Annotated in this window: 51 protein-coding genes, 9 tRNA genes, 1 other RNA gene and 1 pseudogene (1 of these 62 running past the window's edge); 27 read left to right on the top strand and 35 right to left on the bottom strand. The window is 72.4% G+C overall.

The genetic code is table 11. From position 1 onward, the window contains the following. A protein-coding gene (locus tag ACZ3IG_RS16555; protein WP_467432587.1) for an MFS transporter crosses the window boundary here: on the bottom strand, positions 1-1,788 show its 5' portion. Its footprint begins 681 nt before the window's first position; the window shows 1,788 of its 2,469 coding nt (coding positions 1-1,788); the start codon lies at positions 1,786-1,788; its stop codon lies off the left edge, out of view. 85 nt (positions 1,789-1,873) lie between these two features. Continuing rightward, positions 1,874-2,377, bottom strand: coding sequence for a MarR family winged helix-turn-helix transcriptional regulator (locus ACZ3IG_RS16550; protein ID WP_467432586.1), 504 nt, complete (start codon positions 2,375-2,377; stop codon positions 1,874-1,876). 369 nt (positions 2,378-2,746) lie between these two features. On the opposite strand from ACZ3IG_RS16550, the gene ACZ3IG_RS16545 reads away from it, so the two are divergent. Next, positions 2,747-2,947 carry a hypothetical protein gene (locus ACZ3IG_RS16545; protein ID WP_215174094.1) on the top strand — a complete coding sequence of 67 codons (201 nt, stop codon included), beginning with the start codon at positions 2,747-2,749 and terminating at the stop codon, positions 2,945-2,947. A 172-nt stretch (positions 2,948-3,119) separates the two neighbouring features. On the opposite strand, the gene ACZ3IG_RS16540 is transcribed toward ACZ3IG_RS16545, so the two are convergent. The 8 genes from ACZ3IG_RS16540 to ACZ3IG_RS16505 all read right to left on the bottom strand — a co-directional run bounded on the left by ACZ3IG_RS16540 (position 3,120) and on the right by ACZ3IG_RS16505 (position 7,930). Then, entirely contained in the window at positions 3,120-4,031 is a 912-nt protein-coding gene (locus tag ACZ3IG_RS16540; protein WP_215174096.1) for an RNA polymerase sigma factor SigF, read from the bottom strand. 269 nt (positions 4,032-4,300) lie between these two features. Then, a complete protein-coding gene (locus ACZ3IG_RS16535) occupies positions 4,301-5,209 on the bottom strand; it encodes an RNA polymerase sigma factor SigF (protein ID WP_467432583.1) in 909 nt (302 codons plus the stop codon). A 202-nt stretch (positions 5,210-5,411) separates the two neighbouring features. Next, positions 5,412-5,705 (bottom strand): Dabb family protein, encoded by a 294-nt coding sequence (locus ACZ3IG_RS16530; protein ID WP_467432582.1) that lies wholly within the window; start codon positions 5,703-5,705, stop codon positions 5,412-5,414. Positions 5,706-5,723: 18 nt separating this feature from the next. Continuing rightward, positions 5,724-5,900, bottom strand: a complete 177-nt coding sequence (locus ACZ3IG_RS16525) for a hypothetical protein (RefSeq protein ID WP_215174105.1) — start codon at positions 5,898-5,900, stop codon at positions 5,724-5,726. Positions 5,901-6,008: 108 nt separating this feature from the next. After that, a tRNA-Ser gene (locus ACZ3IG_RS16520) sits at positions 6,009-6,093 on the bottom strand. 77 nt (positions 6,094-6,170) lie between these two features. Further along, complete coding sequence (gene tadA, locus ACZ3IG_RS16515) at positions 6,171-6,602, bottom strand: tRNA adenosine(34) deaminase TadA (RefSeq protein WP_467433134.1); 432 nt, start codon at positions 6,600-6,602, stop codon at positions 6,171-6,173. A 59-nt stretch (positions 6,603-6,661) separates the two neighbouring features. Beyond that, complete coding sequence (locus ACZ3IG_RS16510; protein WP_467433133.1) at positions 6,662-7,195, bottom strand: tRNA adenosine deaminase-associated protein; 534 nt, start codon at positions 7,193-7,195, stop codon at positions 6,662-6,664. Positions 7,196-7,555: 360 nt separating this feature from the next. Further along, positions 7,556-7,930, bottom strand: coding sequence for a hypothetical protein (locus ACZ3IG_RS16505; RefSeq protein ID WP_467432580.1), 375 nt, complete (start codon positions 7,928-7,930; stop codon positions 7,556-7,558). A gap of 154 nt (positions 7,931-8,084) precedes the next feature. On the opposite strand from ACZ3IG_RS16505, the gene upp reads away from it, so the two are divergent. Further along, positions 8,085-8,720, top strand: coding sequence for a uracil phosphoribosyltransferase (upp, locus tag ACZ3IG_RS16500; protein ID WP_467432579.1), 636 nt, complete (start codon positions 8,085-8,087; stop codon positions 8,718-8,720). A 19-nt stretch (positions 8,721-8,739) separates the two neighbouring features. On the opposite strand, the gene ACZ3IG_RS16495 is transcribed toward upp, so the two are convergent. From ACZ3IG_RS16495 to ACZ3IG_RS16475, 5 genes are all read right to left on the bottom strand, one after another. After that, positions 8,740-9,366 carry a LytR C-terminal domain-containing protein gene (locus ACZ3IG_RS16495; protein ID WP_467433132.1) on the bottom strand — a complete coding sequence of 209 codons (627 nt, stop codon included), beginning with the start codon at positions 9,364-9,366 and terminating at the stop codon, positions 8,740-8,742. 181 nt (positions 9,367-9,547) lie between these two features. Beyond that, positions 9,548-9,844: a type II toxin-antitoxin system VapB family antitoxin gene (locus tag ACZ3IG_RS16490; RefSeq protein ID WP_003999914.1), complete on the bottom strand. Its 297-nt coding sequence runs from the start codon at positions 9,842-9,844 to the stop codon at positions 9,548-9,550. 176 nt (positions 9,845-10,020) lie between these two features. Beyond that, positions 10,021-10,149, bottom strand: a complete 129-nt coding sequence (locus ACZ3IG_RS16485; protein ID WP_467432578.1) for a hypothetical protein — start codon at positions 10,147-10,149, stop codon at positions 10,021-10,023. Positions 10,150-10,228: 79 nt separating this feature from the next. Next, a complete protein-coding gene (locus ACZ3IG_RS16480) occupies positions 10,229-10,648 on the bottom strand; it encodes a hypothetical protein (protein ID WP_467432576.1) in 420 nt (139 codons plus the stop codon). 199 nt (positions 10,649-10,847) lie between these two features. Next, a complete protein-coding gene (locus ACZ3IG_RS16475; RefSeq protein ID WP_467432573.1) occupies positions 10,848-11,435 on the bottom strand; it encodes an HhH-GPD-type base excision DNA repair protein in 588 nt (195 codons plus the stop codon). 6 nt (positions 11,436-11,441) lie between these two features. Between ACZ3IG_RS16475 and ACZ3IG_RS16470 the strand changes: the two genes are divergently transcribed. From ACZ3IG_RS16470 to ACZ3IG_RS16455, 4 genes are all read left to right on the top strand, one after another. After that, complete coding sequence (locus tag ACZ3IG_RS16470) at positions 11,442-11,630, top strand: hypothetical protein (protein WP_467432571.1); 189 nt, start codon at positions 11,442-11,444, stop codon at positions 11,628-11,630. Between the two features lie 21 nt (positions 11,631-11,651). Continuing rightward, a complete protein-coding gene (locus ACZ3IG_RS16465; protein ID WP_467432569.1) occupies positions 11,652-12,143 on the top strand; it encodes a cupin domain-containing protein in 492 nt (163 codons plus the stop codon). Continuing rightward, on the top strand, positions 12,140-12,904 hold the full coding sequence (locus ACZ3IG_RS16460; protein ID WP_467432567.1) for an SDR family NAD(P)-dependent oxidoreductase: 765 nt from the start codon (positions 12,140-12,142) through the stop codon (positions 12,902-12,904). Before ACZ3IG_RS16465 ends, ACZ3IG_RS16460 begins: the two co-directional genes overlap by 4 nt. A 153-nt stretch (positions 12,905-13,057) precedes the next feature. Further along, positions 13,058-14,767, top strand: coding sequence for a copper resistance CopC/CopD family protein (locus ACZ3IG_RS16455; protein WP_467433130.1), 1,710 nt, complete (start codon positions 13,058-13,060; stop codon positions 14,765-14,767). Positions 14,768-14,974: 207 nt separating this feature from the next. Here the strand turns inward: ACZ3IG_RS16455 and ACZ3IG_RS16450 are convergent. Beyond that, positions 14,975-15,062: transfer RNA gene (locus ACZ3IG_RS16450), tRNA-Ser, on the bottom strand. Positions 15,063-15,135: 73 nt separating this feature from the next. On the opposite strand from ACZ3IG_RS16450, the gene ffs reads away from it, so the two are divergent. The 6 genes from ffs (at position 15,136) to ACZ3IG_RS16420 (ending at position 24,152) form a co-directional block, all read left to right on the top strand. Then, positions 15,136-15,230, top strand: an RNA gene (ffs, locus tag ACZ3IG_RS16445) — signal recognition particle sRNA small type. An 80-nt stretch (positions 15,231-15,310) separates the two neighbouring features. Beyond that, the gene (locus tag ACZ3IG_RS16440; protein ID WP_467432565.1) at positions 15,311-17,764 is read left to right on the top strand and encodes a DNA polymerase III subunit gamma and tau; all 2,454 of its coding nucleotides are present in this window, start codon (positions 15,311-15,313) and stop codon (positions 17,762-17,764) included. A gap of 173 nt (positions 17,765-17,937) precedes the next feature. Beyond that, positions 17,938-19,215 carry a phosphoribosylamine--glycine ligase gene (gene purD, locus ACZ3IG_RS16435; RefSeq protein ID WP_467432563.1) on the top strand — a complete coding sequence of 426 codons (1,278 nt, stop codon included), beginning with the start codon at positions 17,938-17,940 and terminating at the stop codon, positions 19,213-19,215. 303 nt (positions 19,216-19,518) lie between these two features. Continuing rightward, positions 19,519-21,414, top strand: coding sequence for a hypothetical protein (locus ACZ3IG_RS16430; RefSeq protein WP_467432562.1), 1,896 nt, complete (start codon positions 19,519-19,521; stop codon positions 21,412-21,414). A gap of 234 nt (positions 21,415-21,648) precedes the next feature. After that, positions 21,649-23,172: a N,N-dimethylformamidase beta subunit family domain-containing protein gene (locus ACZ3IG_RS16425; protein WP_467432559.1), complete on the top strand. Its 1,524-nt coding sequence runs from the start codon at positions 21,649-21,651 to the stop codon at positions 23,170-23,172. Between the two features lie 80 nt (positions 23,173-23,252). After that, complete coding sequence (locus ACZ3IG_RS16420; RefSeq protein WP_467432557.1) at positions 23,253-24,152, top strand: phosphoribosylaminoimidazolesuccinocarboxamide synthase; 900 nt, start codon at positions 23,253-23,255, stop codon at positions 24,150-24,152. Positions 24,153-24,265: 113 nt separating this feature from the next. Here the strand turns inward: ACZ3IG_RS16420 and ACZ3IG_RS16415 are convergent. From ACZ3IG_RS16415 to ACZ3IG_RS16380, 8 genes are all read right to left on the bottom strand, one after another. Continuing rightward, positions 24,266-24,341, bottom strand: a tRNA-Gly gene (locus ACZ3IG_RS16415). Positions 24,342-24,372: 31 nt separating this feature from the next. Continuing rightward, positions 24,373-24,987 (bottom strand): response regulator, encoded by a 615-nt coding sequence (locus tag ACZ3IG_RS16410; protein ID WP_467432556.1) that lies wholly within the window; start codon positions 24,985-24,987, stop codon positions 24,373-24,375. Next, positions 24,984-26,228 carry a sensor histidine kinase gene (locus tag ACZ3IG_RS16405; RefSeq protein ID WP_467432554.1) on the bottom strand — a complete coding sequence of 415 codons (1,245 nt, stop codon included), beginning with the start codon at positions 26,226-26,228 and terminating at the stop codon, positions 24,984-24,986. The genes ACZ3IG_RS16410 and ACZ3IG_RS16405 overlap by 4 nt, the downstream gene beginning before the upstream one ends. Positions 26,229-26,281: 53 nt before the next feature. Continuing rightward, positions 26,282-27,088, bottom strand: a complete 807-nt coding sequence (locus tag ACZ3IG_RS16400; RefSeq protein WP_467432552.1) for an ABC transporter permease — start codon at positions 27,086-27,088, stop codon at positions 26,282-26,284. Continuing rightward, a complete protein-coding gene (locus ACZ3IG_RS16395) occupies positions 27,085-28,056 on the bottom strand; it encodes an ABC transporter ATP-binding protein (protein ID WP_467432551.1) in 972 nt (323 codons plus the stop codon). The genes ACZ3IG_RS16400 and ACZ3IG_RS16395 overlap by 4 nt, the downstream gene beginning before the upstream one ends. Positions 28,057-28,229: 173 nt before the next feature. Then, positions 28,230-28,302, bottom strand: a tRNA-Gly gene (locus ACZ3IG_RS16390). 80 nt (positions 28,303-28,382) lie between these two features. After that, positions 28,383-28,454 (bottom strand) — tRNA-Gly (locus ACZ3IG_RS16385). Positions 28,455-28,594: 140 nt separating this feature from the next. Then, positions 28,595-28,912: a histone-like nucleoid-structuring protein Lsr2 gene (locus tag ACZ3IG_RS16380; protein WP_467432549.1), complete on the bottom strand. Its 318-nt coding sequence runs from the start codon at positions 28,910-28,912 to the stop codon at positions 28,595-28,597. 347 nt (positions 28,913-29,259) lie between these two features. On the opposite strand from ACZ3IG_RS16380, the gene purS reads away from it, so the two are divergent. The 9 genes from purS to purM all read left to right on the top strand — a co-directional run bounded on the left by purS (position 29,260) and on the right by purM (position 39,374). Further along, positions 29,260-29,532 (top strand): phosphoribosylformylglycinamidine synthase subunit PurS, encoded by a 273-nt coding sequence (gene purS / locus ACZ3IG_RS16375; RefSeq protein ID WP_215172363.1) that lies wholly within the window; start codon positions 29,260-29,262, stop codon positions 29,530-29,532. Beyond that, a complete protein-coding gene (gene purQ / locus ACZ3IG_RS16370) occupies positions 29,529-30,209 on the top strand; it encodes a phosphoribosylformylglycinamidine synthase subunit PurQ (protein ID WP_467432546.1) in 681 nt (226 codons plus the stop codon). The genes purS and purQ overlap by 4 nt, the downstream gene beginning before the upstream one ends. Further along, positions 30,206-32,464, top strand: coding sequence for a phosphoribosylformylglycinamidine synthase subunit PurL (gene purL, locus ACZ3IG_RS16365; protein WP_467432545.1), 2,259 nt, complete (start codon positions 30,206-30,208; stop codon positions 32,462-32,464). Before purQ ends, purL begins: the two co-directional genes overlap by 4 nt. A gap of 161 nt (positions 32,465-32,625) precedes the next feature. Continuing rightward, complete coding sequence (locus ACZ3IG_RS16360; protein WP_467432542.1) at positions 32,626-32,988, top strand: effector-associated constant component EACC1; 363 nt, start codon at positions 32,626-32,628, stop codon at positions 32,986-32,988. Beyond that, positions 32,985-35,006, top strand: a complete 2,022-nt coding sequence (locus tag ACZ3IG_RS16355) for a caspase, EACC1-associated type (protein ID WP_467432540.1) — start codon at positions 32,985-32,987, stop codon at positions 35,004-35,006. Before ACZ3IG_RS16360 ends, ACZ3IG_RS16355 begins: the two co-directional genes overlap by 4 nt. A gap of 34 nt (positions 35,007-35,040) precedes the next feature. Further along, the gene (locus tag ACZ3IG_RS16350) at positions 35,041-35,841 is read left to right on the top strand and encodes a maleylpyruvate isomerase family mycothiol-dependent enzyme (protein WP_467432538.1); all 801 of its coding nucleotides are present in this window, start codon (positions 35,041-35,043) and stop codon (positions 35,839-35,841) included. A 36-nt stretch (positions 35,842-35,877) separates the two neighbouring features. Then, positions 35,878-36,663 carry an META domain-containing protein gene (locus ACZ3IG_RS16345; protein ID WP_467432537.1) on the top strand — a complete coding sequence of 262 codons (786 nt, stop codon included), beginning with the start codon at positions 35,878-35,880 and terminating at the stop codon, positions 36,661-36,663. Positions 36,664-36,725: 62 nt separating this feature from the next. After that, positions 36,726-38,252 (top strand): amidophosphoribosyltransferase, encoded by a 1,527-nt coding sequence (purF, locus tag ACZ3IG_RS16340; RefSeq protein ID WP_467432536.1) that lies wholly within the window; start codon positions 36,726-36,728, stop codon positions 38,250-38,252. Positions 38,253-38,306: 54 nt separating this feature from the next. Next, positions 38,307-39,374 (top strand): phosphoribosylformylglycinamidine cyclo-ligase, encoded by a 1,068-nt coding sequence (gene purM, locus ACZ3IG_RS16335; protein ID WP_467432535.1) that lies wholly within the window; start codon positions 38,307-38,309, stop codon positions 39,372-39,374. A gap of 99 nt (positions 39,375-39,473) precedes the next feature. On the opposite strand, the gene ACZ3IG_RS16330 is transcribed toward purM, so the two are convergent. Together ACZ3IG_RS16330 and ACZ3IG_RS16325 are read right to left on the bottom strand one after the other, a co-directional pair. Then, positions 39,474-39,731: a DUF3073 domain-containing protein gene (locus ACZ3IG_RS16330; protein ID WP_215172349.1), complete on the bottom strand. Its 258-nt coding sequence runs from the start codon at positions 39,729-39,731 to the stop codon at positions 39,474-39,476. Positions 39,732-40,046: 315 nt separating this feature from the next. Beyond that, a complete protein-coding gene (locus ACZ3IG_RS16325) occupies positions 40,047-41,141 on the bottom strand; it encodes a Leu/Phe/Val dehydrogenase (protein ID WP_467432534.1) in 1,095 nt (364 codons plus the stop codon). Positions 41,142-41,360: 219 nt separating this feature from the next. Between ACZ3IG_RS16325 and ACZ3IG_RS16320 the strand changes: the two genes are divergently transcribed. Then, complete coding sequence (locus ACZ3IG_RS16320) at positions 41,361-42,212, top strand: DUF8083 family protein (RefSeq protein ID WP_467432532.1); 852 nt, start codon at positions 41,361-41,363, stop codon at positions 42,210-42,212. A 534-nt stretch (positions 42,213-42,746) separates the two neighbouring features. Next, positions 42,747-42,953 (top strand): developmental transcriptional regulator BldC, encoded by a 207-nt coding sequence (gene bldC / locus ACZ3IG_RS16315; RefSeq protein ID WP_003949541.1) that lies wholly within the window; start codon positions 42,747-42,749, stop codon positions 42,951-42,953. 441 nt (positions 42,954-43,394) lie between these two features. On the opposite strand, the gene ACZ3IG_RS16310 is transcribed toward bldC, so the two are convergent. From ACZ3IG_RS16310 to ACZ3IG_RS16290, 5 genes are all read right to left on the bottom strand, one after another. After that, positions 43,395-43,589: a DUF6274 family protein gene (locus ACZ3IG_RS16310; RefSeq protein WP_467432531.1), complete on the bottom strand. Its 195-nt coding sequence runs from the start codon at positions 43,587-43,589 to the stop codon at positions 43,395-43,397. Positions 43,590-43,785: 196 nt separating this feature from the next. Continuing rightward, positions 43,786-43,860 (bottom strand) — tRNA-Asp (locus tag ACZ3IG_RS16305). 104 nt (positions 43,861-43,964) lie between these two features. Next, a complete protein-coding gene (gene hrpA, locus ACZ3IG_RS16300) occupies positions 43,965-47,909 on the bottom strand; it encodes an ATP-dependent RNA helicase HrpA (RefSeq protein ID WP_467432530.1) in 3,945 nt (1,314 codons plus the stop codon). 53 nt (positions 47,910-47,962) lie between these two features. Next, positions 47,963-48,640: a histone deacetylase gene (locus ACZ3IG_RS16295; protein WP_467432527.1), complete on the bottom strand. Its 678-nt coding sequence runs from the start codon at positions 48,638-48,640 to the stop codon at positions 47,963-47,965. 40 nt (positions 48,641-48,680) lie between these two features. Beyond that, a complete protein-coding gene (locus ACZ3IG_RS16290; RefSeq protein WP_467432525.1) occupies positions 48,681-49,478 on the bottom strand; it encodes an SDR family NAD(P)-dependent oxidoreductase in 798 nt (265 codons plus the stop codon). 86 nt (positions 49,479-49,564) lie between these two features. Here ACZ3IG_RS16290 and ACZ3IG_RS16285 point away from each other — a divergent pair. Then, positions 49,565-50,417 (top strand): annotated as a pseudogene (locus ACZ3IG_RS16285) (helix-turn-helix transcriptional regulator). A gap of 747 nt (positions 50,418-51,164) precedes the next feature. Here the strand turns inward: ACZ3IG_RS16285 and ACZ3IG_RS16280 are convergent. From ACZ3IG_RS16280 to ACZ3IG_RS16265, 4 genes are all read right to left on the bottom strand, one after another. Then, positions 51,165-51,241 (bottom strand) — tRNA-Phe (locus ACZ3IG_RS16280). Between the two features lie 38 nt (positions 51,242-51,279). Then, positions 51,280-51,354 (bottom strand) — tRNA-Asp (locus tag ACZ3IG_RS16275). Positions 51,355-51,390: 36 nt separating this feature from the next. Continuing rightward, positions 51,391-51,463, bottom strand: a tRNA-Glu gene (locus ACZ3IG_RS16270). Between the two features lie 80 nt (positions 51,464-51,543). Continuing rightward, entirely contained in the window at positions 51,544-53,094 is a 1,551-nt protein-coding gene (locus ACZ3IG_RS16265) for a metallophosphoesterase family protein (RefSeq protein WP_467432524.1), read from the bottom strand. Positions 53,095-53,191: 97 nt separating this feature from the next. Here ACZ3IG_RS16265 and ACZ3IG_RS16260 point away from each other — a divergent pair, with 97 nt between their 5' ends. From ACZ3IG_RS16260 to ACZ3IG_RS16250, 3 genes are all read left to right on the top strand, one after another. Continuing rightward, positions 53,192-53,542, top strand: a complete 351-nt coding sequence (locus ACZ3IG_RS16260) for a metallopeptidase family protein (protein ID WP_110629035.1) — start codon at positions 53,192-53,194, stop codon at positions 53,540-53,542. Positions 53,543-53,747: 205 nt separating this feature from the next. Beyond that, a complete protein-coding gene (locus ACZ3IG_RS16255; protein ID WP_467432522.1) occupies positions 53,748-54,287 on the top strand; it encodes a hypothetical protein in 540 nt (179 codons plus the stop codon). A 252-nt stretch (positions 54,288-54,539) separates the two neighbouring features. Then, the coding region (locus ACZ3IG_RS16250; RefSeq protein ID WP_467432521.1) for a DEAD/DEAH box helicase at positions 54,540-56,437 on the top strand (1,898 nt) is incomplete at its 3' end.

Raw genomic sequence — 56,437 nt, 5'->3', positions numbered from 1 at the left:
GAGCGAGATCAGCGTGACCGCGGCCTGTGCCACGGGCGCGCTCTCGGCACCGCGGACGAAGCCGCGGACCGGGATACCGCCGGAGACGGGGGCCGGGGAGTCACCGGCGCCGGTGGCCGCCGTGGCGACCGCGGCGAGCCGCTGGGTCTGGGCCGCGCCGGGCTCGGAGACCGAGGCGGCGGCCACACCGGCCGGCACCGGCTCGGCGGCCGGGGCGGCGGCCTCGGCGGGGGCCGGGGCGGCCGGGGAGGAGGACCCGGCGGCGGCCTCGGCGGCCTGGGCCAGGGCGCCGGAGGTGCGCAGCGGGACCTCCTTGATGAACAGCGTCACGAGGAAGGCGAGGAAGGCGATCGGCGCGACGATCAGGAAGATGTCGGCGATGCCGTGCCCGTAGGCGCTCTCCAGCCATTCGCGGATGCCCGGGGGCAGCAGGTCCATGTCCGGGATCGAGCTGCCGCCGGCCGCCTTCGCGGCAGCGGCCTGCTCCTGCGGGCTGAGCTGTCCGATGGTGTCGGAGGCGTAGTGGCTGATCCGGGTGGACATGATCGAGCCGAGCACGGAGACGCCGACCGCACCGCCGAGGGACCGGAAGAAGGTCACGGTGGAGGACGCGGCGCCCAGGTCGTTCGGGGCCACCTGGTTCTGGGTGCAGAGCACGAGGTTCTGCATCATCATGCCGACGCCGAGACCCATCAGCGCCATGTAGATCGCGATGTGCCAGTACGGGGTGTCGTACCGCATGCCGCCCAGCAGACCCAGGCCCGCCGTCAGCAGCACGCCGCCGGCCAGCAGCCAGCCCTTCCACTTGCCGGTCTTGGTGATGATCTGACCGGAGACGGTGGAGGAGACGAACAGGCCGCCGATCATCGGGATGGTCATGACGCCCGACATGGTCGGGGACTTGTCCCGGGCCAGCTGGAAGTACTGGCTGAAGTAGACGGTGCCCGCGAACATCGCGATACCGACGAACAGCGAGGCGATCGACGCCAGCGTGATGGTGCGGTTCCTGAACAGGCGCAGCGGGATGATCGGCTCGCTGGCCTTGGTCTCGACCAGGCAGAAGATCAGCGTCAGCACGATCGAGCCGCCGACCATGACGCCGGTCTGCCACGACATCCAGTCGTACTTGTCGTCGGCGAAGGTGACCCAGATGAGCAGCAGGCAGACGGCGGCGGTGATGAAGAAGGCGCCGGCCCAGTCGACCTTGACCTTGCGCTTGATGACCGGCAGGTTCAGCGTCTTCTGCAGGACGAACAGCGCGATGAGCGCGAAGGGCACACCGACGTAGAGACAGTAGCGCCAGCCGAGCCAGCTGGTGTCGGTGATGACACCGCCGAGCAGCGGACCGCCGACGGTGGCGACGGCGAAGGTCGCGCCCAGGTAGCCGGAGTAACGGCCGCGCTCACGCGGGGAGATCATCGCGGCCATGATGATCTGCGCCAGGGCGGACAGACCGCCGGCGCCCAGACCCTGGATGACACGGGCGCTGATCAGCATCGCCGGGTTCTGCGAGAGACCGGCGACGATCGAGCCGACGACGTAGACGATCAGGGCTATCTGGACCAGGGCCTTCTTGCTGACCAGGTCCGCGAGCTTGCCCCACAGGGGGGTGGAGGCGGTCATCGCCAGCAGTGAGGCCGTGACGACCCAGGTGTAGGCGCTCTGGCCGCCGCCCAGGTCACCGATTATCTCGGGCAGGGCGTTGGTGACGATGGTCGAGGACAGGATGGCGGCGAACATGCCGAGCAGCAGCCCGGACAGCGCCTCCATGATCTGCCGGTGCGTCATAGGAGCGCCTTCGGCGGAGCCTCCCCCGTGCTTGGCATGAGCCCGCACACCGGCTGGTGTGGTCGTTGCCATGGACTTCCTTTGCTTACGTGGTGATCGCGGGTGTACGGGTGGACTGCTCGGCCGCGGACGGCGCGGCGGGCCGCGGCGGTACCGCCGACCGGCAGTCGTCGAAACTCGCCCTGAGCCGGGCCATGAGCCCCGCGAGCTGGCCGACCTCGTCGTCGGTCCAGTCGCTCAGTCGGTGGGCGAGCAGCTGTGTGGTCCGTTCGGACAGCTCGTCGAGCTGCGACTGGCCCTCGGGCGTCAGACGCAGGATGCGCGAGCGCTTGTCGGCCGGGTCGGGGGACCGTTCGATCCAACCCCGATCGGCGATGTGGGCGACATGGCGGCTGGTCACCGACATGTCCACGGCGAGCAGCTCCGCGAGCTTGCTCATGCGCATGTCGCCGTGGCGGCCGAGCAACGTCAGTACGGCGGCGGAGCCTCCGGGGCAGTCGGCCGGCAGGATGCGGCCCAGCTCCCGTTTCACGGCGCCGAAGGCGCTGAACTGGCGGATCAGCTCCTCGTACTGCGCCTTCTCGGCCATCTGCACCTCCTGATTTGTTGCTTAGGGCAACCATAGGAGCTGTTGGTTGCTGAAGGCAAATAAAGAAGGTAAGAGGGCACTAAAAGGTTGGCAAAGGCAAGTATTGCGATCGTAAACGCGCAGGTGACGGCTGGGGGGGGGGCGGCAGGGGGCGGTGGCCGGGTGGTGGCCGAGCGGTGGCCGAGCCGTGCTCGGGTGGTGGCCGGCCGGTGATCGGCGTGTGACCGGGGGGAGGGGGGATCCGGCCGGTGGCCGGCAGGCGGGTCCGGTGGGCGGTGGTCCCGTGGCGGCCCTGTGGTGGTCCCGCGGTGATCCGCCCGGCGGACCCGCGCTTGGGACCTTCCGCCGGATTCGCTAATGTCTCGGCCCATGGCTAACACCCAGGGCCCCCAGGGCAATTACGACCCCGCTGGCAGCACCCAGATGTTCCGCGCGTTCGTCGACGAGGAGGGCCCGGGTACCCGGCAGACGGCGGCCGCCGGCTCGTCCGGCCCCCGCGTCGGACTGATCATCGGCGTCGTGGTGGCCGTCGTGGTCGTCGCGGCCGTGGCCTGGCTCGCACTGAAGTAACCCGCCGCCGCGTTCCCGTTCGGCTCAGGCGCCGCTCCACCGTCTTCACGGGGGGCGGCGCTCGACGTTCGGCGAGGTGCCCGGACGGGACGTGACGGCGGGGCGGCGCAGCAGGGTGCGCGGTGGGGCGTCGCCCCGGCCGTCTTGTCCGCCGTCCCCCGGAAGGGATCGCTCAGTCGGAGATGAGGCCCTCGCGGAGCTGGGACAGGGTGCGGGTCAGCAGCCGCGAGACGTGCATCTGGGAGATGCCGACCTCCTCGCCGATCTGCGACTGGGTCATGTTGGCGAAGAAGCGGAGCATGATGATCCGTCGCTCCCGGGGCGGCAGCTTGGCCAGCAGCGGCTTGAGGGACTCGCGGTACTCCACACCCTCCAGCGCCGTGTCCTCGTAGCCCAGGCGGTCCGCCAGCGAGCCCTCGCCGCCGTCGTCCTCGGGGGCCGGGGAGTCCAGCGAGGACGCCGTGTACGCGTTGCCGACCGCGAGGCCGTCGACGACGTCCTCCTCGGACACCCCGAGGACGGCGGCCAGCTCGGTGACCGTGGGCGAGCGGTCCAGCTTCTGGGACAGCTCGTCGGAGGCCTTGGTCAGCGCCAGGCGCAGCTCCTGGAGGCGGCGCGGGACGCGCACCGACCACGAGGTGTCCCGGAAGAACCGCTTGATCTCGCCGACGACGGTCGGCATCGCGAACGTCGGGAACTCCACGCCCCGTTCGCAGTCGAACCGGTCGATCGCCTTGATCAGGCCGATGGTGCCGACCTGGACGATGTCCTCCATCGGCTCGTTGCGGGAGCGGAACCGCGCGGCGGCGTACCGCACGAGCGGGAGGTTCAGCTCGATCAGCGTGTCCCGGACGTAGGCGCGCTCCGGGCTGTCCTCGTCGAGGGCGGCGAGCCGCAGGAACAGGGAGCGGGACAGGGTGCGGGTGTCGATGGCCTCCGTCACCGGGAGAGCCGGAAGAGGCTGGGCCGGCACTGCGTCGAGCGCAGAGGTCTCATCGATGGAGCCCAGCGCGTCGAGCGCGTCGGGCGCGGTCTCGCTCTCGGCGAGCGCGAGCACCTTCGAGCTGCCCTGGTCTGCGGACATGCCACCCCCTTTGGGTCGCGGGACGGTCGTGGCGTCGCGCTCCCACTTCAGGAGCGCAGCCCTCACCTGAATACCGGAGCCGAAGCCCCGGCAAACGCGTCTCACGCAGAATGTCACATGTCGGCAACACGCTGTAGTGACATGTCGACATCCGAGACGCGAAAACCCCCTGGAAACAGGGGGTCTGACGGTCTTTCGACCCTGAATCACCCACAAAGGCCCTGGTGAGCGATTCGCTCTCCCTGGTTAGAGCCCGATCGTACGTGCGATTACGCGTCGATCCGGTTCGCGGACCTCAAACGCTGGAAGCTACGCGCCAGTAGCCGTGAGACGTGCATCTGGGAGACGCCGAGTTCCGCGCTGATCTGCGACTGGGTCAGATTGCTGTAGTACCGCAGCAGCAGGATGCGCTGCTCCCGCTCGGGCAGCTGGACGAGGAGGTGGCGGACGAGGTCGCGGTGCTCGACGCCGTCGAGGGCGGGGTCCTCGTAGCCGAGGCGGTCGAGGAGTCCCGGCAGTCCGTCGCCCTCCTGGGCGGCCTCCAGCGAGGTGGCGTGGTACGAGCGCCCCGCCTCGATGCAGGAGAGCACTTCCTCCTCGGTGATGCGCAGCCGTTCGGCGATCTCCGCCGTCGTCGGGGAGCGCCCGAAGGCGGTGGTGAGGTCCTCGGTGGCGCTGTTCACCTGGACCCACAGCTCGTGCAGCCGGCGCGGTACGTGGACGGTGCGGACGTTGTCGCGGAAGTACCGCTTGATCTCGCCGACGACGGTCGGCATCGCGAACGTCGGGAACTGCACGCCCCGGTCCGGGTCGAAGCGGTCGATGGCGTTGATGAGTCCGATCGTGCCGACCTGGACCACGTCCTCCATCGGCTCGTTGCGGGAGCGGAAGCGGGCGGCGGCGTAGCGCACGAGCGGGAGGTTGGCCTCGATGAGCGCCGCGCGTACGCGGGTGTGCTCCGGCGTGCCCGGCGTCAGGTTCTTCAGCTCGGCGAAGAGCACCTGGGTCAGCGCCCGGGTGTCGGCGCCCCGGCTGCTGCGCTGGGGGGCGGGGGCAGGGGCGGGAGCGTTCTCCGGGGTGGGTTCCGGCGCGGGGGCCGGGGCCGTTTCCGGCGCGGGGGTGTCGGCGGCGTCCTGGGGTCCCTGCGGCGGTGCTTGAGGCGCAGTACTGGCCGGCACGGTCAACTCCACCTCGTGATCTGTTCAAACGCATCCGTCGACTCATCCGTCAAAAGCGGTCATAGCATCACAAGACATGTGCACTGTGTGCAAGCACCGCATAAAGCCGTGTTGAGCGTTGAACGGTGGCCGAACGGCCCGTACGACGCGGATCGGCCCCGCACCGGAGAGGTGCGGGGCCGGACGTGCCGTCGGGCAGGCCCTAGAACTCGTAGTCGGCCATCACCCAGGTGGCGAACTCGCGCCACAGGGCGACGCCCGTCTGGTGCGCCGGGTGCTCCAGGTAGCGCCTGAGGGCGTCGGTGTCGTCCACGGCCGAGTTGATGGCGAAGTCGTAGGCGATGGGGCGGTCGCTGATGTTCCAGGCGCACTCCCAGAAGCGGAGTTCGTCGATCTGGTCGCCGAGGGCACGGAACAGCTCGACGCCCTTGACCACGCGCGGATCGTCGCGCTCGACGCCCTCGTTCAGCTTGAACAGGACCAGGTGCCGGATCATCGCCGTCCTCCGTTGTCCTTACTGTCCACCGTGGGCGACCCAGGACATGAAGTCGCCGATGGCCTTGGCGGCGTCGGAAATGCCCTCGAACCCTATCTGGACGTAGTCCGCCGCCTTGGCGGGGTCCGTGATGATCAGGTACAGCACGAAGACCACGACCACATAGACGGCGATCTTCTTCGCGTTCACCGCCACCGCGGCCTCCCCTGTCGCTGACGCCCCTGCCGGACGCCTCGGCTGTCCCGAGCGCTGCTCATGATCGCACGAAGGGCCCCGTCTTTCGACGGGGCCCTTGCGAAGAAGCGGTAGCGGAGGGATTTGAACCCTCGGTGACTTGCGCCACACTCGCTTTCGAGGCGAGCTCCTTCGGCCGCTCGGACACGCTACCGAGGGAGACCCTACCGCACGGTGGGGCGTGCTTTGAAATCGGTATCCAGGGCCGGTGCCCGGCCCGGCGCCCGGCCCTCAGCGGTGGCGGAAGAAGTCGGTGAGCAGCCCGGCGCACTCCTCGGCCAGGACGCCCTCGATCACCTCGGGCCGGTGGTTGAGCCGGCGGTCGCGCACGACGTCCCACAGGGAGCCGGCCGCGCCCGCCTTCTCGTCGCGGGCGCCGTAGACCACCCGGTCCACCCGGGACTGCACGAGGGCGCCCGCGCACATCGTGCAGGGCTCCAGCGTGACGACGAGGGTGCAGCCGGTCAGCCGCCAGGCGCCGAGGCGTTCGGCGGCCCGCCGGATCGCCAGGACCTCGGCGTGCGCGGTCGGATCGCCGCCGGCCTCACGCTCGTTGTGCCCGGCCGCGAGCACCGAGGTGCCGTCCGGGGACAGCACGACGGCGCCCACGGGGACGTCGCCGCCCAGCGCGGCCCGGCGCGCCTCGTCCAGGGCGAGCCGCATCGGGGCCCGCCAGGGGTCGCGCACCGGGTCCGGGGCCGGCTGCGGAAGGTGCGGTGCGGTCAGCGGACGGTCTCCAGTACCTCCGAGGCGCCCAGCGACTCGGCGATCTCCATGAGCGCGTCCTCGGTCATCGCGCGCAACTCCTTCTCGCTCACCCCGAGGTCGTCCAGGACCCCGGGGTCGCCCACCGGCCCGTGCGGCACGTCGGCGGACGAGGTGTCCGCGGCGGCGTCGGGTCCGTCGTCGCCGGGCTCACCGTCCTCCGTGCCGTCGAGGTCGAGGGCGTCCAGGTCGGGGCCGTCGGCACCGGGATCCCTGCCGAGCAGTTCATCGGTGAGCAGGATCTCGCCGTAGCTGCTGCGGGCAGCGGCGGCGGCGTCCGATACGTAGATGCGGGGGTCCTCCTCGCCGTCCACGCGGACGACACCGAACCACCCGCCCTCCTGCTCGATCAGGACGAGGACGGTGTCCTCGTCGGGAGAGGCTTCCCGGGCCAGGTCGGCCAGATCCGCCAGGGTCTCCACATCGTCGAGCTCCGTGTCGCTCGCTTCCCACCCGTCTTCGGTGCGCGCGAGCAGTGCGGCGAAGTACACCGTGACTCTCCCACTGGTCATAGGCGTGCCGGTTGGGGGTCCCCCCGGCGGAGGTCTCGGGCGGGCCAGGAGCGGGCTCCGAGCCCCACCCACTCGGAATCGTGGCAGAAACATGGCCGTCAGGGGACGTCTTCGGCTCCCTGTGTCCGGCCGTTCTGATCGTGGGTCCGTCCGCGGCACGGTCCCGTCCGCAAGCACGCCGGAACCGCGTCACGAGGGGCCCAACAGCACAGTCGTCGCCGCCACGTGCGGATCGTACGCGGCTTTTCCGTTGCTCCCGCGCACACCCGCACGGGAGCAACACCGGCGCGGCGCCCGATCTTCCCCGCGCCGCGCGTACTTTCCGGCGCGCGGGCGGGCCTACCAGCGGAACGTGCGCATGCGCATCGCCCGCCGCAGCCGGGCGGTCCGGGCCCGGCGCGGCTGCACCCGGTCCCGCAGCTCCCGGGCCTCGCGCAGCTCGCGCAGGAACCGCTCCCGGCGCCGCCGCCGCTCGGCGTCCGATTGCTCCGCCCGGCCCCCTTCCGCCCGGCCCCCTTCCGCTCCGCCTCGTTCCGCTCCGCCTCGTTCCGTACGGCTCTGCTCCGTCCGGCCCTGCGCAGTCCGGTCCCGGCCTTGCTCCGCCCCTCCTTGCTCCGCCCGGTCCTGCTCCGCCCGGTCCTGCTCGGCCCGGCCTTGCTCCGCCCGTGGTTCCTCACCCCGGGACGGCGTGTCGTGGAATTTCCGGTCAGGCACAGTCTCACCACCCCGCGTCCGTCTCCTCCCTCTTCCCCCGTACGGACGGTTCGACGCGGACCGGGGAGTGTCCGCCAGCGGGTGAAGGTCCCGGTCGGGGCGGTTGCCGGGCGCGGGGACGCCGGGGGCGCGGGCCCCGGTTACTGTGGGGGACATGCGTCTCCACGTCGTCGACCACCCCTTGGTCGCCCACAAGCTCACCACGCTGCGCGACCGCCGCACCGACTCCGCCACCTTCCGCCGTCTCGCCGACGAGCTGGTCACCCTGCTCGCCTACGAGGCCACCCGCGACGTGCGGACCGAACAGGTCGACATCCAGACGCCGGTCGAGCAGACCACCGGCGTCAAGCTCTCCTACCCGCGCCCGCTGGTGGTGCCGATCCTGCGGGCCGGGCTCGGCATGCTCGACGGCATGGTCCGGCTGCTGCCGACCGCCGAGGTGGGCTTCCTGGGCATGGTGCGCAACGAGGAGACGCTCCAGGCCTCCACCTACGCCACCCGCATGCCGGACGACCTCTCCGGCCGTCAGGTGTACGTGCTGGACCCGATGCTGGCCACCGGCGGCACCCTGGTCGCGGCGATCCAGGAGCTGATCCGGCGCGGCGCCGACGACGTGACCGCCGTGGTGCTGCTGGCCGCCCCCGAGGGCGTCGAGGTCATGGAGCGCGAACTGGCCGGCACCCCGGTGACGGTCGTGACGGCCTCGGTCGACGAGCGCCTCAACGAGCACGGCTACATCGTGCCGGGCCTCGGCGACGCGGGCGACCGGATGTACGGCGCGGCCGAGTAACCGCCGCGCCCCGCTTCTCTCAGCAGCCCTTCCCGGCACTCGGGGAGGGCTGCGGCGCGCTCAGCGCGGCCAGCGCGGTGTCGGCCGCCGCCTTCTTCGCCAGCCCCTTGAACCCGTCGCCGATGATGAGGTCGACCGCGGCGCCCTTGCGGGCCGGGTCGGTGCGGCGCTCGGCGGCCGGGAGCTGGGTGCCGAGCACGGGCAGGGTGCTCTTCAGGGCCGCGGCGGGGCCGAGCAGCACCCCCGTACCGTCGACCTTCTTGTCGTACGCCGCGGGCGCGTTGCCGACGTCCCCGATCCGGAAGCCGCGCTTCTTCAGCTCGTCGGCGGTCTTCTTGGCGAGGCCGCTGCGGGTCGTGGCGTTGAGGACGTTGACGGTGACCGTCCCCGGCTTCGGTACGGCCGCGGGGGAGGGGGAGGTGTGCGTCCTGGCGGAGTCGGCCGGGGTGCAGCGGCCCGGCCTGGCGCCCGCGGCGGCCGACGCCTCGTCGCTGCCGGTGAAGACGCCGACGAGCTGCCAGACGCCCCAGCCGAACAGACCGAGGACGGCGACGCAGGCGACGCCGAGGAAAGTGAGCCTGCCGCGCCGCCGGGAAGGCCGCATCCGCGGGTATTTGTCACCCGTGATCCGGTACTTGCCGCCCATGCCGGGGGGAGTCAGCATGCTCATGCACGCAGCGTAGTGCGACTCGGCGGCAATACCTACTAGATGATCATTCGACAGCGCGGGGCGATATCCGAATGCAACCCGAACGGGCCAGGCGCCGCGTGCCGGGGTGTCGGCCGAGGGGCGGTCAGGTGTCCGGCGGGTGCCCGCCGGGCGCGCGTCAGTCGAGTTCGAGAACGCGGGCGTGCAGCACCTGGCGCTGCTGGAGCGCGGCGCGGACCGCGCGGTGCAGGCCGTCCTCCAGGTAAAGGTCGCCCTGCCACTTCACGACGTGCGCGAAGAGGTCGCCGTAGAAGGTGGAGTCCTCGGCGAGCAGGGTCTCCAGGTCGAGCTGGCCCTTGGTCGTCACGAGCTGATCGAGGCGGACCGGGCGCGGTGCGACGTCCGCCCACTGCCGGGTGCTCTCCCGGCCGTGGTCGGGGTACGGCCGGCCGTTTCCGATGCGCTTGAAGATCACACGGAAAGCCTACCGGCCCAGACGTTCCGGGCGCAGCCATGGAGGCGGAGTGCAGGGGTCGAAAAAGACGGATCAAAGGGAGGGTAAGGGGAGAAACAGGGCAACGGTCGGGCGGGGGAGAGGGAGGCCCGGCGGCCCTCCCTCTCCCCCTGCCGTGGGTGCTGCCGCCCGTGCGGTCAGCCGCGTTCCCGGTGCGGTGCGGGGCGGCGCCGTTCCTCGGGGGCGGCCGGTACGGGCTTGGGGGTGCGTCGGCTGGCCTCCGCGCGCAGCAGGGCGCGCAGGACGGCGTACGGGTCCTTGAGCATGGGGCGTCTTCCTCGGTCCGTGCGGCAGGGATGCTGGTCGGTCGCGGGGCCGGCGGGAGGGGCCGGCCGGGCGGTCCGGTCAGCAGCGCAGGACGACGGAGCGCGTGGAGCGCGGGAGGGGCGGGGGCGGGGATGGGCGCGCGGGGTGGCGGGCGGTGAGCGGACGCGGTGGGCGCGGGAGGGAAGAGAGGAGCGGTGCGGGGTGCCGGGGCGCGGCAGGGCGGCGGGTGACGCGGGCCGGGGTCCGCAGGGCGGTGTCGAGGAGGTCGTACTCCGCCGCCGTACCGCCACCGGAACCACCGGAACCACCGGGGCCACCGGAACCACTGGGGCCGCCGATGTCGCCGGTCACCGCCGTGGGTGGCAGTGCCAGTGCCTGCGCCTGCGCCTGCGCGTGCGTGCCGGGGACGAGCAGGGCGAGCAGCAGCACCAGTGCCCGCGCCCAAGCGCTCCGGCGCGCGGCAACGGTGGCGGTGGCGGCGTGCGGTACGGGGCTCACGTCAGGGGTGTCCCCGCCGGGCGCGTGACGTCGCGTGACGTCGTACGGGAGCCGCTCGGTGACTCGGCCATGCCTCATGCTGGGGACGGGCGGGCCGGATGCGCACGCCGGAGTGGTCCACTCGGGCGCCGGGCGGGGCGAGCGGTCCGCTGCCGGGCGGTGCGCTGCCGGGAGGCGGTGCTCTGCTTCCCTTTGGCTGCTACTTCCCCTTGGCCGCCTTCGCCGCCGCCTTCATCTCCTGCTTGTGGGCGCGGACCTTGGCCAGGGACTCCGGGCCGGTGATGTCGGCGACCGAGCGGAAGGCGGACGGCTCGCCGTAGGGGCCGGCCGCCTCGCGCCAGCCGTCCGGGCGGACGCCGAGCTGCTTGCCGAGCAGGGCGAGGAAGATCTGTGCCTTCTGCTTGCCGAAGCCGGGCAGGTCCTGGAGGCGTTTGAGCAGCTCACGGCCGTTCTCGGCGTCCCGCCAGACACCGTCGGCGGCGCCGTCGTAGTGCTCGACGAGATACCGGCACAGCTGCTGGACGCGGCCCGCCATCGACCCCGGGTAGCGGTGCACGGCCGGCTTCTCGGCGAGCAGGGCGGCGAACCGCTCCGGGTCGTACGCGGCGATGTCCCGCGCGTCCAGATCGTCCGCGCCCATCCGGCGGGCGATGGTGGCGGGGCCCTTGAACGCCCACTCCATCGGGATCTGCTGGTCCAGCAGCATCCCGACCAGCGCGGCGAGCGGACTGCGGCCGAGCAGCGCGTCGGCCTCCGGGTCCTGGGCGAGGTGAAGGGTGACGTCCATGTCCCGATGATCGCGCGTCGGGCCCCGGGACGCGCGCCCGGCCGCGGTCCGCTCGCCGGGGCGGGCGTGCGGTACCGCCACGACGGCCGAGGACGGGCGAGGCTGTACGGCGCCGACCGTACGGCCGCGCCGCGCGCCGCCGTCGAGGAGACCGCCGCCGCCCTCGACCGGCCCGTCGGGCGGGGTGACGCCTGACCGTCCGCGTACGCTGCCGGGATGAGCAGTCCGCCGACCCCCGAGGACCTCGTCGCCCACTACGGGCTGGAGCCGATCCCGCGCGAGGGCGGCCTGTTCCGGCGCACCTGGGCCGGGCCCGAACGTCCCGACGGCCGCCCGGCGGGCACCGCGATCGTCGCGCTGCTGACCGCCCGCCCGGACGACTTCTCCGCCCTGCACCGCCTGCCCACCGACGAGATCTGGCACCACTACCTCGGCGACCCCCTCGACCTGCTCCTCCTCGCCCCCGACGGCACCGCCCGTACGGCGGTCCTGGGACCGGACGTCCTGGGCGGCCAGCACGTCCAGCTCACCGTCCCGGCCGGCACCTGGATGGGCGGCCGGGTCGCGGCGGGCGGCGCGTGGACCCTCTTCGGCTGCACGATGGCGCCCGGCTTCACCTACGCGGACTACGAGCACGGCGACCGGGCGGAACTGACGGCGCGTTACCCCGCCGAGGCGCCCCGGATCGCGGGACTGTGCCGCCCATGAGCCTCCTCCACGGACAGACCGCCCTGGTCACCGGCGCCGGTGGCGGCATCGGCCGGGGCATCGCCCTGCGCCTGGCCGAGGAGGGCGCGGCGGTCGCGGTGCACTGCCGTACGTCGGCGGCGGCGGCCGGTGCGGTCGCGGACCTGGTGCGCGGACGCGGCGGCCGGGCCGTCGTGCTGCGGGCCGACCTCACCGACGCGGACGCCTGCCGCCGGCTGGTCGAGGAGGCCGCCGACTGGGGCGGCGGACGGCTGGACGCGCTCGTCAACAACGCGGCCGTACAGCCGGTGCGGGAACTGCCCGGGATGACGGCCACCGAGTGGCGGACGGTGGTGGACACCGACCTGACCAGCGTCTTCGCCTGCACCCAGGCGGCGGCGGAGGTGATGCGCCGCACCGGCACCGGCGGCACCGTCACCCACATCGCCTCGATCGAGGCGCGCGCCCCCGCCCCCGGGCACGCCCACTACGGCGCCGCCAAGGCGGCGGTCGTGGCGCACGCCCGCGCGGCGGCCCAGGAGTACGGCCCGTGGGGCGTCCGCGTCAACACCGTCTCCCCCGGCCTGACCGACCGGGAGGGCCTGGCCGAGTCCTGGCCCGAGGGCGTACGGCGCTGGCTCGACGCGGTACCGGCCGGCCGGCTCGGGCGCCCGGAGGACGTCGGCGACGCGTGCGTGTTCCTCGCCTCCCGGCTGGCCTCCTTCGTCACCGGGCACGACCTGGTGGTGGACGGCGGGGTGTCGGCACGCCCGTCCTGGTGAGCCGGCCCGCGGCTCGGTGAGCAGCCGGTCCCTCACGTCCGTACGTATCCCCGAGCCGGTGAGTCACAAGACGGGGTGGAGACGTGCGGAGTGGTGGACGCCTTGGAGCTGAGGGACGTCGTCGACTTCAGGGGTTGGTGCCGCTCGGCACGCGTGCTGGTCCTGTTCTTCCTCTTCCTCTTCCTCTTCCTCCTCTTCCTCTTCGGCGCCGGACCGGCGTCCGCCCACGCCGCCCTCACCGCCACCGACCCCGCCGACGGCACCGTCCTCCCCCGCGCACCCCGCCATCTCACCCTGACGTTCAGCGAGTCCGTCGGCCTGCGCGACGACTCGTTCCGCGTCCTCGGCCCCGACGGGCACCGCGTCCACACCGGGGAGGCGGAGAGCGCCGGCGGCCGGCCGGGCACCGTCCGCGTCTCCCTGCCGGGCACCGACCGGCTGGGCAAGGGCACGTACACGGTCGCCTGGCGGGTGGTGTCCGCCGACAGCCACCCGGTATCCGGCGCGTTCACCTTCTCCGTGGGCGCCCCCTCCAGCACGGCAACCCCGGTGGACCCCGGCCCGGCCGAGGACCCGCTCACCGGCGCCCTGCACGGCACCGCCCGCTACCTCGCCTACCTCGCCGGTGCCCTGCTCGTCGGCACGGCGGCGTTCGTCGCGGTGTGCCGTCCGCCGGACCCCGGGCGGCTGCGTCCGCCGGCGGTGACGGGGTGGTGGACCCTGCTGGCGGCCACCGTCGCTCTGCTGATGCTGCGGGGCCCCTACGAGGCGGGCACCGGCCCGGCCGCCGCCGTCGACCCCGGCGTACTCCGCGACACCCTGACCACCCGGCCGGGGGCGCTGCTGCTGGCCCGGCTGGTGCTGCTCGGGGCGGTCGCGTTGCTGGCGGCCCGGCTGCCGCGTCCCGGCGGCGGGACCGGGCGCGGTGTGCGGGCCGCGGGCGCGGCGCTGGCCGTCGTACTCGCCCTGACCTGGGCCGGCGCCGAGCACGCCGCGGCCGGCGTCCAGGTCCCGGCGGCGCTCGCGTCGGCCGTGCTGCACCTGCTGGCGACGGCCTGCTGGCTGGGCGGCCTCGCGGCCCTGCTCACCCTGCTGCGCCGTACCCCGGGGGGCCCGACCCTCCCGGCCGCCGTCGTCACCCGGTTCTCCTGGCTGGCCCTGACCTCGGTGGGCGTCCTGACCGCCACCGGCGTCTACCAGTCCTGGCGCGGCCTCGGTTCCTGGACGGCGCTCACGGGCACGCCGTACGGCAGGCTGCTGCTGGCCAAAGGGGCCGCGGTGATGGTGCTGGTGGCGGCGGCGGGGGTGTCGAGGCGGTGGACGGCGAGGCTCACCTCCGCACCCGAGGCTCTACCTCCGTCTCCGTCTCCGTCTCCGTCTCTGTCTCTGCTGCGCCGCTCCGTGCTCGTCGAGACGGTGGTCGCGGCCGGGGTACTGCTGATCACCACCGTGCTCACCGGCACCGCGCCGGGCCGCGCCGAGGCCGAGGCGGCCCGCGCCGTGCCAGTGGGGGCGCCGCAGCCCGCGTCCGTCACCACGATCCCCTTCGACATCGGCACCCCGGGCGGCCGGGGAACCGTACAGATCACCCTGGACCCCGCCCGCAGCGGCGACAACGCGGTGCAGGCCGTGGTCTTCGGCCCCGACGGCGGCCTGACCGCCGTACCCGAACTGCGCCTCTCCTTCTCCCTCCCCGCCCGGGACATCGGCCCGATCGACGCCCGGCTGACCGACCGGGGCGGCTACTGGAGCACCAACTCCGTCACCCTCCCCCTCCCCGGCACCTGGACGGTGCGGGCGACGGTGCGGGTGTCGGAGGTCGACCAGACGACGGGGACGGGACGGGCGCGGGTCACGCCGTAGTCGTCGTATCCGCTCTGCGCGAAGCGGGCCGGGAGGTCTTCGAGACCGTGATGGCGGCGGACGCGTACGTCCTCTGCCGTCAACTCCCGGTGAACTGACCGATGGTGCGCGAGGTCACATCTGAGACGGACGACATCTGAGACGGACAACGTCGAAGGGCCCCGCCGCGAACGGTGGGGCCCTTCGACATCGTGCCCGGTGAGGCACTGGCGGAGGATACGAGATTCGAACTCGTGAGGGGTTGCCCCCAACACGCTTTCCAAGCGTGCGCCCTAGGCCTCTAGGCGAATCCTCCGCTGGAGACATTACATGACGTCGGAGGGTGCTCGCGAACTCGTTCCGGGGGTCGGCGATCAGGTAGGCTGGGCGCAGCCCCTCACGCGGCGCTATCTGACTGAACTCCCCCAGGGCCGGAAGGCAGCAAGGGTAGGTCGGCTCTGGCGGGTGCGTGGGGGGCGTCTGCGTTCCCGGGTTTTTCGCGGGGCGTCCGGAGGGATCTTCGCGTCGGGCCGGTTGTCAGTCGTCGCCTATAACCTCGTATGCGTGTCGTCTCTCGCGCTCTACCGCCGCTACCGCCCCGAGACCTTCGCGGAGGTCATCGGGCAGGAGCATGTCACCGACCCGCTGCAGCAGGCGCTGCGGAACAACCGGGTCAATCACGCGTACCTGTTCAGCGGTCCGCGCGGCTGCGGCAAGACGACCAGTGCCCGCATCCTGGCGCGGTGTCTGAACTGCGAGCAGGGGCCGACGCCCACGCCGTGCGGTGAGTGCCAGTCGTGCCGTGACCTGGCGAGGAACGGGCCGGGTTCGATCGACGTCATCGAGATCGACGCCGCTTCGCACGGTGGCGTGGACGACGCGCGTGACCTGCGGGAGAAGGCGTTCTTCGGGCCCGCCGGCAGCCGGTACAAGATCTACATCATCGACGAGGCCCACATGGTCACGTCGGCCGGCTTCAACGCGCTGCTCAAGGTCGTCGAGGAGCCGCCGGAGCACCTCAAGTTCATCTTCGCGACCACCGAGCCCGAGAAGGTCATCGGGACGATCAGGTCGCGGACCCATCACTATCCCTTCCGGCTGGTTCCGCCCGGCACGCTGCGGGAGTACCTCGGTGAGGTGTGCGGGAAGGAAGACATCCCGGTCGAGGACGGTGTGCTGCCGCTCGTCGTGCGGGCCGGTGCGGGGTCGGTGCGTGACTCCATGTCCGTCATGGACCAACTGCTGGCCGGGGCCGGTGCGGACGGTGTGACGTATGCCATGGCGACCGCCCTGCTCGGCTACACCGACGGCTCGCTGCTCGACTCCGTCGTCGAGGCGTTCGCCTCGGGGGAGGGGGCGGCGGCCTTCGAGGTCGTGGACCGGGTCATCGAAGGGGGCAATGATCCGCGGCGGTTCGTGGCCGACCTGCTGGAGCGGCTGCGGGATCTGGTGATCCTCGCCGCCGTTCCGGACGCCGCCGAGAAGGGGCTCATCGATGCTCCGGCCGACGTCGTGGAGCGTATGCAGGCCCAGGCGCGGTCCTTCGGCGCCGCCGAGCTGAGCCGCGCCGCCGACCTCGTCAACGAGGGGCTCACCGAGATGCGGGGCGCCACCTCGCCGCGGCTGCAGCTGGAGTTGATCTGCGCGCGCGTGCTGCTGCCGGCGGCTTACGGCGACGAGCGGTCGGTGATGGCCCGGCTGGACCGTATCGAGCGTGGCGTGAACTTCTCGTCGGGGGCGGGGCTGCCGGCCGCCGGGTACGTGCCGGGGCCCGACGCCCACGCCCACGCCGGCGCCGCGGCCGCGCCGCCGGTCGCTCCGGTGCCGCCGGGCGGCGGTGCCGCCGCGGCCCGGGCCGCGGTGCGGGGGCCTGCGGGGCAGGGCGCGGGCATGGGCGGGCCCGGGGGTGGCGACGCAGGCGGCGGCCCTGTCGTCCAGCGCGGGCCCGCGCCTGCGCCGGTGCCCTCGGCGGCGGAGGGGCAGGGGGGTGGTTTCGGTCCGTCCGGTGCGTCCAGTGGATCTGGTGGGTTCGGTGGGTTCGGTGGGTCCGGTGGGTCTGGTGACGGGGCCGCTGCCGCTACGGCTGCTCCCGCCCCCGCCCCCGCCCCGGCTCCCGCTGCCGCTCCGGCCGCGCCCGCTGCTCCCGTTGCTCCCGCCCAGCCCTCCGCGCCCGGCGCCTGGCCCACCGCGACCCCCGCGGGAGGCGGTCGGCGGCCGGGTGGCTGGCCGACGGCGACACCGGCGGGGGGCGCCGGGCAGCCTGCTGCCCCGTCGGCGCCTGCTCCGGCGGGCGGCCCCGCCCGCCCCGACGGCAGCGCCCCGAGCCCTGCCCCCGCCCCCGCCCCTGGCCAGGCCGCTCCGGGCGGCGCTTTCACCGCGCCCGGTGGCCTCGACCCCCGTACCCTCTGGCCGAACATCCTGGAGGCGGTGAAGAACCGCCGTCGGTTCACCTGGATCCTGCTCAGCCAGAACGCCCAGGTCACCGGCTTCGACGGCACGTCCCTCCGGCTCGGCTTCGTCAACGCCGGTGCCCGGGACAACTTCGTCAGCAGTGGCAGCGAGGACGTACTGCGGCAGGCCCTGAGCGAGCAGTTCAACGTCCAGTGGAAGATCGACGCGGTCGTCGACCCGTCCGGCGGCTCCGCACCCCCGCCCCCGGCGAGCCCCTCCGGCGGCGGCCCCTCCGGCGGGTACGGCGGAGGCGGCGGTTACGGGGGTGGCAGCGGCGGCGGCTACGGCGGTGGCGCCCCGGCGGCACCCTCACCCGCGGCACCCGCGCCCTCCGCCCCCACGCCGCCCCCGGCGTCCTCGGGGCCCGCGTCCGCGTCCGCTTCGCTGTCGTCCGGCCCCGCGCCACAGCCGCCGAGGCCACCGGCTCCCGAGCCGCCGCCCGTCTCCATCGAGGACGACATCCCCGAGGACGACGACCCCGACCTCGACGAGTCCGCCCTCTCCGGCAAGGAACTGCTCGTCCGGGAACTGGGCGCGACGGTCGTGGAGGAGATCGCCAACGAGTGAGCGCCCACGGTGTCAGGGGGTTCAGTGGCGTTCAGTGGCGTTCAGTGGTGTCCGCCGCCCGGGAATCCCGTGCGCGTGAGCGCGCGCTCTCGGAGGATCCGACGAACCGCCGGCGCCCACCCGCTCGGCGGCCCGCACAAACCACGCCCGTCCGCTCCCGTTAGGCTGACCCCGTGAAGGTCCTCGTCATCGGCAGCGGTGCCCGCGAACACGCCCTGTGCCGTTCCCTGTCCCTCGACCCCGACGTCACCGCGCTGCACTGCGCCCCCGGCAACGCAGGCATCGCCGAGGTCGCCGAGCTGCACCAGGTCGACGCGCTCGACGGCGCGGCGGTGACCGCGCTCGCCACGCGGCTCGGCGCCGAGCTGGTCGTGGTCGGCCCGGAGGCCCCCCTGGTCGCCGGGGTCGCCGACGCCGTGCGCGAGGCCGGCATCCCGGTCTTCGGCCCCTCCAAGGAGGCGGCGCAGCTGGAGGGTTCCAAGGCGTTCGCCAAGGACGTGATGGCGGCGGCGGGCGTGCCCACGGCCCGCTCCTACGTCTGCACCACCCCGGAGGAGGCCGACGCGGCCCTCGCCGCCTTCGGCGCGCCGTACGTCGTCAAGGACGACGGTCTCGCCGCCGGCAAGGGCGTCGTCGTCACCGACGACCTCGAAGCCGCCCGGGCCCACGCGCGCGCGTGCGATCGCGTCGTCATCGAGGAGTTCCTCGACGGCCCCGAGGTCTCCCTCTTCGCCATCACCGACGGGGACAACGTCCGCCCGCTCCAGCCCGCCCAGGACTTCAAGCGCGCGCTCGACGGCGACGAGGGCCCCAACACCGGCGGCATGGGCGCGTACTCCCCGCTGCCGTGGGCCGACCCGAAGCTCGTGGACGAGGTCGTGCACACCGTCCTCCAGCCGACCGTCGACGAACTGCGCCGCCGCGGCACCCCCTTCTCGGGTCTCCTCTACGCCGGACTCGCGATCACCTCCCGCGGGATCCGCGTGATCGAGTTCAACGCCCGCTTCGGCGACCCCGAGACCCAGGTCGTACTGGCCCGCCTGCGCACCCCGCTCGCCGGGCTGCTGATGGCCGCCGCCACCGGCAACCTCGCCGACCTGGAGCCGCTGCGCTGGAGCGACGACGCCGCGGTCACCGTCGTCATCGCCTCGCACAACTACCCCGGCACCCCGCGCACCGGCGACCCGATCACCGGGCTCGACGAGGTCGCGGCCGAGCACCCCGCCGGGGACGCCCCGCACGCGTACGTGCTGCACGCCGGCACCAAGCGCGAGGGCGACGCCGTCGTCAGCGCGGGCGGACGCGTCCTGTCCGTCACGGCCACCGGCGCGGACCTCACCGAGGCCCGCGACCGTGCCTACCGGGCCGTCGCCCGCATCGGCCTCGACGGCTCCCAGCACCGCACGGACATCGCGGCGAAGGCGGCTGCCGAGGCGGCGGCCGAGGTGTAATACGGCACCGCACGGTCACAGATCCCGCAGGCCCCGGTTCTCCAGGAACCGGGGCCTGACGCTTGCCGTCCGTCACTCACCTCTCCCCAAAGCCATTCCATCGAGTGACCGATGCCCCATACGGCTGACGAGCCCCGAGCCCCCAACTAGGGTGCGGCGCAAGCATTCCGGCACTTGGCCCACCGCGCATTGCGATGTCAGTGGCGGGTGCCACAGTGGGGGAGAGAGCACTACCGGCACGGGACTACCGGCAACGGCACGACAGGCAGGCGCGTCAGGTCAGTGAGGGGATGAGGTCCGGGCATGAGCGGCATGGGCGTGGAGGAGCGGGGAGAGCAGGGCGCGCGAGCCCGGGCCCTGGCCGTGCTGCGGGTCCGCAGCCGGGCCCTCGCCGTCGCGCTGCTGCCGACCGCCGCCGCGGTCATCCTGCTGGTGGGCGGCTCCACCGGCCACCTCGTGGGCGCGGGCTGGGACGCCGCGCGCTGGGCCGTGTCCGTGCTCGCCCTCCTCGTACTGGTCGCCGCCGCCGGTGTCGCCGCGGTCGTCGTCCGCGCGCGTCCCGCCGTCACCCCGACGGTCGCGATCGCCGAGTCGTCGGCGCCGGACCTGTACCGGATGGTGCGCGACCTCGCCGAGCGGCTCGACGTCCCCGCCCCGTCCGCCATAGCGCTCACCCCGGACTGCGACAGCTGGCTGGAGGACCGCACCCACCGCACCCACCGGGCGCCGCACGGCCGTCCCCCGCCCCCGGCGGACCACGCCGACCCGGCGGCGACCCCGGCCGGCGCGCCGAACCGCCGGCCCGCGGCCTCCTCCGCTGCCCCCTCCGGCCCCTCCGGCCCCTCCGCGCCTTCCGCTTCCTCCACCGCCCCCGTCCTCGTCATCGGCTCCCCCTTCCTCTGGTGGATGCGCGTCGGCGAACTGCGCGCGGTCCTCGCCCCGGTCGTCGCCGGTACGGGACCGTCCGCGCACCCCGACATAGCCGCGGCCCGGCGTTTCGTACGGGGCCTGGACGCGGCGGTGGCGGTGGCCTCGGAGCCGAGCCGCCAGCCGCTGTCCCGTGCCGCGCGGGCGGGCGTCGGCTGGGTGGCCCGGCTGCTGCTGCGCGGTTGCCGTACGCACGCCGCCGAGATGGAGCGCGGCGTCGCGGCCGCCGCCGCCGAGCGTGCACAGGCTGTGGATTACGGACTGCGGATCGTCGCGCAGGAACAGGTGGGCCTGGCCTACGCGGGCTGGGACCGGCTGCTGACCCGGGTGGCGCTGCCCGCCTGGCGGACGGGCCGCTGGCCCACCCGGCTGGACGCGGGCGTCGTCGCCGCGCTGACCGAGCTGTCCCGCCGCGACCGGCTGGCCGAGGGCTTCGCCTCCCGGCTGGGCGAACGCCCCGCCTGCGACCTGCTGGAGGAGCCCGGCGCGATGGACGAGGCCACCTCCCTCCTCGCCGCGCGCCTCTTCCACGGGGGCCCCGCCGAGCCCGGCGCGGACTGGGCGCCGCTGGAGTGGCACGAGTACCCCGAGGAGGTCGTCGACCGCACCTGGCGCACCGACGCGGCCCGCCTCCACCGCGTCCTGGACTCTCTCGGCGTCCGCCGCACCGCCGACGGCACCGCCCCGGAGACCGACGCCCCCACCCTGGCCCGCGTCCTCGACCACCTCACGGCCCCGTCCGCGCCCCACGCCCCCGACCCGTCCCCGGCCACCCCGCCGCACGGCACGCCGTCCACCCCGCCCACCACGACCGACGCCGCCCCGCCGGAGTACGAGGCCGAGGACGACGACGACCTCGCCGGCACCACTCCCCGAGGTGCCGCCCTCGCCGCCGGCCTCACCGCCGAACTGGCCCGCGAGGAGGCGGCCACGGCAGGGCCCCGTCCCACCGACCCCGCACTCGCCCCTGCCGCGACGGCCCTGTGGGACGACCGCCCCCTCCCGCTCCTCCCGCTGCGCCCCCCGCGCACCGGGCGCGAGATCCTCACCGATCACGTCACGGCGATGGTGTGCTGCGCGGCGATGGACACCGCGGGCGCGGCCCCCGGCCTCGACTGGCTCGACGGCCCGTCCCTGCTGATCCACGGCGAGCGCGCCGCCGACCTGGCCCCCCGCATCCTCGCCCTCGTCGAGACCGGCGACCCGGCCCCCCTGCGCGCCTGGCTGGCCGACCTGGGCATACGCCCGGAAAAACCGGTACGCCTGGTCTGACCGCCCCGAACTCCCCCACGACCGCCCCGTTTCCTCAGTCCCTGCTCTCCTCTCAGTCCCCCCAACCCACCACACCCCTCCGTCATTGCGGACCCTCTGATTCCACTTTGGCCCAGTTCGCGACGAACCGTGACAGCCTGCGTGCGAAATGTGATGTGCTGGGACCGATCGCGCACATGGCAATCGCGTACGTCATACGCACGACCACGGGGGTTCGAGGGAGGGGAATGACCCATGGGGTCCGAGCAGATCCGCCGATGGGAATCCGGAGCACTCGCCCACGCCGTCACGGACCCCTTCGGCCAGGGGCCGGTGCCGTGGCTGCGCGGCGGTGAGACGTACTTCGGCGACAGCGGCCAGATCGTCCCCTGGTACGCGGAGCAGGACCCCGCCCAGGAACCGGGCGGCGACGAAACCCGCCGGAAGACCTCCCGGAAGACCTCCCGGAAGGCCCCGCACCGCTCCGGCGGCGGCCCCCGCGCCGCCGACGACGTGCACCTGCAGATCAAGGGGTTCACCTCCACCGGCGCGGTCGCACCCGGCGACGCCATCGACTTCCGCATCACCGTCGACCCGCCCCAGCAGTTCTCCGTGGACGTCTACCGCATCGGCCACTACGGCGGCGACGGCGCCGCCAAGATCACCAGCAGCCCCCGCCTCTCCGGCATCGTCCAGCCCCCGCCGCTCGCCGCCGACCGCACCGTCTCCTGCCACCACTGGTGGCTGTCCTGGCGGCTCCAGGTCCCGACGTACTGGAACATCGGCGCGTACGTCGCCGTCCTCACCACCGCCGACGGCTACCGCTCCCACGTCCCCTTCACCGTCCGCGACAACCACCCCGCCGACCTCCTGCTGCTCCTGCCGGACATCACCTGGCAGGCGTACAACCTCTATCCGGAGGACGGCCGCACCGGCGCCAGCCTCTACCACGCCTGGGACAAGGACGGCCGGCTGCTCGGCGAGGCCGACGCCGCGACGACGGTCTCCTTCGACCGCCCGTACGCGGGCGCCGGCCTCCCCCTGCACGTCGGCCACGCCTACGACTTCATCCGCTTCGCCGAGCGCTACGGCTACGACCTCGCCTACGCCGACGCCAGCGACCTGCACGCCGGCCGCGTCGACCCGACCCGCTACCGGGGCCTGGTCTTCCCCGGCCATGACGAGTACTGGTCCACCGCCATGCGCCGCACCACCGAACTCGCCCGCGAGCAGGGCACCTCCCTGGTCTTCCTCTCCGCCAACACCATGTACTGGCAGGTGGAGCTGTCCTCCTCCCCGTCCGGCGTCCCCGACCGCCTGCTCACCTGCCGCAAACGCAAGGGCCCCGGCAAACCGGTGCTGTGGCGGGAGATCGACCGCCCCGAGCAGGAGATACTCGGCATCCAGTACGCGGGCCGCGTCCCCGAGCCGCATCCGCTGATCGTCCGCAACGCCGACCACTGGCTGTGGGAGGCCACCGGCGCCCACGAGGGCGACCCGATCGAGAACCTGGTCGCGGGCGAGGCCGACCGCTACTTCCCGCGCGCTCCGCTCCCCCCGTACGACGAACGGGTGCTGCTCGCGCACTCCCCGTACGAGGACGCCGACGGCGCCCGGCGCCATCAGGAGACCTCCCTGTACCGGGCGTCGTCCGGCGCCTGGATATTCGCGTCCGGAACGTTCGCCTGGTCCCCGGCCCTGGACCGCCCCGGCCACGTCGACCCCCGTGTACAGCGCGCCACCGCCAATCTGATGGACCGCATCTGCAAACGCGAGTGACAGCCACCGCCCCCCTGTCCCCCCGCTCCCCGCCGTACGGGAGAATGCGGAGGCATTGGACAGAACCACGGGGAGGAACCGTGTCCGGATTCGTCGAAAAGCCCGAGCCGCTTGAGGTCCCGGGCCTGGTGCATCTGCACACCGGCAAGGTGCGCGAGCTGTACCGCAACGAGGCGGGCGACCTCGTGATGGTCGCCAGCGACCGCATCTCCGCCTACGACTGGGTGCTGCCCACCGAGATCCCCGACAAGGGCAGGGTCCTCACCCAGCTCTCCCTGTGGTGGTTCGACCAGCTCGCCGACCTGGTGCCGAGCCACGTCCTGAGCACCGAACTCCCGCCCGGCGCCCCCGCCGACTGGGCGGGCCGCGCCCTGGTCTGCAAGTCCCTGGACATGGTCCCGGTGGAGTGCGTGGCCCGCGGCTACCTCACCGGCTCCGGCCTGGTCGAGTACAACGCGTCCCGTACGGTCTGCGGCCTCGCCCTCCCCGAGGGCCTGGCCGACGGCTCGGAGCTGCCCGCCCCGATCTTCACCCCGGCCACCAAGGCCGAGGTCGGCGAGCACGACGAGAACGTCTCCTACGAGGAGGTCGCCCGCCAGGTCGGCGCCGACACCGCCGCCCGGCTGCGCCAGGCGACCCTCGCCGTGTACTCCCGCGCCCGGGACATCGCCCGCGACCGGGGGATCATCCTGGCCGACACCAAGTTCGAGTTCGGCTTCGAGGGCGAGGAGCTGATCCTGGCCGACGAGGTCCTCACCCCTGACTCCTCCCGCTTCTGGCCGGCCGACCGGTGGGAGCCGGGCCGGGCGCAGCCGTCGTACGACAAGCAGTACGTCCGTGACTGGCTGACCTCGGCCGAGTCCGGCTGGGACCGCAGGAGCGAGCAGCCTCCGCCGCCCCTGCCGCAGCAGGTCGTGGACGCGACCCGCGCCAAGTACACCGAGGCGTACGAGCGCCTGACGGGCCTCAGCTGGAGCTAGGACCCGAAGAACCCCGAAAAGAACTCCCAAGAACCCCGAAGATCCCCGAAGATCCCCGAAGATCCCCGAAGCACAGCGAAAAGCCCCCGGCCGAAACCGGGGGCTGATCGAACTGGAGCGAACGACGAGGTTCGAACTCGCGACCTCAACCTTGGCAAGGTTGCGCTCTACCAACTGAGCTACGTTCGCAGGTGCTCCGCTCCGTGCGGTGCGAGCACCACTATACCCAACCCCGCTCGCGCGCGAGACGCACCGCGGCATGACGGTTCTCCGCCCCGAGCTTCATCACCGCCGACGACAGGTAGTTCCGTACCGTCCCCTCCGCGAGCGCGGCCCGCTCGGCGATCTCCGCGACCGGCGCCCCGTCGGCCGCCAGCTCCAGCACCTCGGCCTCGCGGGCGGTCAGCGGCGAGTCCCCGGCGGAGATCGCGTCGGCGGCCAACTCGGGGTCGACGTAGCGGTTTCCGGCGTGCACCGTGCGGATGATCTCGGCGAGCCGCTGGGCGCTCACGGTCTTCGGCACGAACCCGCGCACCCCGGCCGCCAGGGCCCGCTTCAGATGTCCGGGCCGCCCGTGACTGGTCACGATCAGCACCTTGCAGCCGGGCAGCTCGGACCGCAGCGATGTGGCCACCCTCACACCGTCCGCCCCGGGCATCTGGAGGTCCAGGACCGCCACGTCGGGCTCGTGCGCCCGGGCCATCGCCAGCGCCTCCGGTCCGGTGGCCGCCTCGGCGATCACCAGGAGGTCGTCCTCCAGGGAGAGCAGCGCGGCCAGCGCCCCGCGGATGAGGTGCTCGTCGTCGGCGAGCAGAACCCGTACGGCGTCGCTCACGGCGTGACCTCCACTCCGGCGCCCGCCCCCAGCGGCACCCGCGCCACCACCCGGAACACACCCCCGTCGGCCCGCCCCGCCTCCAGCGTCCCGTCCACCGCGCTCAGCCGCTCCCGCAGCCCCGCCAGCCCCGAGCCACCGCGCCCGCCGGCCACCCCGCCGGCCGTCCCGGGCGCCTCCGCCGCGCCGTCGTTCTCCACGGTCAGTACCACTCGCTCTCCGGTCGTCCGAACCGTCACGGCGCACCGCTCCGCCGCCCCGTGCCGCAGTACGTTGGTGGTGGCCTCCCGCACCACCCAGCCGAGCGCCGACTGCACCCGGGCGGGCAGTCCGGCCGTCTCGCCGCTCACCTCGCAGGCGATGCCCGCCGCGTCCAGCACCCCGCGCGCGCCGGTGAGTTCGGCCTCCAGGTCGGCCTCCCGGTACCCCCGTACGACGTCCCGCACCTCCCGCTGCGACTCCCGGGCGATGCGCTGCACCTCGATCATCTGCTCCACGCCCTCGGGCCGCTCGCGCCGGGTCAGCTGGACGGCCAGTTCGCTCTTGAGCGCGATCACGGCCAGGTTCCGCCCGATCACGTCGTGCAGGTCCCGGCCGAACCGCAGCCGCTCCTCGGCGACCGCCAGCCGGGCCCGGGTCTCGCGGGCCTCGTCGAGTTCGAAGACGGCGTTGAGCAGCCAGACGGAGAAGACCGAGGTGAAGGCGAGGAATCCCGCGCCGCACAGCACCGTGCCCACGGTGACCGCGGCGGCGGCCAGGGGCGCGCCCAGCAACAGCGCCCCGGCGCCCGAGCCCAGCGCGAAGCCGCAGACCAGCACGGCCACCTGCCGCCGGCGGTCCAGGCCGAGCGTCATGATCCCGACGCCGAAGGTGACGATGACGCCGAAGCTGCTGCCCACCGCGGTGGCGGCCTTCTCACCGGGCCGGAACTCCGCGAACGCGAGCGCGCCGGCGGCCAGCGCGGTGGTGAGGCCGCCGAGGGCCCACAGCAGCCGCACCGGCCGGGCCCGCCGTCCGCGGGTCCAGTCCAGCGCCTGCGAGGCGGTCACCAGGCAGAGCGCGGTGTGCGCGACGACCGCCACGCACAGCACCGCCGCCAGCTCGGCGCCGACCTGGGCGAAGCCCGTCAGCCCGGCCACGGTGACCTCGATCACCCCGAAGAAGTGGAACGACCAGCGGGTGTACGTCTCCACCTTCGCCGGCGTGGTCTTCCGCCGCCACCAGCCGCCCGGCCTGCGCATCCGTCGTCTCCCCCGTCCTGTCCCGGTCTCCGCCCGTGCCTCTGCCCCGAATCTCAGCGCCGCGGTTCCCAGCGGAACCACCGGCGTACAGCAAACACCGCGAACACGGTCCAGGCCACCGCCGTCGCCGCGGCGCCCAGCGCCTCACCGGCCGGCAGGTCACCGGTCCAGCCGCCGCGGATCAGCGTGACGACCGGGGTCAGCGGCAGCAGCTCGCAGACGGCGGCCACCTTGTCGGGGAGCAGCTCCAGCGGGACGAACATGCCCGAGGCCATCATCGAGACGAACGTCAGCGGCAGCGGCGTGACCTGGGCGCTCTCGCCGGTGCGGGTGAAACTCGCGGTGACGGCGGCGAGCGCGGCGCACATCACCAGCCCGAGCAGCAGCCCGAGCACGGCCAGGTGGGGCGCGGACGGCGCGGACAGGTCCAGGAGCACCGAGCAGCCCGCCGTCAGCAGCAGGGACTGCACCAGCCCGGTGAGGACGGACGGCAGCGCGGAGCCGGCCAGGATCTCGGCGTCCCGCGGTTCGCCGGTGCGCAGCCGCTTGAGGACGAGTTCCTCGCGCCGTACGACGAAGACGCCGACCAGGGCCGAGTACACGGCGAAGACCAGGGAGAAGCCGATCGCGGCGGGCAGCACGACGGTGCCGATGGTCAGCCCGGTCTCGGCGAGGTCCATCTCCTTCGCCGCCTGCCGCACGCTGAACGGCAGCACCAGCGGCACGAACACCGCGGCGAAGAGGGTGCCCCTGCTCCGCCCGAGCAGGGTCAGTTCGGCGCGGGCGAGGGCGGTCATGCGCCGCGCCGGCGTGGTGAGGGGGGCGTGCGCCCGGGTCTCGGTGGTGCCGGTGGCGCTCATGCCGCGTACTCCTTCGTCGTCGTGCCCGCGGCCGGGTCCGCCGCCGCCTCCTTCGCTATGCCGAGGAACGCCTCCTCCAGGGAGGCCGACCGCACGTCCAGGCGGCGCAGCCGCACCCCGGCGCGTTCGGCCCACACCAGCAGTCCGGTGGCCGCGCGCTGGAGGTCGTGGGTGCGCAGCCGGACGAGCCGGCCGTCGACCTCGTGTCCGCTGACGCCGAGTTCGCCGAGCGGCGGCAGGTCGCCGGGGAAGTACCCCTCGGGCAGCTCGAAGGAGATCCGGGACGGCCGGGAGGCGGTCACCTCGTCGGGGGTGCCGGTGGCGGCGATCCGGCCCTCGTGCATGATCGCGAGGCGGTCGGCGAGGTTCTCGGCCTCCTCCAGGTAGTGCGTCGTCAGCAGCACCGTCGTACCGCGGTCGCGCAGCGCGCTCACCAACTCCCAGGTGTCCCGCCGGCCTTCGGCGTCCAGGCCGGTGGTGGGTTCGTCGAGGAAGAGCACCTCGGGGGAGCCGAGCAGGGCCAGCGCCAGGTCGAGGCGGCGCCGCTGGCCGCCGGAGAGCTGCTTGACCCGGGTACGGGCCTTGGCCTGGAGGCCGACCAGTTCCAGCACCTCCGCCTCGGGCCGGGCCCCGCTCACGCACCCCGCCCACATCCGCGCGGTCTCGGCGACGGTCAGCTCGGAGGGGAAGCCGCCCTCCTGGAGCATCACCCCGGTACGGGGCCGTACGGCGGCCCGCTCGGTGTAGGGGTCGTGCCCGAGCACCCGGATCCGCCCGCCGGTCGGCGCGGCGAGGCCCTCCAGCAGTTCGACCGTGGAGGTCTTGCCGGCGCCGTTGGTGCCGAGCAGCGCGAAGACCTCGCCGCGGCGCACGCTGAAGCCGATGCCGCGCACCGCCTCGAACCCGCCCCCGTACACACGCCGCAGGTCGGTGACCTCAATCACGTGTTCGTGTTCGTTCGCATCCATGCCCCAAGGCTCCCCGCGGAACGGGCCCGAGGGCAGTGCGCGGCGTCATCGCTCGCCATGACAAATGTCAGACGGGACCGGGCACTTGCCCGAGGCACACGGAAAGACCAGGGTCCAGCGGCGCACGGCGCACGAAAAGACCCCGGTCCCTCAGGACCGGGGTCTCATTCCCGAGCGGACGACGAGGCTCGAACTCGCGACCTCAACCTTGGCAAGGTTGCGCTCTACCAACTGAGCTACGTCCGCATTGCCTCCGATCGGCTCTCACCGACCGGCGCGGGCACCAGCCTACCCGATCGACGTACGTGACCGGTATGGCGGTGCGGAGCGGGTGACAGGGATCGCACACTGCGTCTTCCCCCTGGAAGGGGGATGTTCTACTACTAAACTACACCCGCAAGCCCTCGTGAGCTGGGCTTTTTCGGCCCCGCCCCCTCGGCGTGCTCCAGACTTTAGCTGATCGCCGGGGGTGTCGCGCAAGTCGGTTGACGCGAGGGCCCGCTGAGCGCCCGTCGGACCGCCCCGGCCGGGCGGTGGATCACCGGGCGGCCGCGAACGCCTCGTAGACCTTCTTGGGGATGCGGCCCCGGGCCGGGACCTCCATCCGGTTGGCCTGCGCCCAGGCCCGCACGGCCGCCGGGTCGGGGGCGACCTCCGTCTGCCGGTAGGCCTTGCCGGATCTCGACCGCTTGCGGCCGGCCTCCACGTACGGCTCCAGGGCCTCGCGGAGTTTCCTGGCATTGGCTTCGTTCAGGTCGATCTCGTACATCCTGCCGTCGAGACCGAAGGCGATCGTCTCCGCCGCTTCCGAGCCGTCGATGTCGTCGAAGTAAGTGACCACGACACGCTGCGCCACGAATATCGGTCCCTTCGTGCGGCATCTCCGCACCGACGTGCCAGGACGTCGCGGAGATGCCGACTGTTCGCCAGTAATTGGGCAAAGTATCGGCTAATGACATTTCATTTGTACAGTGCCCGCATTGCATTGTGAAGCCCGACTAAATCTCTCCGCGTGTCCGTTGCGCAATAGACATCCGGGCGTACCGCGCGATCTTTCCCGAAGCTTTTCATGTGACCCTCCCCCGATGCGCAATCGTGACAGGGCTCACGTAGTTTCCTACAACTCTACCCGCGTAGAAATTTCGGCGGCTTTGACCAGGTAGTCTGAAGGAACCTGCTCAGCACCACACACCGGGAGTGCCAGTGGCACGCGTCGTAGTCGACGTCATGCTCAAGCCGGAGATCCTCGACCCCCAGGGCCAGGCGGTGCAGCGCGCACTGCCGCGGCTGGGTTTCGAGGGGATCTCGGACGTCCGTCAGGGAAAGCGTTTCGAACTGGAAGTTGACGGGCCCCTCGACGAGGCCGCCCTCGCCCGCATCCACGATCTTGCGGAATCCTTCCTCGCCAACACCGTGATCGAGGACTTCACCGTCCGGGTCGAGGAAGCGGCGGAAGCGGCGGGAGTCGCGAAGTGACCGCTCGGATTGGCGTCGTCACTTTCCCCGGCAGCCTCGACGACCGGGACACGCAGCGCGCGATCCGGGTCGCGGGCGCCGAGCCGGTGGCGCTCTGGCACAAGGACAAGGACCTCAAGCAGGTCGACGCCGTGGTGCTGTGCGGCGGTTTCTCCTACGGCGACTACCTGCGCGCCGGGGCCATCGCCCGTTTCTCGCCGGTGATGGACACGGTCATCGACCAGGCCAGGGCGGGTCTGCCGGTGCTCGGCATCTGCAACGGCTTCCAGATCCTCACCGAGGCCCACCTGCTGCCCGGCGGCATGCTCGGCAACGACCACCTGCACTTCATCTGCCGGGACCAGAAGCTGCGGGTGGAGAACGCCGAGACCTCCTGGACCAGCGACTACACCGCCGGCCAGGAGATCCACATCCCGCTGAAGAACATGGACGGCCGCTACGTCGCCGACCAGCGCACGCTGGACGAGCTGGAGGGCGAGGGCCGGGTCGCCTTCCGCTACCTGGACGTCAACCCCAACGGCTCGCTCAACGACATCGCCGGCATCACCAACGCGGCGGGCAACGTCGTCGGCCTCATGCCGCACCCCGAGCACGCCGTCGAGCCGCTGATCGGCACCGGCCGCACCGACGGCCTCCCGTTCTTCACCTCGATCCTCAAGAAGCTGGTCAACGCATGAGCCGGACGCCTCTGGACACGGTCGAGCACGCGGCCGCGACCCCCGACGTCGAGCTGCCCTGGGCCGAACTGGGCCTGAAGAAGGACGAGTACGAGAGGGTCGTCGAGATTCTCGGCCGCCGCCCCACCGGGGCCGAGCTGGCCATGTACTCCGTGATGTGGTCCGAGCACTGCTCGTACAAGAGCAGCAAGGTCCACCTGCGCCAGTTCGGCGAGAAGGCCCCCGAGTCCGACGCGATGCTCGTCGGCATCGGCGAGAACGCCGGTGTCGTCGACGTCGGCCAGGGCTACGCGGTCACCTTCAAGGTCGAGTCGCACAACCACCCCTCCTACGTCGAGCCCTACCAGGGCGCGGCCACGGGCGTCGGCGGCATCGTCCGCGACATCATCGCGATGGGCGCCCGCCCGGTCGCCGTCGTGGACCCCCTGCGCTTCGGCGCCGCCGACCACCCCGACACCAAGCGCGTCCTGCCCGGCGTCGTCGCCGGCATCGGCGGCTACGGCAACTGCCTGGGCCTGCCCAACATCGGCGGCGAGGTCGTCTTCGACGCCTGCTACCAGGGCAACCCGCTGGTCAACGCCGGTGCCATCGGCGTCATGCGGCACGAGGACATCCACCTCGCCAAGGCGTCCGGCGCGGGCAACAAGGTCATCCTCTACGGGGCCCGCACCGGCGGCGACGGCATCGGCGGCGCCTCGATCCTGGCCTCCGAGACCTTCGACGACGCGAAGCCCTCCAAGCGCCCCGCCGTCCAGGTCGGCGACCCCTTCCAGGAGAAGCTCCTCATCGAGTGCACCCTGGAGGCGTTCCAGGAGAAGCTGGTCGTCGGCATCCAGGACCTGGGAGCCGCGGGCCTGTCCTGCGCCACCAGCGAGCTGGCCTCCAACGGCTCCGGCGGCATGCGCGTCACCCTGGACGACGTACCGCTGCGCGACTCCACGCTCTCGCCCGAGGAAATCCTCATGAGCGAGTCGCAGGAACGCATGTGCGCGGTGGTCGAGCCCGAGAAGGTCGACCGCTTCCTGGAGATCTGCGAGAAGTGGGACGTCATCGCCACCGTCATCGGTGAGGTGACCGACGGCGACCGCCTGGAGATCTACTGGCACGGCGGCAAGATCGTCGACGTCGACCCGCGCACGGTCGCGCACGAGGGCCCCGTCTACGAGCGCCCCTACGCCCGTCCCGACTGGCAGGACGCCCTCCAGGCCGACGACGCGAACAAGCTGCCCCGGCCGGGGACCGGCGAGGAGCTGAAGGACCAGGTCCTCAAGCTGGTCTCCTCCCCGAACCAGGCCAGCAAGAAGTGGATCACCCAGCAGTACGACCACTTCGTGCAGGGCAACACCGTCCTCGCCCAGCCCGAGGACTCCGGCATGATCCGCGTCGACGAGGAGACCGGCCTCGGCGTCGCCATCGCCACGGACGGCAACGGCCGGTACACCAAGCTGGACCCGTACCACGGCGCCCAGCTCGCCCTCGCCGAGGCGTACCGGAACGTGGCGACGACCGGCGCCAAGCCGCTCGCCGTCTCCGACTGCCTGAACTTCGGCTCGCCCGAGGACCCGGCGGTGATGTGGCAGTTCGCGGAGGCCGTGCGCGGCCTGGCCGACGGCTGCCTCCAGCTCGGCACCCCGGTGACCGGCGGCAACGTCTCGCTCTACAACCAGACCGGCGAGGCCGCCATCCACCCCACCCCCGTGGTGGCGGTGCTGGGCGTCATCGACGACGTCGCCCGGCGCACCCCGGTCGCCTTCCAGGAGGAGGGCCAGCTGCTCTACCTCCTCGGCGACACGGCGGAGGAGTTCGGCGGCTCGGCCTGGTCCCAGGTGATCCACGACCACCTCGGCGGCCTGCCCCCGAAGGTCGACCTGGAGCGGGAGCGGCTGCTCGCCGAGATCCTGATCTCCGCCTCCCGCGACGGCATGATCGACGCGGCGCACGACCTGTCCGACGGCGGTCTGGTCCAGGCGGTCGTCGAGTCGGCGCTGCTCGGGGGGAAGGGCGCGCGGCTGGTCGTACCGGACGGGCTGGACGCCTTCACCTTCCTGTTCTCGGAGTCGGCGGGCCGCGCGGTCGTCGCCGTCCCGCGCTCGGAGGAGATCCGCTTCACCGACATGTGCGGCGCGCGCGGCCTGCCCGCCACCCGTATCGGTGTCGTGGACGGGGACACGGTCGAGGTGCAGGACGCGTTCACGCTCACCCTGGCCGAACTCCGGGAGGCCCACGAGGGCACCATCCCGGCCCTGCTGGCGTAACGGCCCCGGCCGTCCGGGCCGTCGCCGCGGCACCCTCCTGTGTCCGCGGTGACGGCCCGTCGTCATCCGTGCCGCCCGGGTTTCCTGAACCGTCCTGACGGGCACGGTGGTTGTGCCAACCTGAAGGCGTACGTGCGACGGGGACACCTGGGTGGGGACCGATGGGTGAGCGGTTGCGGATCAGGTTCGAGGCGGCGGGGCCGGGGCGGGAAGAGGAACTCCGTTCGCTGCTCGGCTGGCTCATGGACGACAGGGCACTGCGCGGGCACGTGGAACTGGAACCGGTCGTCGCCGACGGCCCCGGACGGATGAGCCCGGAACCGGAGCTGATCCTCGCGGCGATCTCGACCGCGGCCGGCGTACTGCAACTGCCCCTGTCGTACCTGGCCTGGCGGCAGAGCCGCGGCAGCCGGGCACCCCAGGTCACGGTCCAGGTCCTCGGCGCGGACCCCGCCGAGGCGGAGGAGCTGCTGCGCAGGCTGCGCGGCGAGACCCCGGACGACGCGGGGGAGACGCCGGCATGACCGTGGACGGTTCCACCGAGGCCACCGTCGCCTCCCCGGCCCGGATCGACCCCGCCCGTTCCGCCTGCGTGCTGATCGGCGTGGACGACTACACGCACCTCGACCCCCTGCGCAGCGTCCGCCACAACCTCGTCGAACTGCGGGCCGCGCTCACCGATCCCGAGATCTGGGGCATCCCCGAGGAGCGGATCTTCACGGTCCCCAACCCGACCACCCCGGCCGGCCTGGTCGGCCCCATCCGCGAGGCGGCGGACCTCACCGAGGACACGCTGATCGTGTACTACGCGGGCCACGGCCTGCTCGACCGCCACGACGGGCAGCAGCTCCTGCTCACCCTGCCCGGATCGCTGGAGGACTGGCCGGACACCTGCGTGCGCTCCGGCGACGTACGCCGGGCCATCCACGGCGTCGGGCCCGCCCGCCGCCGCGTACTGATCCTCGACTGCTGCTTCAGCGGCCGGGTGCTCACCGAGATGGCCGGCACCGACCGCGGCGAACAGGGCGGCGAGATGGCGCTGCGGACACTGCGCGGCGTCGAGGGCTCGTACGTCATGACCTCCGCCGCCAAGGACCGCCCCTCGCACGCCCCCGACCCGGCGCGCTGCACGGTCTTCACCGGCGCGCTCGTGGACGTCCTGCGGCGGGGGCTCCCGGACGGCCCCGAGATGCTGGGCCTGCATGCGCTCTTCGAGGCGGTCAAGCAGCGCATCGCGGACATGAAGCCGGTGGTCCCGCAGGAACCGCAGGACGAGGACCGCAACGGCGTCGGCGGGCTGGCCTTCGTCCGCAACGTGGCGGTGCTGCCGCCCCTGACCCCGCCGGCCGGCCCCGCCGCCGCGCCGCCCCGCAGCCGCACCGGCGTCACCGTCCTGGCGCTGGCCGCCGCGGTGGCCGGTCTGGTCGCCGGCCTCGTCCTGCCCGGCGCCGTCGACTGGTGGCACGCCGCGCACCCCGCGCCCGCGACCGGCGTCTGCGGCGGCCACCCCGCCGACGCCGAGGCGCCCCGCGCGGTCCTCCTGGACCACTCCGACGCGCTCGACAAGAAGAACGTCGACTACGAGGAGATCAAGGGCCTCTCCGCCCTCTCCCTGGTCTCCGAGGGGGAGAGCGGCGCCGAGGCGCTCGCGCTCGCCGACAACATGCCCGGCCTGCTCTTCCCGCTCCGCCTCGGCACCCCCTTCGACCTGGACCCCGTCGCCGACACCGCGCGCACCCTGCGCCACGCGGACGGCACGGAGTTCCCCGGCTGGTACGACGGCGAGGGCCTCGTCATCGAGGAGGGCGGCCGGACGGTGCTGGTCGCCGCCGAGACCGGCCCGGCGATCCGCCGCTTCGACATCGCCACCGGACGACAGCTCGGCGAGGACCTCCCCATCCCCGGACGCCTGCGGTACTGGCCCAAGGGCAGCGCCCAGACCGGCCGGACCATCGAGTCCCTCGCCCTCTCCCCGGACGGCCGCCACCTCTACGCCGGCTGGGAGGCCCCCCTGGCCGCCGACGGCGACCAGCGCGGCCGGCCCCTGATCCGCATCCAGCGCTACACGGGCGAACCCGGCGGCAGCTACGAGCCGGACGAGCAGTACGTCTACCTCGCCGGCGACGGCATGAACCTGGTCGAGCTGGTGGCCCTCGACAACGAGGGCGGACTCCTCGCCCTGGAGCGCGAGTTCACCTCCGGCCTCGGCACCTCCATCCGCGTCGTCCAGGTCTCCCTCGACGGCGCCCGCGACGTCAGCGAGATGGACTCCCTCTACGACGTCCCCGCGGACGTCTTCGCCGAGGAGACCCCGGTCCTCTCCCTGGCCGCCTGCCCGGCCGGCGGCCCCGGAGCGGTCGCCACCCCCGGCTCCAACCCCGCCAATCCGCTGGTGGACAACGTGGAGGGGATGGCCGTCGGCAAGGAGTGGACCAGCGGCGAGTACAAGGGCTGGCGCCCGCTGTACCTGATCTCCGACGACAACGGCAGCGGCGACCAGATCACCCGCCTCTACTCGCTCGCCCTGCGCCTGAAACCCTAGGAGGGCCCCACCCGGAGGCGCATAGGCTCACCCTATGCCGACGCCCCCCAGGAAACGCCCCCGCGCCTACGACCCCGTCAAGACCCGCGACGCCGTCCTCGCCCAGCTGGGCAACGTACGGGAAGCCGTCCACACCCTCACCCCCGAGCAGCTCGCCCTGCCGACCCGGCTCGGGGACTGGACCGTGCGGGAGCTGGTCGCGCACATCGGCATGGCGGTCACCGCCGTGCACCGCGCCCTGGACCGCCCGGCCCCGCCCCGGCAGGACGTGCAGGTCACCCAGTGGGCGTTCGCCACCGGCGGCAAGGCGGCGGCGATCGCCGACTTCACCCGGCGGCTCGCCGCCGACCACCCCGACCTCGACGCCTACCTCGCCGGCGTCGAAGGCAGCCTGCGCGCCCTGCTCGGGGAGCACCCCGGCGGCCGGCTCCTGGACACCAACGCGGGCGCCCTGCCGCTCGACGACTACCTGGTCACCCGTACCGTCGAACTGGTCGTCCACACCGACGACCTCAACGCCGCCGTGCCCGGCTTCGACGTCCCCTGCGACCGGCAGGCGCTGGCCGCCGCCACCCGGCTGCTGGTCGACGCGCTCGCCGTGAAGGCGCCCGGCGGGGCGACGGAGGTGCGGATCCCGCCGTACGCCGTCGTGCAGTGCGTCGAGGGCCCCCGGCACACCCGGGGCACCCCGCCCAACGTCGTCGAGACCGACCCGCTCACCTGGCTCCGGCTCGCGACCGGGCGGCTGACCTGGGCGGACGCGGTCGCCGGTGCCAAGGTCAGCGCCAGCGGGGAGCGGGCCGACCTCAGCGGTCTGCTGCCGATCCTCAGCTGACGGGAACCGGTTCCTCCGCACGCCCGTCGAATCGGCATGTACAGGCAGAAGCGCACGATCATGACGGTGGCCGCCGCCGCGCTCGTCCCGCTCGCGGCGGCCTGCGGCACCGAACGGACGGACGGCGGCGGCGACAGCGGCTCGGCGGGCGGCGACGCCCGGCCCGTGACCGGCGTCCACTGGAGCGTCGACAGCGTCACCGCCGACGGCGAGAAACACACCGTCCCGGACGGCGCCCACCTGACCATCACCGCCGACGGCACGGCGGAGGGCAGCTACGGCTGCAACGACTTCCACGCCAAGGCGTCCGTCGACGGCGACCGGGTCCGGCTCAGCGACGCCCGGTCGACCGAGATCGCCTGCGCGGACCGGCCCGTGGAGGTGGAGAAGTCCCTCGCCCACGCCCTCACCGCCGGCCCCCTCACCACCGAGGTCGACGGCGGCCGGCTGACCCTCACCACCGCCGACGGCGACACCGTCCGGCTCAGCGAAGAGCGGGACGCCGCGCTGTACGGCACCAAGTGGAAGGTCACCGACCCCGGCACGGCCGGCCGCGCGCACCTCACCCTCGACCGCGAGGCGGGCACCCTCACCGGCAGCCTCGGCTGCAACCGCGTCCAGGCGCGGGCCACGGTCCGCGACGGACATATCACCGTGGGCGCGCCCACGACCACCCGAATGATGTGCGAAGACTCACTCATGGACACCGAGAAGGCCCTGACGCGTTTCCTCGACCAGCCGATCGACTATCGCATCGAACAGCGGGCCCTCACGCTGACCAGCGCAAACGGCACGACCGTCCGGGCCGTCGCCGACCGGTGAACCGGTGAGCCCGCACCATCCCCCATTCGGATCAGCCGCCGACCTCGCCTACACTCGGAGACGTGCCACGTGGTGACGGTCGACTCAATCACGATCTGCTTCCCGGCGAGAAGGGCCCCCAGGACGCATGCGGCGTCTTCGGTGTCTGGGCTCCGGGCGAAGAGGTCGCAAAGCTCACGTACTTCGGGCTCTACGCCCTCCAGCATCGGGGCCAGGAATCCGCGGGAATCGCGGTCAGCAACGGCTCCCAGATCCTCGTCTTCAAGGACATGGGCCTGGTCTCCCAGGTCTTCGACGAGACCTCGCTCGGTTCGCTCCAGGGTCACATCGCGGTCGGACACGCCCGCTACTCGACCACCGGCGCCTCCGTGTGGGAGAACGCCCAGCCGACGTTCCGGGCCACGGCCCACGGCTCGATCGCGCTCGGCCACAACGGCAACCTCGTCAACACCGCCCAGCTCGCCGAGATGGTCGCCGACCTGCCCAAGCAGGAGGGCCGCACCCCGCGCGTCGCGGCGACCAACGACACCGACCTGCTCACCGCGCTCCTCGCGGCCCAGGCCGACGAGGACGGCAAGCCCCTGACCATCGAGGAGGCCGCCCACGCGATCCTCCCCCAGGTCCGCGGCGCCTTCTCCCTCGTCTTCATGGACGAGCACACCCTCTACGCCGCCCGCGACCCGCAGGGCATCCGCCCGCTGGTCCTCGGCCGCCTGGAGCGCGGCTGGGTCGTCGCCTCCGAGTCCGCCGCCCTGGACATCTGCGGCGCCTCCTACGTCCGCGAGATCGAGCCGGGCGAGTTCGTCGCCATCGACGAGAAGGGCCTGCGCTCGTCGCGATTCGCGGAAGCGAAGCCCAAGGGCTGTGTCTTCGAGTACGTCTACCTGGCCCGCCCGGACACCGACATCGCCGGCCGGAACGTGTACCTCTCCCGCGTGGAGATGGGCCGCAAGCTGGCGAAGGAAGCCCCGGCCGACGCCGACCTGGTCATAGCGACCCCGGAATCCGGCACCCCGGCCGCGATCGGCTACGCCGAGGCCTCCGGCATCCCCTTCGGCGCCGGTCTGGTCAAGAACGCCTACGTCGGCCGTACGTTCATCCAGCCCTCCCAGACCATCCGCCAGCTCGGCATCCGCCTGAAGCTGAACCCCCTGAAGGAAGTCATCAAGGGCAAGCGGCTGGTCGTCGTCGACGACTCCATCGTCCGCGGCAACACCCAGCGGGCCCTGGTCCGCATGCTCCGCGAGGCCGGCGCCGCCGAGGTCCACGTCCGGATCTCCTCGCCGCCGGTGAAGTGGCCCTGCTTCTTCGGCATCGACTTCGCCACCCGCGCCGAGCTGATCGCCAACGGCATGACCATCGAGGAGATCGGCACCTCCATGGGCGCCGACTCCCTGGCGTACATCTCCATCGACGGCATGATCGAGGCGACCACCATCGCCAAGCCGAACCTGTGCCGCGCCTGCTTCGACGGCGAGTACCCGATGGAGCTTCCCGACCCCGAGCTGCTCGGCAAGCAGCTCCTGGAGACCGAGCTGGCCGCCGGGCCCGCCGGTACGGCCGCCACCGACGCCATCCGTCGCCCGTAGCCGTCCGTCCGCACTCCCTGCCGTACGACACAAAGGTCAGAGGTTCTCATCGTCATGTCTGACACAACCGGTGCCAGCTACGCGGCCGCGGGCGTAGACATCGAGGCGGGCGACCGCGCCGTCGAACTCATGAAGGAGTGGGTGAAGAAGACGCGGCGCCCCGAGGTCCTCGGCGGCCTCGGCGGTTTCGCCGGCCTCTTCGACGCCTCCGCCCTCAAGAAGTACGAGCGCCCCCTGCTCGCCTCCGCCACCGACGGCGTCGGCACCAAGGTCGACATCGCCCGCCGGCTCGGCGTCTACGACACCATCGGCCACGACCTGGTCGCCATGGTGATGGACGACATCGTGGTCTGCGGCGCCGAGCCGCTGTTCATGACCGACTACATCTGCGTCGGCAAGGTCCACCCCGAGCGGGTCGCCGCGATCGTCAAGGGCATCGCCGAGGGCTGTGTGCTGGCCGGCTGCGCCCTGGTCGGCGGCGAGACCGCCGAGCACCCCGGCCTGCTGGGCGCGGACGACTTCGACGTCGCCGGCGCCGGTACGGGCGTCGTGGAGGCCGACCGGCTGCTCGGCCCGGACCGTATCCGCACGGGTGACGCGGTCGTCGCCCTCGCGGCCTCCGGGCTTCACTCGAACGGGTACTCCCTCGTCCGGCACGTCCTGCTGAACGAGGCCGGTCTCGCCCTCGACGCGCACCACGACGACCTCGGCCGCACCCTCGGCGAGGAACTCCTGGAGCCGACCAAGATCTACTCGCTGGACTGCCTGGCCCTCACCCGCACCACCGAGGTGCACGCCTTCAGCCACATCACCGGCGGCGGACTCGCCGCCAACCTGGCCCGTGTGATCCCCGACGGCCTGCACGCCACCGTCGACCGCGCCACCTGGACCCCGGCCCCGATCTTCGACCTGGTCGGCCGGACCGGCCGGGTCGAGCGCCTGGAGCTGGAGAAGACGCTGAACATGGGCGTCGGCATGATGGCGATCGTGCCCCAGGAGTCCGTGGACGTGGCCCTGGCGACCCTGGCCGACCGCGGCGTGGACGCCTGGGTGGCCGGCGAGATCACCGAGCGCGGCGAGCACGCCGAAGGAGCCGCGCTGGTCGGTGACTACGCGGCCTGAGAGTGACTGCGAACCGCCGGGCCACGAGGTGACCCGGCGGACAGCACAGAAGCCGGTCGGTGACACAGGTCACCGACCGGGCACATGTTCAGTACAAGGTCAAGCGCCGCGACGCTGCGGTGAGGACTGTCCGTCCTCGTCTCCCTCGTCGTCGTCCTCATAGAGGTCGGCGTACTTGGAGTACAGATCGTCGTCGTCCTGCTCATCGTCCTCGAACCGCTCGCCGTTAGGCGGTTGCGGACTCGACGTCGATGCGCCCAGCTCCTCGGCCAGGCGGGAGAGATCAGTCCCACCGCTGTTGTACTTCAGCTGGCGGGCGACCTTCGTCTGCTTGGCCTTGGCCCGGCCGCGCCCCATGGCTCGACCCCCTCAACGACGGGGCTCGACGGCCCCAGAGTCTTGACACGCGTTCATGGTCCGGAACGGGCTCTCCGCAGAGAGACCGGTCCGTAGGGCTTCCACGGTACCTGAGCCCACGCCCATACGGTACGTCGCCCGCAGGACGTGCCCATGTCCGCCACCGTCGAGGCGCCCCGTCCTCGCTGGTCAACGGCGATTTTAACCACTTCCGCACGGTCGACCCGCCGGAAGAAGTGAGAGTTCTCTCCAACCGGCCCTCCGGCGGTACCGCGCGGCTCTCCCGACCGGCTCTCCCGGCCCGGCCCGGCCCGGTCAGTCCCGGCCGCGGGCCCGGGCCATCCGCTGCTCGGCGATCCGGTCGGCCGCGGCGGCCGGCGGGATCCCGTCCTCCTTCGCACGTGCGAATATGGCGAGCGTGGTCTCGTAGATCCCCGCGGCCTTCGCCTTGCACCGGTCGAAGTCGAAGCCGTGCAGCTCGTCGGCGACCTGGATGACCCCGCCGGCGTTCACCACGTAGTCCGGCGCGTAGAGGATGCCGCGGTCCGCGAGGTCCTTCTCCACGCCCGGGTGGGCGAGCTGGTTGTTGGCGGCCCCGCAGACCACCTTGGCGGTGAGCACCGGCACGGACGTGTCGCTCAGCGCGCCGCCGAGCGCGCAGGGGGCGTAGACGTCCAGCCCCTCGGCCCGGATCAGCGCGTCGGTGTCGGCGACCACGCGGACCGAGGGGTGCTCGTCGGTGACCCGCGCCACGGCCTCCCGCCGGACGTCCGTGACCACGACCCGGGCGCCCTCGGCCAGCAGGTGGCCCACCAGGTGGCGGCCCACCTTGCCCACGCCCGCGATGCCGACCGTCCGGTCGCGCAGCGAGGGGTCGCCCCACAGGTGCTGGGCCGAGGCCCGCATGCCCTGGTAGACGCCGAAGGCGGTGAGGACCGAGGAGTCGCCGGCGCCGCCGTGCTCGGGGGAGCGCCCGGTCGTCCAGCGGCACTCGCGCGCGACGACGTCCATGTCCGCCACGTAGGTACCGACGTCGCAGGCGGTGACGTAGCGCCCGCCGAGCGAGGCCACGAACCGGCCGTAGGCGAGCAGCAGTTCCTCGCTCTTGATCCGCTCCGGGTCCCCGATGATCACGGCCTTGCCGCCGCCGTGGTCGAGCCCGGCCATGGCGTTCTTGTACGACATCCCGCGGGCGAGGTTCAGCGCGTCGGCGACCGCCTCCGCCTCGGTCGCGTACGGATGGAAGCGGGTGCCGCCGAGCGCGGGACCCAGGGCGGTGGAGTGGATGGCGATGACGGCCTTGAGACCGGTGGCGCGGTCCTGGCAGAGCACGACTTGCTCATGACCCCCCTGGTCCGAGTGGAACAGGGTGTGCAGTACATCAGCAGGCGCGCCGGTCACATCGGTCACGGTGGTGACTCCTGGGTAAGTAGCGGCTGGTGGAGGCGGTCCCGTACGGGTGGCGGGACTGTGGCACGAGATTAGGCCCTGCCGCGGCCCGCCCGCCGCACAGTGTCGGGGATCACCTCCGCACGGAGTACCGCCGTGGGACGATGCGCCGAGGGTTCCCGCGCCCACCTGCCCGGGCCCGGCAGGTTTTTCCGGCGGTGCGCGGGGGAGGGAGCAGGCGTGCCCAAGGTGTCCTCGCTGATCGTCCCGTACGCCGCGTATCTGCGCGTGTACGAGCCGCTGGCGGCCTTCCCCGAGCCGGAGCGCGGCCACTGGGCGCGTTACGCCCGCCGCACCGACCTGCCCTCGTACCAGGACGAGCTGCGCCGCTCCCTGGCCGACCTGCTGCCCACCCCGCCGGTGCCGGTGGCGGTGCACGAGAGCGCCGACGCGTTCGTGCTGGAGTCCGACGGCGTGGTCTGCGTCTGCCCCTGGCGCACCCGGCTGCGCGGCTGGCAGGCCCTGGAGGAACTGCCCGAGGACTTCCCGGAGCCGGTCCTGGACGCCCTGCTCCCCCCGGTCCTGCGCCGCCAGGCGGCCCAGGACTACGACCGTTGGCTGGAGGGCAACCCCGACGCCCGCCCCTGGATCCGCACGGCGACCTGGCAGGTGCCGATCAACTGGTTCGTCCTAGTCGCCGACGAGGAGCGGGAGTACGACAAGGGCGGCGGCGACCCGCACGAGGCGGCGCCGGTGCTGCGCTACCGCACACCGATGGCACAGGCCCGGCGCCGGGTGGCCCGGGGGCTGCGGGCCCTGCGGGAGGCCATGGACGAGGGGCCGCTGATCGACGGCCTGATGGACGTGGGCCGCTGGCTGGAGGAGTTCCACCCGCGCTCCGTGGTGGAGCTGGACTACGGGGGCCTGGTGCACGCCGTCCCGGCCGACGCGTTGGCCGACGACCACTCCGCGGCGGACGTGGCCGAGGGCATCGACGCCCTGCGGCACGGCGACGGGGCGGCCGCGGGGGCGGCGTACGGGCGGCTCGTGGAGCGCTGGCGGGCGGTCCGTGACCGGCGGTCGGCGAACTGACGTTTGACGTGACGCCCGTTTTGGGGTTTCGTCACTCACTCCGGGTGATCCCCGGTTCTTCCGGATGTCACCTCGGCGTGGGACGTAATTCCCGATCCGGGCGTATGACTCAAGCGTGACGGACCGCACGTACCCCCGCTCTTGCGTCGCTTGCCCCTCCTCGTGCCAAAATAGGACAAGGAGTCCGGGGAGGGCTCCTTCCGTCCTGCTGTGGTGCACTGTGGGCGGATTCTCGGCAATGCGTGCTTTGGGGGGTCTGATGACTCCTGATCGCCAGTGTGACTGATCGTCACACTGGCGTGACTGTCCGCTATGGCATGGTCCATCGGCATCCGTCGCTGATGAACACCTGGGAGGGCAATTCCATCGGTTTGGCCGACGCGGCTGGACAGATGGTGTAGTTGTAGTGCCGAGGACAAGCCGTTCGTCCTATAACCGACTCGACTCGCGTCCGCCATTTCGGGCAACGCGGGTCAAGGTGCAGAATTTAGAGGAAAGAACCGAGAAGGTTCGGTTCTCCCGAGGAGGCCGCTCATGACCGCTCGCACCCCTGATGCCGAGCCGCTGCTGACCCCCGCCGAGGTCGCCACCATGTTCCGCGTCGACCCGAAGACGGTCACGCGCTGGGCCAAGGCCGGCAAGCTCACGTCGATCCGCACGCTCGGCGGGCACCGCCGTTACCGCGAGGCCGAGGTGCGCGCACTGCTCGCGGGCATCCCGCAGCAGCGCAGCGAGGCCTGAACAACCGCATAAACGGACGAAACGGCTGGTCCCCCAACCCGCCACGGCGTCCGGAACCAACAGCTCCACACGACGCGGGATCTGCCCCAACAGGCCCCACGCCGCCTGCTTCATCGATCGCGCTGGACTCCGCCGGGTCCAGCGCGATCTTTTTTGTGCCTGATGGCGGGTGGGGTGGAGGCCACCGGGGGGTTCTGTGAGCGGCCTTGTCGGAGTCTGGGCGGGGCTGTCGGAACGTCTGTGAAGGTCTCCTCAGGTCAGTACAATTGCACATATTAAATTGACCAGTTGTAGGAGAGGTGTAAGCGTCACTGTTTCAAAAATGAGTACAGTGACACCCGTCACATGCCAGGCGGGTTGTTGGCGGTGGCATATGTGCGCTAGAGGAGGGACTGATTCCCATCGGCCCCCCGGCGCACGGGTGTTGACGCCGGCGGCCGGTCACACGCCGGGGGCGTGCTCGCCGCCCTCCGCGCCTTTCTGACGGCCTGTCGGGGACTGCGGGGCGGAATCCATCGCCAGCCGCAGCAGACGGTGGCAGACCGGGCAGTGGCGGGTCCGATGGCCGTAGGACGACGCGGCCGCCAGGTGCGCCCGGAGCAACGCCCGGGTCTCGTGCCTCACCGATGCCGCCATACGCCACCTCCGGCGGGCCACACGGGGAAGGGGGCCCTGCTTCCGGGGTACCCAGTGAATGTGACGGCGTCAAGGGCGGGGCGCGTGGCCGTGTGGGGCCGGTGCGGTACGGCGAGGGCTCTGTGCGCCGCCGCGGTCATGGCGTGACGGAGGGAAGAAGAAAGACCCCGCACCGTTCGGTGCGGGGTCTTCGTTGCGGTCCTGACGGGATTTGAACCCGCGGCCTCCACCTTGACAGGGTGGCGAGCACTCCAAACTGCTCCACAGGACCAGGCTTTGCGGCGCTTCACTCGCTGTCGCTCTGCGTTGCGCTGCGAGAAGGACTGTACAGGAGGGTGAGCGTCCTGGTCGAACTCACCCTCCGTCAGCGGTCCGTCACGGCGCCGCCGCGTCGATCGCCTTCACGATCCGCTTGTCGGAGACCGGGTAGGCCGTGCCCAGCGCGTGCGCGAAGTAGCTGACCCGCAGCTCCTCGATCATCCACCGGATCTCCAGGACCTGCCGCGGCACGGGCCGCCCCCGCGGCAGCTGCTCCAGCAGCCACGCGTACTCGTCCCGCATCTCGTGGACCTTCTCCATCCGGGCCGTGTCCCGCTGGGCGCCCGCCGGCATCTGCTGGAGCCGCCGGTCCGCCGCGATCAGGTACCGCATCAGGTCCGGCAGCCGCCGGATGCCCGCCTCCGTCACGAAGCCGGGCTTCACCAGGGCGTCCAGCTGCTCCCGCACGTCCTGGAGGTTGGCCAGCAGCGCGGGGCTGCGGACGGCCTTCAGGCGGCGTTCGGCGGCCCCCCAGGCGGCGAGGACCTGCTGCACCTGCCCGACCGTGCGGACGGTCGTGTCGACGATCTCGGCGCGGACCTTGTCGTACAGCTTCCGGTAGGACTCCTCGTCCCAGGCCGGTCCGCCGAAGTCGGCCATCAGCTTGTCGGCGGCGGCCATCGCGCAGTCGTCGAACAGGGCCTGGATCGAACCGTGCGGGTTGGCCGACAGCCCCAGCTTCTGCTGGTTGGTGAGCTTTTCGGATGCGAACTTCGCTGGGTTGACCGGAATGTTGCGCAGGATCAGCCGGCGCGTGCCCTTCCACATCGCCTGCGCCTGCTCGGCCTCGGTGTCGAAGAGGCGGACGGAGACGGTGTCCCCGTCGTCGACCAGCGCGGGGTACGCCTTGACCGGCTGACCGGCGCGGCGGGTCTCGAAGACGCGGGTGAGCGTGCCGATCGTCCAGTCGGTCAGGCCGGCGCGCTCCAGGGACTCGCCGCCCTGCCGCTCGGCCGTGGCGGCGGCGGCCTGCGAGAGGGCCTTGCGCGCCTTGGGCCGGAGCTGGAGCTTCAGCGCCTCCAGGTCCTTGTCCTCGGCCAGCTTCCGGCGCCGTTCGTCGACGATCCGGAAGGTGATCTTCAGGTGGTCGGGAACCTTGGACCAGTCGAAGTCCTCCGGCTCGAAGGGCACTCCGACCATCCGCTTCAGCTCGCGCGCCACGGTCGTGGTCAGCGGCTCCTGCAACGGCACCGCCCGCTCCAGGAACTTGCGGGCGTAGTCGGGGGCGGGCACGTAGTTGCGGCGGATCGGCTTCGGCAGGGACCGGATCAGCTCGGTCACGACCTGGTCCCGCAGCCCCGGGATCTGCCAGTCGAAGCCCTCGTCGGTGACCTGGTTGAGCACCTGGAGTGGGATGTGCACGGTCACGCCGTCCGCGTCCGCGCCCGGCTCGAACTGGTACGTCACCCGGAACTTCAGCGGCCCCTGCCGCCAGGCGTCCGGATAGTCGTCCTTGGTGACCGCGCCCGCCTTCTCGTTGATGAGCATCTCGCGCTCGAAGTCGAGGAAGTCGGGCTGCTCGCGGTGCTTGCGCTTCCACCAGGAGTCGAAGTGCGCCCCGGACACGACGTGTTCGGGCACCCGCTGGTCGTAGAAGTCGAAGAGCGTCTCGTCGTCGACCAGGATGTCCCGGCGCCGGGCGCGGTGCTCCAGTTCCTCGACCTCGCCCAGCAGCTTGCGGTTGTCGGCGAAGAACTTGTGGTGCGTGCGCCAGTCGCCCTCGACCAGCGCGTTGCGGATGAACAGCTCGCGGCTGACCTCGGGGTCGATCCGGCCGTAGTTCACCTTCCGCTGGGCGACGATCGGTACGCCGTACAGCGTGACCTTCTCGTACGCCATCACGGCCGCCTGGTCCTTCTCCCAGTGCGGCTCGCTGTACGTCCGCTTGAGCAGGTGGCCGGCGAGCGGCTCGACCCACTCGGGTTCGATCCTGGCGTTGACGCGGGCCCACAGGCGGCTGGTCTCCACCAGTTCGGCGGACATCACGAAGCGGGGCGGCTTCCTGAACAGCGCCGACCCCGGGAAGATCGCGAACTTGGCGTTGCGGGCACCGACGTACTCGTTCTTCGCGCCGTCCTTCACGTCCTTCATGCCGACGTGGGAGAGGAGGCCGGCGAGGAGCGACTGGTGGACGCGGTCGCCGGGGGCGTCGTCCTCGTTGAGCTGGATGCCCATCTGCTTGGCGACCGTGCGCAGCTGCGTGTAGATGTCCTGCCATTCGCGGACGCGCAGGAAGTTGAGGAACTCCTGCTTGCACATCCGGCGGAAGGACGACGAACCGCGCTCCTTCTGCTGCTCGCGCAGATAGCGCCAGAGGTTGAGGAAGGCGAGGAAGTCGCTGGTCTCGTCCTTGAAGCGGGCGTGCTGCTGGTCGGCCTGGGCCTGCTTGTCGGACGGGCGTTCGCGCGGGTCCTGGATGGAGAGCGCGGCGGCTATGACCATGACCTCGCGGGCACAGCCGTTCTTGTCGGCCTCCAGGACCATGCGGGCCAGCCGCGGGTCGACGGGGAGCTGGGCCAGCTTGCGGCCGGTGTCGGTGAGCCGCTTGCGCGGGTCCTTCTGCGCCGGGTCGAGGGCGCCCAGCTCCTGGAGGAGCTGCACACCGTCCCGGATGTTGCGGTGGTCCGGCGGGTCGATGAAGGGGAACTTCTCGATGTCGCCGAGGCCCGCCGCGGTCATCTGGAGGAGGACGGAGGCGAGGTTGGTACGGAGGATCTCCGCGTCGGTGAACTCCGGCCGGGCGAGGAAGTCGTCCTCGCTGTAGAGCCGGATGCAGATGCCGTCGGACGTACGGCCGCAGCGGCCCTTGCGCTGGTTGGCGCTGGCCTGCGAGATCGCCTCGATCGGCAGCCGCTGGACCTTGGTGCGGTGGCTGTAGCGGGAGATGCGGGCGAAGCCGGGGTCGATGACGTACTTGATGCCGGGGACGGTCAGCGACGTCTCGGCGACGTTGGTGGCCAGCACGATGCGGCGGCCGGTGTGCGGCTGGAAGACGCGGTGCTGCTCGGCGTGCGAGAGGCGGGCGTAGAGGGGGAGTACCTCGGTGAACCGGTATTTCTTCTTTTCGAGTGCGTCGGCGGTGTCCCGGATCTCCCGCTCCCCGGAGAGGAAGACGAGGATGTCGCCCTTGCCCTCCGCCATCAGTTCCTCGACGGCGTCGGTGATCGCGGTGATCTGGTCCCGGTCGGCGTCCTCGGAGTCCTCCTCCAGGAGCGGCCGGTAGCGCACCTCCACCGGATACGTCCGCCCGCTGACCTCGATGATCGGGGCGTCGCCGAAGTGCCGGGAGAAGCGCTCGGGGTCGATGGTCGCCGAGGTGATGACGACCTTGAGGTCGGGGCGCCGGGGCAGGAGCTGCGCCAGGTACCCCAGGAGGAAGTCGATGTTCAGGGACCGTTCGTGGGCCTCGTCGATGATGATCGTGTCGTAGGCGCGCAGCTCGCGGTCGGTCTGGATCTCGGCGAGCAGGATGCCGTCCGTCATCAGCTTCACGAAGGTGGCGTCCGGGTTCACCTGGTCGGTGAAGCGGACCTTCCAGCCGACGGCCTCGCCGAGCGGCGTGTCCAGCTCGTCGGCGACCCGCTCGGCGACCGTGCGGGCGGCGATCCGGCGCGGCTGGGTGTGCCCGATCATGCCCTTGACCCCGCGCCCGAGGTCAAGGCAGATCTTCGGGATCTGGGTCGTCTTCCCGGACCCGGTCTCACCGGCGACGATGACGACCTGGTGGTCCCGGATGGCGTCCGCGATCGCGTCCCGCTTCTGGCTGACGGGCAGCTGCTCGGGATAGGTGACGGCGGGCATGCGGGAACGGCGCGTGGCGATGCGTTCCTCGGCCCGGTCGACCTCCGCCTCGATCTCGGCGAGGACGGCGACGCGGGCCTCCGGCTTGCGGATCTTCCGTGCGCCTTCGAGCCTGCGGCCGAGCCGGTGCGCGTCGCGCGGCGACAGCTCGGTCAGACGGGGGGCGAGGTCGCCGAGGGCGGGGGCAGGGTGCGTAGACATACGGAATCCAGGATCTCATCCCGGCGAAAAGAGTGGCGAACGCTTTTCCCGCCTCACCGTTCCGGTGCCAGCAGGGCCGTGAGTTCCGCCGCCGACCAGCGGCCCTCCGCGCCGGGGCAGGCGGCGACGTACTCGGCGACCGCCGGGAGGTCCCACGCCCCCGCGGAGAGCAGGCCGGAGGCGAGGAACCGTACGTAGGGGAGGGAGGGCGCGAGCCAGGGGACGTCGTGCATGCCCCACGGGGCGGTGAAGGTGAGGGCGGGCAGGCCGTCGATCTGGCCGGCGCAGACCAGCGTCTCGTACCGCCCGTCCCCGAGCACGGCCCGCCCCCGGGTCAGTACGCCGGTCAGGTCCAGGCCGCCGTCCCCGCCGGGCTCCCGGTACATCTCCTGGGCGGCGATGTCGGAGAACTGCTCGGCCGACACGAGATGCGCCCGGGCCAGGACCCGGCCGTCCGCGCCGGGGTCGTAGAAGGCCCGGCCGCCCCGCCAGACGGGGGAGCGGGTGGCGAAGTACATCACGCCGTTGAGTTCGACGGGGAGGGAGCGGGCAGGGGGCGCGGGGTCGCGGCAGCCCGGGTAGGTCCGGCCGGCACCGGGCGGGCGCCCGCCCCGGAGGTAGGCGGAGAGCCGGCCGAGGTGGGTGTTGGACCCGTACGACGTGTACCAGACCAGCTCGGGGCGCCGGTCGCGCGGCAGGGCCGGGTCGATGCTCCGCAGGGCTTTCGTCATGCCGGGTCCCTACCCGGGGCGGGCCGGCCGCCCCCGCGCGTCAGGCCGCCCGCATGCCGCCGTCCACCGGGAGCACCGTGCCGGTGACGTAGGAGGCGCGGTCGCTGAGCAGCCAGGCGGCGGCCTGGGCGACCTCGTCGGGGTCGGCCGCGCGGCCCAGCGGGGTGCGCGCGTTGAGGTGGTCGATGACGCCGGGGCTCCGCTCGTCCCACTCCCGCATCATCTCGGTCAGCGTGGTGCCGGGGGCGACGGCGTTGACGCGGATGCCCTCCGGGCCGTACGTGACGGCGGCGGACTCGGTGAGGCTGTTGACCGCCCGCTTCATCGCGCCGTAGGAGGGCAGCGCGGGGTTGCCGCGCAGACTGCCGACGGAGGAGGTGTTGACGATGGCGCCGCTGCCGGCGGTGGCCCGGACGGCGGCGACCTGGGCGGCCATGGCGAGCCAGACGCCCTTGAGGTTCACGGCGTAGACCTGGTCGAAGTCGGCCTCGGTGGTCCGGTCCAGCGGGCCGGGCGGCACGCCGGTCGCACCGTTGTTGAAGGCCACGTCGAGGCGGCCGTACAGCTCCACGGCCCGGTCGACGGCGGCCCGTACGGAGGCCGGGTCGGCCAGGTCGCACACCGCGTACCCGGCGGTGCCGCCGGCCGCCCGTATCTCCTCGGTCACCTCCTTGAGCTGCCGTTCCGTGCGGGCCGCGAGCAGGACGCGGGCGCCCTCCCGGGCGAACAGCCGCGCCGCGGCGGCCCCGATGCCGCGGCCGGCGCCGCTGACGAAGGCGACCTTGCCGGCCAGCAGGCCCCGGTCGGTGGTGAACACATCGCTGGGTGAGTTGTCCATGAGGACGAGCCTGCGCGGGCCGGCGGAGCCCAGCCAGGCACCGGCGGTACCTGGCTGGGCCGCCCGCGCCCGCGCACACTGACGGCATGGACCGACGAGAGCTGGCCGGCTTCCTGCGCGGCCGACGCGAGCGGATCACCCCCGCCGACGTGGGACTGCCCGCCGGGCCGCGCCGCCGTACCCCGGGGCTGCGCCGCGAGGAGGTGGCGCAGCTGGCGTACATCTCGACCGAGTACTACACCCGGCTGGAACAGGCCCGCGGTCCGCGTCCGTCGCGCGAGGTGCTGGCCGGTCTGGCCCGGGCCCTGCGGCTCTCGGACGCCGAGCGCGAGCACCTGCACCACCTCGCCGGTGCCCCGCCCGGCCCTCCGCCCGGACCCTCGCGCGAAGTGCCGCGGAGCATCCTCGACCTGATCCGGCGGCTGCCGCGGACGGCGGCGCTGGTGCTGTCCGCGACCTACGAGGTGATCGCCTGGAACGACCTGGCGGGCCGCCCTCCTGGAGGACTTCTCGGCCGTGCCCCGGCAGGAACGCAACCTCGTCCGCCGGGCCTTCCTCGCGCCGCGGACGCTGGGACGGGAGCGGTACGGACTGTCCGACCCGGAGGCGTTCTCCCACGCCGCCGCCCGCCACCTGCGCGCCGTGGCCGCCCGCTACCCGGACGATCCCGAGGTGGCCGCGCTGGTGGACGACCTGGTCTCCGGCAGCCCGGAGTTCGCCCGCCTCTGGGCCGACCACGACGTACGGGCCATCCCCACCCTGCGCAAGATCATCGACCACCCGATGGTCGGCCCCGTCACCGTGAACTGCGACACCCTCGACATCACCGACCGGGACCAGCACATCGTCCTCTACACGGCCGAGCCCGGCTCCTCGGCGGAGGAGGCGCTGCGGCTCCTGTCGGTGATCGGAACCCAGCGGATGGATGTGCCGCGCTGAGCGCCACCGACCCCGTTCGCCAGGTTTCGCCACCCCCCTCACGGCGCTGACCAGGCCATTTCGGATGATCTACGCGAGAATGCGCGCGCGCCACCCTTCACCGCCATCGTTCGCCACGTGGTCCGCCACCCGTAGTGATCATGGAAATAGCGCGGGATCTTGATGCTCCCGAGGACTTGGGGTTTCCTCGTCGTGGAGCCGAGGAGCCGTGAGGCTCCCGCCCGACGCGTGGGACCTGGCTCCGGGCGACCTCCCGGAGCCAGGCGCACACGCGGGATCACAGGCGGGTCCGGCCGACTAGACAGCGGCCGGGCTCGCTTGCCGCCCAACCGTTCGTCCGGACTTCCCCCGGTGCGTCACACAAAGCGCTCGACGCACCCCGCGATGGCAGTGACCGCCGTGAGGATCAGCGCAGCGAACTGCACCCAGTCCGGTAACTGGCTCGCCCTGCGGCGCCGTCCTCGTCGTGTCGATCTCTGCATCCGGCCCGACCTCCTATCTCTCAACGTCCCCAACCGGGTTGGGACCCGCCCGGTGCGGGCGGGCGCGCGGGAGAGAGATGCGCCGGACCTCTCGCAAGGTAACCGGTACGGCGGTGGCGCACGCTCGGGTTCGAGGGTGGCGAATGCTGGCGAACAGGGAACCGGGCCGCCCGTCCGGCCCCGAGGGCGCACGCACACGTACCCGCACAGGAAAAAGCCCCTCTCCCGTAGTGCGAGGAGAGGGGCTCTGCCCTGGTCAGGGCTGTGGTGGCTGGGGCCGGGGTCGAACCGGCGACCTTCCGCTTTTCAGGCGGACGCTCGTACCAACTGAGCTACCCAGCCACGAGGTTTCACGTGAAACACGTCCACATGTACCTCGGCGGTCCTGACGGGATTTGAACCCGCGGCCTCCACCTTGACAGGGTGGCGAGCACTCCAAACTGCTCCACAGGACCAAGCGTGTGTACGACAGTGTCGCACACGATCTTGCGTGCCCCCAACGGGATTCGAACCCGTGCTACCGCCTTGAAAGGGCGGCGTCCTAGGCCGCTAGACGATGAGGGCTATCGGCCCGCCTGGGCGCTTCTCAGCGCGTCGGGGACGTGAGAAGCATATGGGATGGCGGGAGGTATCGCCAAAACGGTTTACGGGGAGGGGGTCGCGCCCGTCGGCGGGTGCGTGGGTGAGCCCGTGGGGGAGGGGGAGGCGCCGGGCTGGTTCTCCTTCGGGAGGTGGCGGCTGACCTCGGCCGTGGTGAGGCCCAGCCCGCCCAGCTCGATCTCGTCCCATGCCTGGAGGCGGCGGCTGTCCCGGTCGAAGTAGAGGATCGACGCCTGGATCGGGTCGGGGTGCTCGCCCTCGACCGCGCGCAGGCCGCTGCCGCCGGTCGAGCCCTCGATGCGCAGCCGGGTTCCGTACTTCATGACCTCCATCTCCTCGTGGTGCACGTGTCCCGCCAGGACCAGCGGCACGTCACCGTCCACCTCGCGGGCGGCGGACGGTTCGTGGGCGACGGCGATGTCCACCGGGGTGCCCGCCGCGCTCTGGTCGCGCAGGGCCGAGGCCAGCCGGGCGCCCGCCAGCTCCTGGGACGCCTGTGCGCCGGGCCGCGTCGAGCGGTCCGGGGTGAACTGGGGGTCGCCGATGCCCGCGAAGCGCAGCCCGGCCACGGTTTCGGCCCGGCCGTCGTCCAGGACGTGGACGTTCTCCAGGCCCTCCAGATAGCGCTGGGTCTCCATCGAGTCGTGGTTGCCGCGGACCCAGACGTAGGGCGCGCCGAGGTCCTCGATCGGGTCGAGGAAGCCGTTCTCCGCGGCTGTGCCGTGGTCCATCGTGTCGCCGGAGTCGACGATCACGTTCACCTGGTACTGCTCCACCAGCGAGGCGATGATCTTCCAGCTCGCCGGGTTGAGGTGGATGTCCGACACGTGCAGCACGCGGAGCGTGGTCGGGTCCGGCCGGTAGGCGGGGAGGGTGGAGGTGACGTCGTAGAGCTTGGTCACGTTCGTCACTAGGCGGGCCAGTTCCTTCTGGTAGACGTCGAACTCGGTGACGATCGAGCGGGCGTCGCCGACGAGGGACGGCGCGGAGGAGAGCAGGCCGGAGAACTTCGGTTCCAGGACCGAGTCCGGTTTCCAGGTCGCGTACGCCGTTCCGCCGGAGGCCAGCAGCAGGGCGAGGGCGAGGCCGCCGGCGGTCAGGGCGCGGCGGGGGCGGCGGTAGACGGCGAGGCCGAGCGCCGTGGCGCCCGTGACGACGGCGACGCCGGAGCGTACGGCCAGGTCGAGGGTGCCGTGCGCGACGTCGTCGGCCACCTCGTCCTGGAGGCCGGAGAGACGTTCCGGGTGGTCGACCAGGGCCTGGGCGCGCTCCGGGTCGAGCTGGTCGACGTTGACGTCCAGGCGGACGGGGGCGATGTGGCTGTCGAGTTCCAGGGCGCCCAGCGGAGAGATGTTGATCTTCGTACCGCCGGTGAGGGAGGGGCGCAGGGTCATCGTCGTGTTCATGGGGCCGACGGGGGTGCGGACGTCCCCGACGACCAGCAGGCCGAGCCAGGCGCCGAGCAGCACGACCACGACCAGGCCCAGGGCGCGGGTCCAGGGGCGGGGGCGGGGCGTCAGCCCGGTGGTGGTGGTTCCCGGGCGGGCGCGGGCGCGGTGGACGACGTGCAGGACAGCGGCGGGGACGCGGGCCATTGGTCGCGTATGCCCACGTCCCCCGGGGGATATGCGGGCGCCGTGCGGCTGCCGCGCGGCTGTGTCGTACGCGACAGCCGTACCGGACAATGGGGCTGTGCTGGAGATGACGCGCGAGGAGTTCGAGGAACTGGTCGCCGAGGCCCTGGACCGGATCCCGCCGGAGCTGACGCGGCTGATGGACAACGTCGCGGTGTTCGTGGAGGACGAGCCGCCGGCGGACGATCCCGAGCTGCTCGGGCTCTACGAGGGGACGCCGCTGACCGAGCGGGGGGAGTGGTACGCGGGCGTGCTGCCCGACCGGATCACGATCTACCGGGGGCCGACGCTGCGGATGTGCGAGACGCGGGAGGACGTGGTCGCGGAGACCGAGGTGACCGTCGTGCACGAGATCGCGCACCACTTCGGCATCGACGACGCGCGGCTGCACGCGCTGGGGTACGGGTGACGGTTCCCCGGCGGGTGCGGTGACGGTTCCCGGCGGGTGCGGCTGAAGATCCCGGACGGGTACGGGCGTACGGGCGTACGGGGGGGGGTGCGGGCGGGCGGATGTTCGGGTGTGCCGTCCGGTCCGGGCGCGCCGGGCGCGTGTCTTCTTGTGCGCGGCGGGAGTTGGGCACGGAGACCCCCTGACATCCCGGAGGTGGCTGCCCGTGCGCCCCTTGTACGTACCCGTCCGTCTGGCGGCCACGGCCGTGGCCGTCGTCGCCGCCGCAGGCTGCATGAGCGTGGGCGGGGACGAACCGGACGGGAGCGGCAGGCCCTCGCGCTCCGTGGGAGAGCGGGGCGCCGAGGCACCCGACGGCGGCTCGCGGGCGCCGGGCGGTGGCGCCGGTGCCGGCGCGGCGGTGGGCGACGACCGGTCCGGGCACGGCAAGGAGAAGGGCAAGGGCGGGAAGAAGGACGGCAAGAAGGGCGGGAAGGGCAAGGACGAGGACGCCTCCGCCGAGCCGCAGGAGCCGGCCGACGGGTCCGCCCCGGCGCGGGACGAGCCGGACGGGCCGCCGCCGCCCCGGCCCGCCGACCCGGAGCCCACCCGCAGCGCCGAGCCCGAGCCGACGCCGCCCGGCGAGCCGCCCGCCTCCCCGACGCCGGAGCCGACGGTGGCCGAGCCGTCGTCGTCGGCACACGAGCCGCCGGGGCCGCAGCTGGAGCAGCGGGAACCGGCGCCCCAGGCCGGGGCGCCGGCCTGACCGGGCACGCGAGCTGACACGAAAGTGCTGGTCAGAGCAGTGCGCGAGGGTCGGTTTGCCTTCAGGGGGGTGGGGTGCGTATGGTGGTAGATCGTTTGATCCCATTTGCCCGGCGCCAACGCAGAGCGCGCCGTGTGGCGCGTACTCTCTCCCTTGCCGTGGTGGACCGCATTGAGGCGGTCGTATTGCGAATCGCGAATCACGGAGTTGACGGGCGCGTGCCGACGAGACTCCGGAAGGTTTCGCATTCGCATGTCCATCACCAGTACTGATCACGTCGTCGTGCCCGAGAACATCGAGGGCACCGAGGACACCAACCCCGCCGTAGAGACCACCGAGACCGCCGAGGCCGTCGAGGTCACGGAGGCTCCCGAGGCGGCCGCCAAGGCCCCCGAGTCCTCCGGGTCCCCCGAGCCCTCCGGGCCCACCTTCGCGGACCTCGGTCTGCCCGAGGGTGTCGTGCGCAAGCTCGCGCAGAACGGCGTGACCAGCCCCTTCCCGATCCAGGCCGCGACCATCCCGGACGCCCTGGCCGGCAAGGACATCCTCGGCCGCGGCCGCACCGGCTCCGGCAAGACCCTCTCCTTCGGTCTGCCGACCCTGGCCACGCTGGCCGGCGGGCGCACCGAGAAGCACAAGCCCCGCGCCGTCATCCTCACCCCGACCCGTGAGCTGGCCATGCAGGTCGCCGACGCGCTCCAGCCGTACGGCGACGTCCTCGGCCTGAAGATGAAGGTCGTCTGCGGCGGCACCTCCATGGGCAACCAGATCTACGCCCTGGAGCGCGGTGTCGACGTCCTCGTCGCCACCCCGGGCCGCCTGCGGGACATCATCAACCGCGGCGCCTGCTCGCTGGAGAACGTCCAGATCACCGTCCTCGACGAGGCCGACCAGATGTCCGACCTGGGCTTCCTGCCCGAGGTCACCGAACTGCTCGACCAGGTCCCGGCCGGCGGCCAGCGGATGCTCTTCTCCGCCACCATGGAGAACGAGATCAAGACCCTCGTCGACCGGTACCTGAAGAACCCGGCGACCCACGAGGTCGACGCGGCGCAGGGCGCGGTGACGACCATGTCGCACCACATCCTGATCGTGAAGCCCAAGGACAAGGCGCCGGTCACCGCGGCCATCGCCTCCCGCAAGGGCCGCACCATCATCTTCGTCCGCACCCAGCTCGGCGCCGACCGCGTCGCCGAGCAGCTGCGGGACGCCGGTGTGAAGGCCGACGCGCTGCACGGCGGCATGACCCAGGGCGCCCGTACCCGGACGCTGGCCGACTTCAAGGACGGCTACGTCAACGTCCTCGTCGCCACCGACGTCGCCGCGCGCGGCATCCACGTCGACGGCATCGACCTGGTCCTCAACGTGGACCCGGCCGGCGACCACAAGGACTACCTGCACCGGGCCGGCCGTACCGCCCGCGCGGGCCGCACCGGCACGGTCGTCTCCCTCTCCCTGCCGCACCAGCGCCGTCAGATCTTCCGGCTGATGGAGGACGCGGGCGTCGACGCCGGACGTCACATCATCCAGGGCGGCGCGGCCTTCGACCCCGAGGTCGCCGAGATCACCGGCGCCCGTTCGATGACCGAGGTGCAGGCGGAGTCGGCGGGCAACGCCGCTCAGCAGGCCGAGCGCGAGGTCGCCCAGCTCACCAAGGAGCTGGAGCGGGCGCAGCGGCGCGCGAACGAGCTGCGCGAGGAGGCCGACCGCCTCGTCGCCCGGGTCGCGCGCGAGCGCGGCGAGGACCCCGCGGCGGCGGTCGCCGAGGCGGCGGCCACGGCCGGGACCGGCGAGTCCGCCGGGACGGCCGAGGTCTCGCTGCCGGAGCAGCCGGTGGCGCGGGACGTCGAGCGGATCGACCGTACGGAGCGGGCCGAGTCCGGTTCGGCGCCGTACGAGCGGCGTGAGCGGCGCGACGACCGCGGTGGCTTCCGCCGTGACGACCGTGGTGACCGTCGGGACGACCGCCGTGATGACCGTGGTGGGCGTTCGTTCGAGCGTCGTGACGACCGTGGTGGTTTCCGTCGCGATGACCGTCGTGACGGCGACCGTGGCGGCTTCCGCCGTGACGACCGTGGTGACCGTCGGGACGACCGCCGTGATGACCGTGGTGGGCGTTCGTTCGAGCGTCGTGACGACCGTGGTGGTTT

It is taken from the genome of Streptomyces sp. NPDC016677 (assembly GCF_055562815.1).
The sequence above is the reverse complement of the archived record's forward strand: the minus strand, read 5'-3'. Positions and strand labels throughout refer to the sequence as shown.

Bases quoted from the DNA above. Each gene is read 5' to 3' on its own strand.
- ACZ3IG_RS16550 (WP_467432586.1), bottom strand. From the start codon at position 2,377: ATGGCCGAGAAGGCGCAGTACGAGGAGCTGATCCGCCAGTTCAGCGCC.
- ACZ3IG_RS16545 (WP_215174094.1), top strand. From the start codon at position 2,747: ATGGCTAACACCCAGGGCCCCCAGGGCAATTACGACCCCGCTGGCAGC.
- ACZ3IG_RS16540 (WP_215174096.1), bottom strand. From the start codon at position 4,031: ATGTCCGCAGACCAGGGCAGCTCGAAGGTGCTCGCGCTCGCCGAGAGC.
- ACZ3IG_RS16530 (WP_467432582.1), bottom strand. From the start codon at position 5,705: ATGATCCGGCACCTGGTCCTGTTCAAGCTGAACGAGGGCGTCGAGCGC.
- tadA (WP_467433134.1), bottom strand. From the start codon at position 6,602: ATGCGGCTCGCCCTGGACGAGGCGCGCCGGGCCGCGCTGGGCGGCGAC.
- upp (WP_467432579.1), top strand. From the start codon at position 8,085: ATGCGTCTCCACGTCGTCGACCACCCCTTGGTCGCCCACAAGCTCACC.
- ACZ3IG_RS16495 (WP_467433132.1), bottom strand. From the start codon at position 9,366: ATGGGCGGCAAGTACCGGATCACGGGTGACAAATACCCGCGGATGCGG.
- ACZ3IG_RS16485 (WP_467432578.1), bottom strand. From the start codon at position 10,149: ATGCTCAAGGACCCGTACGCCGTCCTGCGCGCCCTGCTGCGCGCGGAG.
- ACZ3IG_RS16475 (WP_467432573.1), bottom strand. From the start codon at position 11,435: ATGGACGTCACCCTTCACCTCGCCCAGGACCCGGAGGCCGACGCGCTG.
- ACZ3IG_RS16470 (WP_467432571.1), top strand. From the start codon at position 11,442: ATGATCGCGCGTCGGGCCCCGGGACGCGCGCCCGGCCGCGGTCCGCTC.
- ACZ3IG_RS16465 (WP_467432569.1), top strand. From the start codon at position 11,652: ATGAGCAGTCCGCCGACCCCCGAGGACCTCGTCGCCCACTACGGGCTG.
- ACZ3IG_RS16460 (WP_467432567.1), top strand. From the start codon at position 12,140: ATGAGCCTCCTCCACGGACAGACCGCCCTGGTCACCGGCGCCGGTGGC.
- ACZ3IG_RS16430 (WP_467432562.1), top strand. From the start codon at position 19,519: ATGAGCGGCATGGGCGTGGAGGAGCGGGGAGAGCAGGGCGCGCGAGCC.
- ACZ3IG_RS16425 (WP_467432559.1), top strand. From the start codon at position 21,649: ATGGGGTCCGAGCAGATCCGCCGATGGGAATCCGGAGCACTCGCCCAC.
- ACZ3IG_RS16405 (WP_467432554.1), bottom strand. From the start codon at position 26,228: ATGCGCAGGCCGGGCGGCTGGTGGCGGCGGAAGACCACGCCGGCGAAG.
- ACZ3IG_RS16400 (WP_467432552.1), bottom strand. From the start codon at position 27,088: ATGAGCGCCACCGGCACCACCGAGACCCGGGCGCACGCCCCCCTCACC.
- ACZ3IG_RS16395 (WP_467432551.1), bottom strand. From the start codon at position 28,056: ATGGATGCGAACGAACACGAACACGTGATTGAGGTCACCGACCTGCGG.
- purL (WP_467432545.1), top strand. From the start codon at position 30,206: ATGAGCCGGACGCCTCTGGACACGGTCGAGCACGCGGCCGCGACCCCC.
- ACZ3IG_RS16360 (WP_467432542.1), top strand. From the start codon at position 32,626: ATGGGTGAGCGGTTGCGGATCAGGTTCGAGGCGGCGGGGCCGGGGCGG.
- ACZ3IG_RS16355 (WP_467432540.1), top strand. From the start codon at position 32,985: ATGACCGTGGACGGTTCCACCGAGGCCACCGTCGCCTCCCCGGCCCGG.
- ACZ3IG_RS16350 (WP_467432538.1), top strand. From the start codon at position 35,041: ATGCCGACGCCCCCCAGGAAACGCCCCCGCGCCTACGACCCCGTCAAG.
- ACZ3IG_RS16345 (WP_467432537.1), top strand. From the start codon at position 35,878: ATGTACAGGCAGAAGCGCACGATCATGACGGTGGCCGCCGCCGCGCTC.
- purM (WP_467432535.1), top strand. From the start codon at position 38,307: ATGTCTGACACAACCGGTGCCAGCTACGCGGCCGCGGGCGTAGACATC.
- ACZ3IG_RS16330 (WP_215172349.1), bottom strand. From the start codon at position 39,731: ATGGGGCGCGGCCGGGCCAAGGCCAAGCAGACGAAGGTCGCCCGCCAG.
- bldC (WP_003949541.1), top strand. From the start codon at position 42,747: ATGACCGCTCGCACCCCTGATGCCGAGCCGCTGCTGACCCCCGCCGAG.
- ACZ3IG_RS16310 (WP_467432531.1), bottom strand. From the start codon at position 43,589: ATGGCGGCATCGGTGAGGCACGAGACCCGGGCGTTGCTCCGGGCGCAC.
- hrpA (WP_467432530.1), bottom strand. From the start codon at position 47,909: ATGTCTACGCACCCTGCCCCCGCCCTCGGCGACCTCGCCCCCCGTCTG.
- ACZ3IG_RS16295 (WP_467432527.1), bottom strand. From the start codon at position 48,640: ATGACGAAAGCCCTGCGGAGCATCGACCCGGCCCTGCCGCGCGACCGG.
- ACZ3IG_RS16290 (WP_467432525.1), bottom strand. From the start codon at position 49,478: ATGGACAACTCACCCAGCGATGTGTTCACCACCGACCGGGGCCTGCTG.
- ACZ3IG_RS16265 (WP_467432524.1), bottom strand. From the start codon at position 53,094: ATGGCCCGCGTCCCCGCCGCTGTCCTGCACGTCGTCCACCGCGCCCGC.